Source organism: Polaromonas sp. P4_F4, assembly GCF_056401355.1.
The window spans coordinates 1-57,299 of the sequence record NZ_JBFUJO010000019.1 but is presented as its reverse complement, the minus strand read 5'-3'; the positions used below and the strand labels follow the sequence as shown (position 1 = coordinate 57,299).

Here is a 57,299-nt window from a genome sequence, read left to right as displayed (position 1 = left end):
AGGTGCGGCCAAAATCAGCCAGGTCCTTGCCACTTTCCCCGGTTGTGCCGGCAAGAACCTGAATGTGAATGATGCTGCGGCGGCCGAGGCGTTAATAGACAGCATCGTCCGGGAACACGGCGGCCTGCAGGTGCTGGTCAACAATGCCGGAATCACGCGTGACATGCTGGCCATGCGCCTGAAGGACGACGATTGGGATGCGGTGCTCGACACCAATCTCAAGGCGGTGTTTCGCATGAGCCGCGCCGTGATGCGCATCATGATGAAGCAGCGTTATGGCCGCATCATCAGCATTACGTCGGTGGTGGGTGCATCAGGCAACGCGGGGCAGTCCAATTACGCCGCCGCCAAGGCGGGTGTGGCAGGCATGACGCGAGCATTGGCGCGCGAACTGGGCTCGCGCAACATCACGGTCAACTGCGTGGCGCCGGGCTTTATCGAGACCGACATGACGGCCAGCCTGCCTGAAGAGCAGCAAAAAGCGCTGCTGGGGCAAATTCCGCTGGGCCATCTCGGCAAGCCGCAGGATATTGCGCATGCTGTGGCTTTTGTGGCCAGTCCGCAAGCGGCCTACATCACAGGGCAGGAAATTCATGTCAACGGCGGCATGTACATGTAGCCGCTCAGCCTGCCTCATGAGGAGCATGGGTTGACGGTGGTAAAACACATCAAATCGGGGCCGGTTTTTATCCGTCCGGCCTGATGCTTAGGGAAACGACCCTAACGCGGTAAAATCACGGATTAATTTACAACCCTCAGAGGGAACTATGAGCGATATCGAAGCACGTGTTAAGAAAATCATTGCCGAGCAACTTGGCGTTGAAGAAGGTCAAGTCACCAGTGAAAAAGCCTTTGTGGCCGATCTCGGCGCTGACTCGCTTGACACCGTAGAACTGGTTATGGCTCTGGAAGACGAGTTTGGCATTGAGATTCCCGACGAAGATGCCGAGAAAATCACCACCGTCCAGAATGCGATTGACTACGCCAACACCCATCAAAAGGCTTGAGGCCCAAGGTTCCAGACCTTTGCCTTTGCCGTCATTCAACCTGAAAGGCCGTTCAGGGTCTTTTCGGGTTTTTTTCAGGATTACTGAATGAGCCGTCGTCGTGTCGTTGTGACAGGTTTGGGTTGCGTCAGCCCGGTAGGTAATACCGTCGCTGATTCGTGGGCCAATTTGCTTGCCGGAACTCCCGGCATTGACCTGATCACGCAATTTGATGCAAGCAACTTTGCCTGCAAGTTCGCGGGTGAGGTGAAGGGCTTCAAGATCGAGGATTACATCCCCGAGAAGGAAGCCCGGCACATGGACCGCTTCATTCACCTGGGCCTGGCTGCGGCGTTCCAGGCGGTCGCTGACAGTGGCTTGCCTACCGGCGATGCGCTCGGCGACGAGCTGGCTACCCGCATTGGTTGCAACATCGGCTCGGGCATTGGCGGTTTGCCGATGATCGAGCAGACGCATGCCGAGCTGGTGAATCGCGGCCCACGTCGCGTTTCCCCGTTTTTTGTGCCGGCGTCGATCATCAACATGATTTCCGGCCATGTGTCGATCAAGTTTGGCTTCAAGGGGCCCAACATCGCGGTTGTCACGGCATGCACCACCGGCCTTCATGCCATTGGCCTGTCAGCCCGCATGATCGAATACGGCGACTGCGACGTCATGATTGCCGGCGGTGCTGAAGCGACGGTGTCGCCTTTGGGTGTGGGCGGCTTTGCCGCAGCCCGCGCGCTGTCAACCCGCAATGAGGACCCCAAGACCGCTTCACGTCCCTGGGACAAGGACCGCGACGGCTTTGTACTGGGCGAGGGCAGTGGTGTTCTGGTGCTCGAGGAGTACGAGCATGCGAAGGCGCGCGGCGCAAAGATTTATGCTGAAGTCATCGGTTTCGGCATGAGCGCTGACGCCTATCACATGACCGCACCCGACATCAACGGGCCGTGCCGTTCCATGACCATGGCATTGAAGAATGCAGGCGTCAACGCCGATCAGGTTCAGTACCTCAACGCGCATGGAACTTCCACGCCGCTGGGCGACCTGAACGAGACCAACGCCATCAAGGCGGCATTTGGCAGCCATGCGAAGAACATGGTGGTCAGTTCGACCAAATCGATGACAGGCCACCTGCTGGGCGGCGCCGGTGGCATTGAGTCGGTGTTCACCGTGCTGGCATTGCATCACCAGAAGATCCCCCCCACCATCAACATTTTCAACCAGGATCCCGAGTGCGACCTGGACTACTGCGCCAACGTGGCGCGCGACGCCAACATTGAAATTGCGGTGAAAAACAATTTTGGATTCGGCGGCACCAACGGTACGCTGGTTTTCAAGCGCGCCTGACGTCGCCCTGTTTCCACCTTTTCAAGCACGCGCCCAAGCACCGCACTGACTGTCTTGATCACCCACAACGCCCCGCCGGTTGTCTATCCGCTGGGGCGTTCGCGTTTTCAGGGCTGGCTATTGCTGGGTCTGTGGCTGGCGGGTGTGTTGCTGGTTTTATTTTGGTTTCACCTTGTCCGTCAATCTGGTTGGCGGATGGCACTGGTCGTTGCAGCGGTATGCGGTGCGGGCGCCCTGGCATGGGTTGGCTGGAAAAAAGTACCCTCTGGCCGGCTGGCATGGGACGGCGAGGTGTGGCACTGGGAAAGCCAGGCTTACCAGGCGGGCGTTGCCGGGTACGAACTCTCGGTGATTGCTGATTTCCAGCACATGCTACTGCTCCGGCTTCAGAATCCGGCGCGTGCCGGACTCTGGCTTTGGGCGGAGCGAAGGGTGTTGCCAGAGCGCTGGCTGGACCTGCGCCGGGCGGTATATTCCCCGCACAAGCCGGCAGGCTCTTCCCGCTCATTGGACGGGATGCCTGCAGAGCCGCTGCCGGCTGTGGCAGTATCGGGCCATGAGCTTCCTGTTGATGCCACACGGATAAAGCCATGACTGAGGACCTGACACCCCGGCAATCCGAAAAAGCGGCTGACAGCGACGCCATGCTGGTCGAGCGCGCCGTGGCCGGGGACCAAAAGGCCTTTGAGCTGCTGGTGATCAAGTACCAGCGCCGCATTCAGCGCCTCATAGGGCGCATGGTGCGCGATGTGGATCTGGTGGAAGACATCGCCCAGGAGACGTTTATCAGGGCTTACCGGGCCTTGGCGCAGTTCAGGGGCGAAGCCCAGTTCTACACCTGGCTCTACCGGATCGCGGTCAACACCGCCAAAAAAGCCCTGATGGATCTCAAGCGGGATCCCACCGTTTCCGAAAATTCCTTTAAATCCGGAGAGGACGATGAAACTTCCCCGCTGGAAAACGAACTAACTAGCTCGGAAACGCCGGATGCCGTGTTGGCAAGCAAGGAAATTGCGGAAATGGTCAACGCGGCTATGGAGGCCTTGCCGGAAGAGCTTCGTCAGGCCATCACCTTGCGCGAAATCGAAGGGTTGAGCTATGAAGAAATCTCGGAGGCCATGAATTGCCCCATTGGCACAGTGCGGTCCCGTATTTTCAGGGCGCGTGAAGCGATCTCTGGGAAAGTCAAGCCCTTGCTGGAAAACCAGTCAGGCAAGCGCTGGTGATGCTGGTAGTTGTTGGCTGGTATCCATGTCAAGAGCCTTGTTGAATCACTATTGAACCAATGAATGAATAACGCCCTTCTTTCAGCCTGTAAAGCCCTTTAATAAACCGGCATGCCCACTGCCCATGAACATCATGAAACCGTCTATGCAAACCAGTGAACTCATGTCTGCCCTGGCCGATGGCCAGCTGGGCGGTGAGGACTTTGCCGCCGCACTGCAGGCCTGCCAGCACGACGAATCTGCGTTTTCCAGCTGGGCCGCTTACCATTTGATTGGCGAGGTGTTGCGATCCCCTGCGCCCGTGGCGCCCGTGGCGGACCTGGCCTTTCTGGGTCGGTTGAACCAGCGCCTTTCGCAAGAGCCACAAGAGCCGTTGCTTCGGGCGCGCCACCAGCCTGTTGCACTTGATTCAGCGGCGCAAGCCAGGGGAAAAACTGGTGCGAACGTGGTCCACCACCGCGGCGCGGCATCCAATGACAGCATGCTGCCCTGGAAGTGGGTGGCCGGCTTTGCTTCCCTGGCAGCCATTTCCGCCATCGCGTGGAACTCCTCGGGCCTGCTGATGCCTGATGCTGCACCGCAGCTTGCCCAAGGCCCGGCTCAGCAGGTGCTGGTGGCTTCACCGCAGGGTCCGATAGTGCGCGATGCCCGGCTGGAGGAGTTGCTGACCGCACACAAGCAGTTGGGTGGTGCATCCGCCTTGCAGGTGCCGTCGGGGTTTTTGCGAAACGCCACCTTTGAAACGCCTCAGAATGCAGGGCGTTGAATGAGCTTTTGCTGCGGCAGAGCCTTCAAAACAACCATGAATTTCAAGACTTATCGCCTTGTGGCCTTTTTTGTTTGGCCACTCGCCGCTATCAATTATGTAGCGGCCCAGGTGCCTTCGCCGGCCACGGCGTCCACGCCTGCCACGGCGGCGGAATCCAGAAGCGTCAATGACTGGTTGATGCGCATGCACGAGGCCTCCAAAAAACGCTCCTATATTGGGACCTTTGTTGTTTCGTCGGGTGGCGCCATGTCGAGCGCAAAAGTCTGGCATGTCTGCGAAGGCAACCAGCAGGTGGAAAGGGTTGAAACCCTGACCGGGGCGCCGCGCTCTATCTTCCGGCACAACGATCAGGTCGTTACATTCATGCCCGACCACAAGGTGGTGCGCAGCGAAAAACGGGAATCGCTGGGCATGTTTCCCGAGTTGCTCCAGTCAACCGACAGCCGCATTGCCGATTTCTACAAGATGCGGCATGACGGCGTAGAGCGGGTGGCCGGCGTCGAAGCGGACGTCGTGATGCTGGTTCCCAAGGACAGCATGCGTTTTGGCTACCGTATCTGGACCGAGCAAAAAAAGGGCCTGGTGGTGAAGTTGCAGACCCTGGACGCTGACGGCAAGGTGCTCGAGCAGGCCGCGTTTTCGGAGCTGCAACTCGATGCGCCGGTCAAAATGGACCAGCTTATCCAGATGATGGGCAAGGTGGACGGCTATCGCGTTGAGAAGCCTGTGATGGTGAAGACCACGGCCAGCGCCGAAGGCTGGGTGCTCAAAGCGCCTGTTGCCGGGTTTAAACCCATGAGCTGCTACAAGCGCCCCGCGGCGAGCGCCGCGCCAGGTGCCGAGCCTCTGCAATGGATTTTCTCCGACGGGCTTGCCTCCGTCTCCATCTTTGTGGAACCCTATGACCGGCAACGCCATGAGAAGGAATCCAGCCTGTCACTGGGGGCCACCCAGACGCTGACCCGGCAACTGGACGCTTACTGGGTAACCATCATGGGTGAAGTTCCCATGGCAACCCTGCGCCATTTTGCCAATGGACTGGAGCGAAAAAAGTAGACAGTGCCTGTGAGGGGCGTTGTTGCTGGAAAATTTTTCCCACAGGGCGCAGGCGCCGCATGTTGTCCGTATTGTCTTTTTCTCTGGTATTCCTATTTCCTTCCCACAAGTTTTGCATGCCTGATTACCAACATTTACGACGAGGCCGATGATGCTTGAATTGAACTGGAAACCCCTGCGCTCCTGTCTGCTCGCAGGTCTGCTGGGCGTGGTGACCGCCACAGTGGTGTTGCCTGCTGCCCCTGCATGGGCGCAGGTCCGCGCGCTGCCCGACTTCACCGATCTGGTTGACCAGGTTGGACCCTCGGTGGTGAACATCCGCACGATAGAAAAAGTCAAGGCTTCGGGCGCCGGAAGCGTGGATGAGCAAATGCTGGAATTTTTCCGGCGTTTCGGGATTCCCGTGCCGCCCAATCTGCCGCGCACGCCGCGTCCCGACCGCGGCCAGCCCCAGCCCGACGAAGAGCAGCCGCGCGGTGTGGGCTCCGGCTTCATCCTCACGGGAGACGGCTTTGTCATGACCAATGCCCATGTGGTGGAAGGCGCCGATGAAGTGATCGTCACGCTGACCGACAAGCGCGAATTCAAGGCCAGAATCATCGGCGCGGACAAGCGCAGCGATGTGGCGGTGGTCAAGATCGAGGCAAGCGGGCTGCCGGCCGTGAAAATTGGCGACATCAACCGTCTGAAGGTGGGCGAATGGGTGATGGCCATCGGCTCACCATTCGGCCTTGAAAATACCGTGACGGCGGGTATTGTTAGCGCCAAGCAGCGCGATACCGGTGACTACCTGCCGTTCATCCAGACCGATGTGGCCATCAACCCCGGCAACTCGGGTGGGCCCCTGATCAACATGCGCGGGGAAGTCGTGGGTATCAACAGCCAGATCTATTCACGTTCTGGCGGCTTTCAGGGCATTTCGTTTTCCATCCCGATTGACGAGGCCACGCGTGTTTCAGACCAACTGCGCAGCAGCGGCCGGGTAACGCGTGGACGCATCGGGGTGCAGATCGATCAGGTCAGCAAGGAAGTGGCCGAGTCCATCGGTCTGGGCAGCCCCCGGGGGGCGCTGGTCAGAGGCGTGGAGGCTGGTGCACCTGCAGAAAAGGCAGGCGTGGAAGCCGGCGACATCATCATCAAGTTCGACGGCAAGCAGATCGAAAAATCCAGTGATCTTCCGCGCATGGTCGGCAATGTGAAGCCCGGCACCAAGGCGGTGGTGACCGTCTTCAGGCGGGGTGCCACCAAGGATTTGCCGGTGGTCATCGCGGAGGTGGAGGCAGAGAAGCCCCTTCGCAAGGCCTCGTCACCGGAATCCAAACCGCCGGTCGCCGGCCCTGCACAGGCTTTGGGCCTGGTGGTGAGCGACCTGCCGGATGCACAGAAAAAGGAACTCAAGATCAAGGGCGGGGTCCGGGTAGACAGCGCAGAGGCTGGAGCAGCCCGTGCAGGACTTCGCGAAGGTGATGTGATCGTCGCCATTGCCAACTCCGAAATCGCAAACGTCAAGGAGTTCGAGACTGCGCTCGCAAAAATTGACAAGAGCAAGCCGGTCAATGTGCTGTTTCGCCGGGGAGAACTGGCGCAGTTTGTGTTGATCCGGCCGGCGCGTTAATGGTTTGAGTTTGCCTCGCGGCAAGGGCCTCGCTACGCTGTTGCCCCTCCCGCTACAGGCATGAAAGACCCCCATACCCCGCCAGGGTTGGGGGTTTTTCCACACCAGATACTGTTTTTTGGGCGTCTTCAAAAAAATATATTTTGGGTAGATCATCTTTAAATTTGTTAGTACTCACTCACAAAATTAAACGATCCAATGATGAGTTTGAGTAGAATGCCGTAGAGCTACGGTGCCTTTTTGATATATCGAGCTTCTCGACCGCCGGGATTCCTGTGGCTTTCATCATCAATTCCATCCATTCAGTACTGATCCACAGATCGCCCACAAGTTGTCCAGAGCCAAGCAGTATAAAATTGTGAATAAGTTGTGTATAAGTTTCCTGTTGCTAGCCTGCAACGACAAAAATATGGAGATTTTGGGACTGTTCGCTGCTGGCTTTTTGCCTACAATGAAGTTCCAACTATCGCAGTTGCCATAGATTGTTGGTTCAGGGCGCGTCACTACTCGACGCGCCCTTTTTTATGGTCCATCGCGAATGACGTGCAATCTCTTCGCAATACTTTCAAGCACTTAGGTGTTCTCGTTGATGAATCACATCAGAAATTTTTCGATCATTGCGCACATTGATCACGGCAAATCCACGCTTGCAGATCGCATCATCCAGCGCTGTGGTGGCTTGCAGGATCGCGAGATGAGTGCGCAGGTTCTCGATTCAATGGATCTCGAGAAGGAGCGTGGGATAACCATCAAGGCGCAGACCGCTGCGCTCAAATACAAGGCACGCGATGGCCAGGTCTACAACCTCAATCTGATCGACACGCCAGGCCACGTTGACTTCTCGTATGAAGTGAGTCGCTCGCTGTCTGCTTGCGAAGGCGCGCTGCTGGTGGTGGATGCCAGCCAGGGTGTGGAAGCGCAGACCGTCGCCAATTGCTATACCGCGCTGGATCTCGGTGTGGAGGTGGTGCCCGTCTTGAACAAGATGGATTTGCCGCAGGCCGACCCCGAGAATGCCAAGCAGGAAATCGAGGACGTGATCGGCATTGATGCAACCGATGCCATCCCCTGCAGCGCCAAGACCGGCATGGGCATAGACGAAATTCTGGAAGCCGTGATCGCCAGGGTGCCGCCGCCACAGGGCAATCCGGACGGTGCCTTGCGCGCCATGATCATCGACAGCTGGTACGACGCGTACGTGGGCGTCGTCATGCTGGTGCGTGTGGTGGACGGGCGCCTGGCCAAAGGCGACCGCATCAAGCTCATGGCCAGCGAAGCCATGTACAACGCAGAGCAACTGGGCGTCTTCACGCCGCACACCGAGCCGCGCCAGTCGCTGGAGGCCGGTGAGGTGGGCTTTGTGATTGCGGGTATCAAGGAGCTGCAGGCGGCGCGCGTGGGCGATACCGTGACCCTGATCAAACCCGGCACGGGTGGTGCGGCTTTCACGGCGACGGAAGCGTTGCCCGGCTTCAAGGAAATCCAGCCCCAGGTGTTTGCCGGGCTCTACCCGACCGAGGCCAGCGAGTACGACTCCCTGCGCGATGCGCTGGAAAAACTCAAGCTCAACGACGCCTCGCTGCATTACGAGCCGGAAGTCAGCCAGGCCCTCGGCTTTGGTTTTCGCTGCGGCTTCCTGGGCCTGCTCCACATGGAGATTGTCCAGGAGCGGCTGGAGCGGGAGTTCGACCAGGACCTGATCACGACGGCGCCCAGCGTGGTGTATGAGGTGCTCAAGGCCGATGGCGAGATCATCAAGGTTGAAAATCCCTCCAAAATCCCCGATGCCGGCAGGGTCACGGAGATTCGCGAGCCCATCGTGACCGTGCACCTGTACATGCCGCAGGACTATGTCGGCGCCGTCATGACGCTGGCCAACCTCAAGCGCGGGGTGCAGCTGAACATGGCCTACCACGGCAAGCAGGTCATGCTGACCTATGAGATGCCGCTGGGCGAGATCGTGCTGGATTTCTTTGACAAGCTCAAATCGGTTTCGCGCGGCTACGCGTCGATGGACTACGAATTCAAGGAGTTCCGGGCCTCCGACGTGGTGAAGGTGGACATTTTGCTCAATGGCGAGAAGGTGGATGCGCTGTCCATCATCGTTCACCGCAGCCAGTCCGCCTACCGGGGCCGGGCGGTGGTGGCCAAAATGCGCGAAATCATTTCGCGTCAGCAATTCGACGTCGCCATCCAGGCGGCCATCGGCGCCAATATTATTGCGCGTGAGACAATCAAGGCGCTGCGGAAAAACGTGATCGCCAAGTGTTACGGCGGAGATATTTCGCGCAAACGCAAGCTTCTCGAAAAACAAAAAGCGGGTAAAAAGCGCATGAAACAAATCGGTTCGGTGGAGGTGCCCCAAGAGGCTTTCCTCGCCATATTGCAGGTAGAAGAATAATGCGCAACACCATGAGTTCCATCACCGCCCTGGTGCTGGCGGCGTTTGTCGGCTACGGGGCTGCCTGGTATCTGGGCGCAGTGGAGGGCAACTTCTCGCTGCTGCTTTTCCTGGCGACCGTGGTCACCGGCATTTACTGGCTTGCGGAGCGGTTTTATTTTCTGCCGCAGCGGCACAAAGCGGTTGCCGTGCTTGAACAGACCGCCGCCAAACGCCAGGCCGAACTGGCCAAAATGGGCATCAACCAGGTCGACAGCAATATCAGCGAAGCCAGAACCAGGCTCATCATGCAGCCCTGGTGGCTGGACTGGACCGCCGGCCTGTTCCCGGTGATTGTGGTGGTTTTTCTGCTGCGTTCCTTTCTGTTTGAGCCATTCAAGATTCCGTCGGGCTCCATGATCCCGACCCTGCTCATCAATGACCTGATTCTGGTCAACAAATTCCACTACGGCGTGCGCCTGCCCGTGATCAACACCAAGCTGTTTGACAACCACAGCCCGCAGCGCGGCGATGTCATGGTGTTTCGCTACCCTCCCAAGCCCAGCCTGGACTACATCAAGCGGGTTGTGGGTGTGCCCGGTGACGAGGTGGCTTACCTCAACAAGAAACTCACCATCAACGGCAAACCTGTGTCCAAGGTGCCGTTGGCCGATTTTTTCGATGAGGATGCGCTGCGCTATGCCAAGCAGTATCAGGAAACCAATGGCGGACGGACATACCGCCTGCTCAATGACGACGACCGGCCGGCCTTTGTTGCCGGTGCCGAGGATTTTCCGTTCAAGCAAAATTGCCGTTACAGTAGCGAGGGCGTGGTTTGCAAGGTGCCGGAAGGGCACTACTTCATGATGGGCGACAACCGCGATAATTCGCTGGATTCCCGCTATTGGGGCTTTGTCCCCGAGAAAAACATCGTGGGCAAGGCCTTTTTTGTCTGGATGAACTTTGGCAACCTCAAACGCATTGGTTCTTTTCAGTAATTGCGGCATGGGGTAGGCGCCCGGGGGTGGTCAAGCGGTCACCTACAGGGCTACCCGGCCAGAGCAGGAGAAAAAATGAAACATCAGCAACGCGGCATTTCCTTCATTGGCATTTTGTTTGTCGGTGGCGTGATTGGTTGTGGCGGTATCCTGGCGGCCCAGGTCGTGCCAACCCTGATCGAATTTCAGGCCATCAACAAAGCTGCCAGCAAGGCCAAGGAAGGCAATACGGTGGCTGAAGTGAAGTCCATTTTTGACAAAGCCGCGGCGATTGACGACATCAAATCGATTGCCGGCAGGGATCTTGAGGTCACGAAAGAGGGCGACAAGACCGTGGTGGCTTTCGCCTATACCCGTGAAATCCACATGGCAGGTCCCGCTTACCTGCTGCTGAAGTACAACGGCCGATCCAAATAAGTGAGAGCCAGCGCCACCTCAAGCCCAGACCTGCTGGCACTGCAAAAACGCCTGCAGCACGAGTTTTCCAATCCCAAACTGCTGGCGCAGGCACTCACGCATCGCAGCTTTTCCGCTGACCACAATGAGCGGATCGAGTTTCTGGGCGACTCTGTATTGAACCTCGCAGTGGCCAGTCTGCTGTACGAGCAATTGAGCGAGTTGCCCGAAGGCGACCTGTCCCGCGTGCGCGCCAACCTTGTCAAGCAGGATACCCTGCACAAACTGGCTTTGACGCTGGGTTTGCCCGATATGGTGCGGCTTGGTGAGGGCGAAGCCCGCTCGGGTGGGCAGAAGCGGCCGTCCATTCTGGCTGATGCGCTGGAGGCGGTAATAGGTGCTGTCTACCTGGATGCCGGCTTCGACAAGGCCGACCAGCTGGTACGGCGCCTGTTCAAGGATATGGAAATCAACCCGCAGATGCAGGCCATCGGCAAGGACCCGAAAACCGAATTGCAGGAGTGGTTGCAAGGGCGCAAAATGAACCTCCCCATTTACCGGGTGGTGGGCACGTTGGGTGCCGCTCACAAGCAGACATTTGATGTGGAGTGTGAAATCACCGAGTACGGCCGGGCGGAACGCGGCATCGGTGGCTCGCGCCGGGCCGGTGAGCAGGCTGCGGCCGCCGCCATGCTGATGTACGTCAAAACCCTGGATTCCTGACTCGGCGTCGCAGCCGCGCCCGTCCAACACCATTGAGAGACCATGAGTACAGGTAAAAAAGAGCCGAAGAAGCCGGCAAATATATCGCTTGAATTGCCCGCTGACGAGGCGCAGGGCCCTGACGCGCTGGATGCCATGCTGGCCCAGGCCTTGTCATCGCGTGCTGCAGCGGGGGCTGCTGCAGACACCCCGCCCGTCGACGCGCAGCGCTGCGGCCTAATTGCCATTGTCGGCAAACCCAACGTGGGTAAATCCACTTTGCTCAATGCACTGGTGGGCCAGAAAATCAGCATCACCTCCCGCAAGGCACAAACCACACGCCACCGTATCACCGGTGTGCGCACCGTGGAGGCCACGCAGTTTGTGTTTGTGGACACCCCGGGTTTCCAGACCCGGCACGGCAATGCCTTGAACCGTTCGTTGAACCGCACGGTGGTGGGCGCCGTCAACGACGTGGACCTGATTGTTTTTGTGGTGGAAGCCGGCCAGTTCAACCTGGCCGATGCCAAGGTGCTGGCCCTGCTGCCCGAAAAAACACCGGCCATCCTGCTGGCCAACAAGTTTGACCTGATCCATCGCCGGGCCGAGATTGCGCCTTGGCTGCGCTCCATGCAGGAACGGCATAATTTTGCCGAGTTTGTGCCCATGTCGGCCAACAATGCCAAGGATATTGAGCGGCTGTTTGGCATCTGCGAGAAGTATTTGCCGGCGCAGCCCTGGATGTACCGCGCCGACGAGCTGACCGATCGCAGCGACCGTTTCATGGCCGCCGAGATCATTCGCGAAAAGCTGTTTCGCCTGACCGGCGACGAGTTGCCTTACACCTCCACGGTGATCATTGACAAATATGAAGAAGAGGGCAACCTGCGCAGGATTGCTGCCACCATCGTCGTGGAGCGCGACGGCCACAAGGGCATGGTGATTGGCGAGAAGGGCGAAAAGCTCAAGCGAATCGGTACCGAATCCCGGCATGAGCTGGAAACGCTCACCGGCAACAAGGTGTTTCTGGAGATCTGGGTCAAGGTGCGTTCGGGCTGGGCGGACGACGAGGCCCGGGTCAAGACCTTCGGGTATGAATGAGGCCCCCACGCTTGTCGCTTCGCGTACTGCGCTGCCCCCCGAGGGGGCCGCTGCGCCTGCGGCCCGGCTAAGCCGGTTCCGCGGGGAACTGAGCCCCCACGGTCGCTCACTGCGTGTAGCTCCCTGCCCCCCGAGGGGGCGCTGCGCCTGCGGCCCGGCGAAGCCGGTTCCGCGGCCCTGGCTGGACGGGAAGCCCTCACGGTCGCTTATTGCCGACGTGGCGGTTCGCTGTGGGTCTCCTGCCTGACATCTATGGCTACCAAACGTATAGGTGACGAACCCGCTTACGTCCTGCACCGCTACGACTGGAGCGAGTCCAGCCTGATCCTGGAAGTCTTTACCCGCCAGTATGGACGGGTGGCCCTGGTGGCGCGCGGGGCCAAAAAACCCAGCTCCAGCTTCCGGCCGATTTTGCTTCCCTTGCAGCCTTTGCATGTTGCCTTTGGCGGTGATGCCGAAATCCGGACCCTGAAAAGCGCGGAGTGGCAGGGCGGCCATGTCATGCCCACCGGCGACGCCCTGCTGTCGGGTTACTACCTGAATGAGCTGCTGATGCGCCTGCTGGCCCGCGACGACCCGCACCCGGTGCTTTTTGACGCCTATTCGGCCACCGTGCAGCTGCTGGCTACCCAGAGTACAGACACGCTGCAGCTGGCCTTGCGGGCCTTTGAGCTGCGTTTGCTGCGTGATATTGGCCTGTTGCCCCTGCTGGATGCGGAAACGGCCACGCTGGCGCCGCTGGCGCCCCAGACCCGCTACGTGCTGGTGGCGGAAGCCGGCCTCAGGCAGGCCCATGACGACGACCGCAGCAGTCTGACCGGCGAGCAATGGACGGCGTTGCAGCAGGCGCTGGGCGACAATGCCCTGTTTTCCGACACGGTGCGGGCCTGCATTCCCGGGCTCAATGAACTTAAAACCCAGCTGCGTGCGCTGCTGCACTACCATTGCGGTGTGAAGGTCCTGAAAACCCGGCAAATGATGATGGACCTGCAGGCCCTCTAACAGCCCAATACCGCCATGCCCCTTTTTCGCCACACTGACCATCCACCCGCACCCTCGGGCGTTCACAAGACCGCCCTTTCGGTCAATATCAACAAAGTCGCGCTGCTTCGCAACACGCGGCATATCGATATTCCGAGCGTGCTGCGTGCCGCAGAGCTGTGCCTGGAAGCGGGCGCCCAGGGCATCACGGTACACCCACGGCCGGACGAGCGGCATATTCGACCCGATGATGTGTACGAACTCGCGGCCCTCATGAAGGACTGGCCTGACCGCGAGTTCAATATTGAAGGCAATCCCTTCCAGAACCTGATGAATTTTGTGCGTGACCTGACGGCGCGGGGCTTGCCGCTGCATCAATGCACATTTGTGCCCGACAGCGAAGACCAGTTCACCAGCGACCATGGCTGGACGTTTCCCGCCGATGCCGACCGCTTGCAGCCCCTGATCGAGCAGGCCCATGCCCGCCGGGTGCGCGTGAGCCTGTTCATGGACCCCGTTGCCGAAGCCATGGCCGCTGTCAAGGCGGTGGGGGCCGACCGGGTGGAGTTTTACACCGAAAGCTACGCCCGGGCCTCGTCAGGCACGGAAAGAATGGAAGCGCTCAACCGGTTTTCCAGCGCCGCCCGGGCGGCAGCGGCTTTGAATTTGGGTATAAACGCCGGCCATGACCTGAACCGTGACAACCTGACTGCGTTTCTGCGCGCAGTGCCTGGCGTGCAGGAGGTCTCGATCGGCCACGCCCTGATAGCCGATGCGCTGGAGTTGGGCTACACCGCAACCGTGAAAGATTACCTGCGCTGTATTGACGAAGCCTTTGCAGTGACGTCCTGATGATTTACGGAGTGGGTACCGACATCTGCGACGTGCGCCGCATTCGTGCCAGCCTGGAGCGCCATGGTGAGCGCTTTGCGCAAAAAATCCTCAGCGATGCCGAGTTGGCCACATGGAAAGAGCGCAGCGTGCGCTGGCCCGATCGCGGCGTTCGCTACCTGGCCACGCGGTTTTCAGCCAAGGAGGCTTTCAGCAAGGCGATTGGGTTGGGCATGCGCATGCCCATGACCTGGCGCCATTGTGAAATTTCCAAAGCGGCCAGCGGCAAGCCCGAGATTGTGTTGCACGGTGCGCTCAAGGACTGGTTTGAAACCCGTCAGCTGAGCGTGCATGTCAGCGTGACCGACGAGAACGAGTACGCGGCCAGCTTTTGCGTAGTAGAGAAAAATGCCTTTTAGCTATGTGATATTTGAGCAGGCAGCTATCAATTAAATAGCAACCCTGAAGTGGCAACCTTGAAATATTTCCCATGACCCAGCACGCTCCCCTGATCATCGACATTGCGGGCCTGTCCCTCACCAAGGCCGACCGCCGGCGCCTGAAGCACCCGCTGACAGGGGGCATCATTCTGTTCGGCCGTAACTGGAAGGACCGCCAGCAACTGACGGCCCTGTGTGCCGACATCAAGCGCATTCGCCAGGATTTGCTGATTTGCGTCGACCATGAAGGGGGCCGTGTCCAGCGCTTCCGGACCGACGGTTTTACCCACCTGCCGCCCATGCGAGCCCTGGGTGCCCTGTGGATGAAAGACCAGCTGGCCGCCACCAACGCGGCCACCGCCTGTGGCTATGTGCTGGGCGCCGAACTGCGTGCCTGCGGCGTGGACTTCAGTTTCACGCCGGTGCTGGACCTGGATTGGGGCGAAAGCGGCGTCATCGGCGATCGCGCCTTTGGCCGGGACCCGCGCGTGGTCAGCCTGCTGGCCAAAAGCCTGATGCATGGCCTGCTGCAAAGCGGCATGACCAACTGCGGCAAGCATTTCCCGGGACATGGGTTTGTGAAGGCCGATTCCCACACCGACATCCCGGTCGACAAGCGCAGCCTCAAGGCCATCCTCGCCGACGATGCCGCGCCTTATGAATGGCTCAACACCACGCTGACCAGCGTGATGCCGGCGCATGTGATTTACCCCAAGGTCGATGCTAGAGCGGCGGGGTTTTCGGAAAAATGGCTGACATTCATCCTGCGTGGCCAGCTTGGCTTTGGCGGTGCGATTTTCAGCGACGACCTGAGCATGGCCGGTGCGCGCCTGATTGACGGCAGGCAAGTCAGCTACACCGAGGCGGCGGTCACGGCCCTCAACGCCGGTTGCGACATGGTGCTGCTGTGCAACCAGTCCGTGGGGGATGGCAAACCAGTCGATGAACTGCTTGACGGCATGGCCGAGGCGCTGGTCAAAGGGCAGTGGGAGGCCTTGGAGTCCAGCGAAATGCGCAGGCTTGATTTGCTGCCAGCGACGCCGGCTCACGAGTGGGACGAGCTCATGTTGCACCCCGCCTATATGCATGCGATGGGCTTGATTCCCTGAGGCCAGTCGTATCAAAAATTCCGGGTTCGCTATCAATTAAATAGCTTAATGTTCCCGATTTATATGGGCTATAGCGATACTTTTTGCTGAATAGTCAAAACTCCTGAGTCAGCATCGATCACGGCTTCCCCAGCCGTTTGTCTGCCCGTCTGCCGGTCTTTCATTGCCAAGGTTCGGGGGGCGCTGGCAGCCGTTGATGGTTAATTCGAACTAAAACCAGATCGTCTGTTTTCAACGTTCAGGGTAAGGGGCACTGCTCCCTGCGTAGGGCGCTTTCGATTCAATCGTTACAGCCCACTAGCCGAGGCCGGTCAGTCTGAGGTATCGTCAAATCCTCTTCGTCCACTTTTGGGAGTACTCACCATGAAATCAATCCAACGCAGGGCCGCCATGCTGCTGGTCGGTGCTCTGGCGGCAGGCGGGGTGCTGGCGCAGGGAGCGGCACCAGTTCGGGTCGGCTCCAAAATCGACACCGAGGGAAAGCTGCTGGGCAACATGATTGTCCTGGCGCTGGAGGCCAACGGCATCAAGACTGAAAACAAAGCCTCGCTGGGAAACACCAAGGTCGTGCGCGGCGCCATCACGGCCGGCGAAATTGATCTTTACCCGGAGTACACCGGCAACGGCGCTTTTATCTTCTCGGAAGAATCCAGTCCGGTCTGGAAGAACGCCAAGGCGGGCTACGAGCGTGTCAAGACGCTGGACTACGACAAAAACAAAATCGTCTGGCTCGAGCCCTCACCGGCCAACAACACCTGGGCGATTGCCGTTCGCAAAGAGGTGGCGACCGCCAACAAGCTCAAGACCCTGGACGACTTGGGCAAGTGGATCACGGGGGGCGGGCAGTTCAAGCTCGCGGCATCGGCCGAGTTTGTCGAGCGCTCTGATGCTTTGCCTGCCTTTCAGACTGCATACAGCTTCAAACTCAAGCCCGACCAAATTCTGACGCTGGCTGGCGGTGATACGGCAGTCACGATACGCGCGGCAGCCGAAAAAACCTCCGGCGTGAACGCCGCCATGGCCTATGGCACAGATGGCGCGGTGGCTGCGCTGGGCCTGGTGATCATGGAAGACCCAAAGAGCGTTCAGCCCATTTACGCGCCCACGCCCATCATTCGGGAAGAAGCGCTCAAGAAAAATCCGAAAATCAGGGACGTACTGGCCCCGGTGTTCAAGGTGCTGGACGGTCCGACCCTGCAGGCATTGAACGCGAAGATTCAGCTTGACGGGCAGGATGCCAAAAAAGTGGCTTCAGATTTCCTGAAGTCCAAGGGGCTGCTGAAGTAAGCCTGCCGCGTGACTCAGGGGCGCCGTCCTTCTGGAGATCCTTCGGGGTCGCCTCCTCTGCGATGGAGCCCCGTCCTGGCGGCCATGTCGTTCATGGGGGCGTGTGTTCTTTACGGTTTGCCGTTTTTGCGCGTGGCACCCAACCGTCTGGTATCGGGCGAGTCCGTTTCCCTTATTGCGGTGCTGCAAGGCCGTGGGTGGCTGCTGGTCGTTTTAATGGCCTCCTTGCTGCTTGCCGCATTTTTTAAACCCGCTCGCGCACTGCTGTGGTCCGTGGTCATGGTTTCCTGTGTGCTTGTGAGTGGCCTGATCTGGCTCGCAGGCAGTTATGCGTCCTTGGTCGCCGGGGCCGAGTCGCCCCTTGCCCGGACCTCACTGGGGGGCGCATTCTGGGCCGCGCTGCTGCTTTTGGTCTTGATCGCGGCGGATGGGATGCAGCGCCTGCGGGCGGGCAGCGCGCAACGCTTTACCGTCGTCGCGGCGGTACTGAGTCCGGTTTGCTTCATGCTGTCGGCAGGTTGGTGCGATGACCTGTCCATCATGAAAGAGTATGCAAACCGCTCGGATATCTTTGTGGGCGTGGTCGTGCGGCACATTCAGATCGTGATGATGGCGGTGGCCTTCACCCTGTGCATTGGCCTGCCATTGGGATGGCTGGCCTGTCAAAAAAACAGGCTCGCCGGCGCGCTGTTTCCGCTGCTGAACATCATTCAAACCATCCCTTCGATTGCCTTGTTTGGCCTGCTGATGGCACCCCTGGCCCTGCTGGCGGCGGCCTGGCCCGCGCTCGCCAGGGCGGGCATCAGTGGCGTAGGCCTGGCTCCGGCCGTGATTGCGCTGACCCTGTACGGTTTGCTGCCGGTGGTCAGGGCCACCGTGGCCGGCCTGGAGCAGGTTCCGTCCAGTGTGATTGATGCAGCCACTGGCATGGGCATGACGCGCTTTCAGATTTTCGGGCGTATCGAGTTCCCCTTGGCCCTGCCGGTTGTTTTGGGGGGTGTGCGCACCGCCATCATTCAGGCCGTGGGGCTGGCTGCCGTTACCGCGCTCATTGGGGCGGGTGGGCTGGGCGCGATCATGTTTGAAGGGCTCTTTAGCAGCGCGCAGGATCTGGTGTTGCTGGGCGTCGTGCCCATCATCGCTCTGGGGGTGTTGGCCGATGTGGCGTTCAAGGTGTTGATCAGCCTTACCAGCGTCACCGGATCAAGAAGTGGCATGCAGTCATGATCGAATTTCAGAACATCAGCAAATCTTATGGCCCTGTCACGGCGATAGACGGGGTGAACCTCAAGATTGACCGCGGGGAGTTTTTGGTCCTGATTGGTGCTTCGGGCTCGGGTAAATCCACCATGCTGAAGATGATTAACCGCATGGAAAACCATGACGCGGGAAGAATCCTTTTCGATGGCGAAGAAATCTACAGCTTCAAGGTGCGCGACCTGCGCCTGCGCATGGGCTACGCCATTCAGTCTGTGGGCTTGTTTCCGCACTGGACGGTGGAGCGCAACATTGCAACCGTGCCCCAGATGCTCGGCTGGACGGCCCCAAAAATCCGCGATCGCGTCACCACGCTGCTGCAGTTGTTCGACCTTGACCCTGAGACCTACAGAACTCGCTACCCCCACCAGCTATCGGGCGGCCAGCAGCAGCGCGTGGGTGTTGCCCGTGCCTTGGCGGCAGACCCGGATGTTTTATTGATGGACGAGCCGTTTGGGGCCCTGGACCCGGTGATCCGGGCGTCATTGCAGCTGGAGATGAAGCGCGTTCACCAGGCCTCCGGCAAAACCATCGTGATGGTCACCCACGACATTGACGAGGCCTTGCGCCTGGCCACCAAAATCGTGCTGCTCGACCAGGGCCAGATTGTGCAGGTGGCGACGCCGCTGGAGCTTTTGGCCGCGCCCGCCAACGCCTTGGTGGTCGACTTTGTGGGCCGCGGCGACATCGGCATCAAGCTGTTGTCGCTTCAGTCTGCCCAGAGCCTGGCGCGGCACGAACCCCAACATCGGGGCCCCAGTCTGCCAGCGGCCACCACGTTGCGTGAGGCGGTGTCTTATCTGGCCATGCGCCAGCTCGCGGTGGTGAATCTGACGGATGCCGCTGGCGCCCACGCCGGCGTGCTGCATGCCGCTGATATTTTTCGCAAGGCCGGGCCTTCTGATGTCTAGCGCGGGTGGGCTGCGGCGTCTGGCCGGGCTGGCCGGAGACAGGCTGCTGTGGGCCGCGCTGGCGCTGGCGGCGCTGGTGCTCTGGCTGCCGCATTCGCAGCCCCTGTTTGCCAGCCTTTTCCCCGAGCTGGACCGCCCCGTTTACCGCCAGGAGCCGTTTGCGCAACTGCTGTGGCAACACTGCAAGCTGGTGGGCGTGTCCAGCGCGGTGTCTGTTCTACTTGGAAGCGCTATCGCTGTCTGGATCACACGCCCGATTGGGCGGCAGTTCCAGCCGGTTGTGGAGACTGTGGTGTCCATGGGGCAGACCTTTCCGCCCGTGGCTGTGCTTGCGGTGGCGGTGCCTGTGGTGGGCTTTGGCGAACTGCCCGCACTCATTGCCCTGACCTTGTACGGCTTGCTACCTGTGGTGCATGGCACCGTGTCGGGTCTTCAATCGGTTCCGGAATCGGTCCGTCAATCGGCCAACGGCATGGGCATGTCGCTCTGGCAGTGTTTGCGGCAGGTCGAAACCCCTTTGGCGTTGCCGGTCTGGATTTCCGGCGTGCGCACATCCGTCATCATCAACATAGGCACCGCGGCCATCGCCTCCACCGTGGGCGCCAAAACCCTGGGCTCACCGATTATTGTCGGACTCAGCGGCTTCAATACCGCTTATGTTTTACAGGGAGCGGTGCTGGTGGGAATGCTGGCCGTGGTGACCGACATGGCTTTTGAACGCTTGTCTCGGCTTGCCTCGTGGAAACGCTGACTGCTTGCTATCAATTACGTAGCTTCTGGTACCCGTCTCATGGGTTGGCAGTCCATTTCATGCATGAAAGAGGGATTTTTTTAGGCCTTTGCCGGTCTTCAATGCCATTTTGGGTGTCTGTTAGGCCGCTGGCCAGTCCAGCTTGCCCGCCGCATCGATGTGCGTGAGATAAACGCGCAGGTCAAATTCGTACTGGTGGTACTGCGGCTCCATGTAGGTGCAGAGCTGATAGAAGGCTTTGTCATGCGCCTTTTCCTTGATGTGGGCCAGCTCGTGCACCGCAATCATCTTCAGGAACTCGGCAGGAACGTCCTTGAACAGCGTGGCCACACGTATTTCGCGTTTGGCCTTGAGCTTGCTGCCCTGGACCCTGGAGATGGCCGTGTGGGTCCCCAGCGCGTGAGCGATCACATGGAGCTTGCTGTCAAACGCGACTTTGCTGAGCGGTTCGGCGTTGCGCAAAAACGTGTTTTTGAGGTCCATCACGTAGTCGTACAAGGCCTTGTCGGTGCGTATGTCGTGTGCCCTCGGGTATTTCGCGAGCAGCATGTCGCCCAGACGCTCCTGTGCCATGAGCTGCTGTACCTGGGCTTTGAGGCTGTCAGGGTAGCCCGAGAGGTATTTCATCGGATGGCCGACGGGATTCATTTGCGATTTGTTTGATGGCTGCCGACGTTTGCCAGCAGGCAGCCGGATGCATGGAAGCCCGCGGAGGGCTGCTGATTCCCGGACGCGGGGAAAGTTACTGATTTTAGTCGTGGAGCGGCCGTGATGCGTGTGGCGCGCATCGACACCATTTTTTGCTAATCTTGACCCATGAACCACGTCCAAAGCTTTCCAACCTGTCGCATCACCCTGGCTTTGCAGGGCGGCGGCTCGCACGGTGCCTTCACGTGGGGCGTGCTCGATGCGCTGCTCGAAGACGGGCGCATCGATATCGAGGGGATCAGCGGCACCAGCGCAGGGGCCATGAATGCGGTGGCGCTGGCGCATGGCTTTGCCGGTGCCGAGGGAAAATCCAAAGTGCAGCAGCATGACGCGGCACGCGAAGCGCTGGCCAGCTTCTGGAACGGCATCGTCAGCATGGGCGCGCTGTCGTCGTCGATGTCACAGTCGCTGTCGAAAATGCAGCGCGCTCCGTTTGACATCCTGTTTGGCCACATGGCGATGGGAACGTCTGAGGGGCCGTCCAGGTTATGGACCGATGCCATGACGCGCTACTGGGCCAATACGCTGTCGCCTTACCAGAGCAACCCCTTTGATATCAACCCGCTCAAGACATTTCTGGAGAGCCAGGTCGATTTCGAACGGCTGGCGACCGCCCGTCACCCCGGCACGCCCAAGGTATTTGTGGTGGCCACGCGCGTCAACACCGGCAAGGCCGAGGTGTTTTCAGGCAAGCGCCTGACGGCCAGCGCCGTGATGGCCTCGGCCTGCCTGCCGATGGTGTTCCAGGCGGTGGAGATTGAGGGCGATCATTTCTGGGACGGCGGTTATTCGGGCAATCCCGCGATCCATCCATTGATCTATCACTGCGACAGCCGCGATATCGTGCTGGTGCAGATCAATCCCATCAAGCGCGAGTCACTGCCGACCAACGCGAACGAGATCATGGACCGCATCAACGAAATTACCTTCAATGCCGGGCTGATTGCCGAGATGCGGGCCATTGATTTCGTCAAGCGCCTGTTGGCCGAAGGCAAGCTCGATCCGGGGCACTACAAGAATGTGCTGATGCACCGGGTGGATGGTGGCGAGGCGCTTGAGCGCTTCACGGCCTCTACCAAGTCATCGACCGATGCCGGCCTGATTCACGGCCTGCGCGACCTGGGCATCCGTTGCGGCAAGGAGTGGCTGGAAAAGCACTATCCGGCGCTGGGCGTGAAGGACAGTGTCAACATTGCGCGGGATTATCTTGATGATTTGCGCATGCCGGTAACGAATGCGAATGGGCAGCCGGCGCGCCCGGAACGCCCGGAACGCCCGGAAGCCGTGGAGGCCAGCGAGCGCGGCAAGTCGGCAACCTTACCGCCAGTACCTTCAGCATCAACGGGGGCCGTCAAGGTATCGGCACCAGTACAGGCGCCCGCGCCTGCGCCCGCATCAGCGCCAGCCGCGCGCAAGACCGTGCGTCACAAAATCCGCTCGGTGCTGGACAACTACCTGCACAAGCTCAAAAAGCGCAAGGGCTGAACCGGGTCCGGCCTGTCCGGCGTGTTGCCTGCGCAGGCACGCCCCTGCGGCGCGCTTACGCTTCGCGGCGCAGTGCGGGGAACAAAATCACATCGCGAATGCTGGGGCTGTCGGTCAGCAGCATCATCAGCCGGTCTATGCCCACACCGCAGCCGCCGGTCGGCGGCATGCCGTATTCGAGGGCGCGAATGAAGTCGTGGTCGTAGAACATGGCTTCGTCGTCGCCGCTGTCCTTGGCTGCCACCTGGGCATTGAAGCGGGCCGCCTGTTCCTCTGCATCGTTCAGCTCGGAAAAGCCATTGCCGAATTCGCGGCCGGTGATGTAAAGCTCAAAGCGTTCCGTGACTTCGGGGCGCGCATCATTGGCGCGCGCCAGCGGGGAGATTTCCGTGGGGTGCTCCATGATGAAGGTCGGCTGCCAGAGTTTTTCTTCGACGGTTTCCTCAAAGTACATTACCTGCAAACTCGCGAGTGAGCGCGTGGACAGGTGGTTTTTTTCTTCGGTCAAGCCCAGTTTTTTGAGCGCGTTGGTCAACCATGCCGCGTCGTCAACCTGCGCACCGGCTTCGGTGTGCTTGAGGATGGCTTCGCGAATGGTCAGGCGTTCAAAGGCCGGTTCCAAGTCCACCGGCTTGCCGCCGTAGCTCAGTTGCAGGGAGCCCGTGACCTTTTGGGCCGCATCGCGAATCAGTGCTTCGGTAAACGTCATCAGGTCAGAGTAATTCCACCAGGCCGCGTAGAACTCCATCATGGTGAACTCGGGGTTGTGGCGCACGCTGATGCCTTCGTTGCGGTAGCTGCGGTTGATTTCGAATACACGTTCAAACCCGCCGACGATCAGGCGTTTCAGGTAGAGCTCGGGCGCGATGCGCAGGAACATTTCCTGGTCCAGCGCGTTGTGATGCGTCTTGAAGGGCTTGGCATTGGCGCCGCCCGGAATCGGGTGCAGCATGGGGGTTTCGACTTCGAGGAAGTCGTTGGCCACCATGAATTCGCGAATGCCGCTGACCGCCTTGCTGCGCGCGATGAAGCGCTTGCGGGCGGACTCGTCCATGATCAGGTCCACATAGCGCTGGCGGTATTTGACTTCCTGGTCGGCCATTCCGTGGAATTTGTCAGGCAGGGGGCGCAGGCTTTTGGTGACCAGCCGGACACTGGTGGCATGAATCGACAGCTCGCCGGTCTTGGTTTTGAACAGCGTACCGGTGGCCGCGACGATGTCGCCCAGATCCCAATGCTTGAAGGCGGCATGAACTTCTTCGCCCACACCCTCGTTGTTGATGTAGACCTGGATGCGCCCACCGGACGGACCAAACGAAGCGTCCTGCAGCGTGGCAAAGCTGGCTTTTCCCATCACCCGCTTGAGCATCATGCGGCCGGCAACGCTCACTTTCACCGCCAGGGGTTCCAGCTCTTCCTTGGTCTTGCTGTCGTACTGCGCAAACAGTGCCTCGGCCCGGTGTTCGGGCCGGACGTCGTTCGGGAAGGCTACGCCGGCGCTGCGAAGGCCCTTGAGCTTTTCGCGCCGCTCGACCATCAGCTGGTTGTCGTCTGGCGGGGCGGAAATTGCGCTGTCGGCTGCGGGCAAAGCGGGGTGGATGGACATAGGGGTGGGTGTTCCGGAAAAAGGTCTCGAAAGTGCAGGGCGCTGCACCATTCCAAAATGGCCAGAAAGCGCCCAACCCATGATTTTAAGTTTTTAACCGGCTGTTTTACGGTTTAACGACCGTGATACGGCGGATTTTCCCGGATCGAAGCCCAGGCCACGCAACGCAAGGGAAGGCCAGGCGTTAAGCGGAGATGCCGCTGCGGCCCAGGATGTCGCTCACCAATTCAAGCCTGAGCAGCGGGTTGTCCAGTTCCATCAGGCGTTGTTTGAGCTGGAGCGAGATCGGCAGCAATTCACACCAGCGGTTGGCGACCCAGCCGCAGTCGTCGAGCCTGTAGGGCGGGTACATGGGCATTTGCCCGGCCGGCACGCCGCGCGTCTGCAGGGTCTGGATCAGCTTGCCGAGCGCGTTGGCGGTGTCCTGCAGGTCTTCCGGGATCTTCACGGCGATATCGTCGTCCTGGCGCGTGACATTGGCGATCCACAGACCGTGTTTCATTTTTTCGCTGCTGGAAATCGTAAAACGCTGGGTCCCGGTGCAGCGAATCACCATCAAGCCGGCTTGCGGGACTGAAAATTCGGTGATCGTGGCCAGGGTGCCGACCGTGCTGAAGGCTTCGTGCGCAAAGCCGTCACCGCCGGGCCCGGCATTGTCGGGCCGGCGGACCTCCGAGCCTTCGGTCAGCGAGACCACGCCAAAAGGTGCGCCCGCCTTGTGGCATTTGCCGATCATGTCGAGGTAGCGGACTTCAAAAATCCGCAGGGGCAGCAGGCCGCCGGGGTAGAGCACCGTGCCCAGGGGAAACAGCGGCAGGGAGGTCAGGGTCAAGGTTTCGGACATGGCGTCATGCGTCAAATTACGTTGAATGACATCATCCCACGCCCGCATTTCCCTGCTCCTGGCCGCTGCCAGATGTGCCCAACCCAAAAGGGGGCTATTTCGTGCCCGCGGCAGCGCTTTCGCGAGAGGCGCAGAACAGGCGCGGTGAACGGGGCCGGGTTACAGGGTTCAGCTGACGGCGTCGGCCGGCTGCCTGAGCAGCATGGCCAGCGAGCTCGCCACCGTCTTGCGCAATTCGCGCCGGTCGCAAATAAAGTCGACGGCCCCTTTGGTCTGCAGGAACTCGGCGCGCTGAAAGCCCTCTGGCAGGGTCACGCGCACGGTGGACTCGATGACGCGCGGGCCGGCAAAACCGATCAGCGCCTTGGGCTCGGCAATCACGATATCGCCGACAAAGGCAAAGCCGGCGCTCACGCCGCCCATGGTCGGGTCGGTCAGCACGCTCACGTAAGGCAGGCCTTTTTTGGCCAGGCGGGTCAGCGCCGCATTGGTCTTGGCCATCTGCATCAGACTCAGCAGGCCCTCCTGCATGCGCGCGCCTCCGGTGGCGGTGAAGCAGATGAAGGGCACTTTCTGCTCGATGGCCGCGTGCACGCCGCGCACAAAGCGCTCGCCGACCACGCTGCCCATGCTGCCACCCATGAAATCAAATTCAAAGCACGCAACCACGACGGCAATGCTGTGCACGGCGCCGCCCATCACGATGAGCGCATCGGTTTCACCGGTGTTTTCCAGCGCTTCTTTCAGGCGCTCGGGGTACTTGCGGCTGTCTTTGAACTTGAGCGCATCCACCGGCAGCACTTCCTGGCCCAGCTCATAGCGGCCTTCGGCGTCGAGAAACGCATCCAGCCGGGCACGCGCGCCAATGCGGTGGTGGTGGCTGCATTGCGGGCAGACGTTCTGGTTCTTTTCCAGATCGGTCTTGTACAGCACGGCCTCGCAACTGGGGCATTTGATCCACAGTCCTTCGGGCACGCTGCGGCGCTCGGTCGGATCGGTCGGGCTGATTTTTGGAGGAAGTAGTTTTTCTAACCAAGACATGGTGTCAGTCCTTGTTGGGATGCGTCTGCGCTACGCTGTTTCACTGTCGCTGCGGCTGCAGGCGCGCGAAAAACGCAATTATGCGCCGGGTTTGGCGGGTCAAAAATCAGTCCAGAGCAGTACGGATTTCTTTCAGAAAGTCATGGGCCACGGTCGCAACCTTGTCCCGCGGCTGGTTTTCTATCAGCTGGATGATCTTGCTGCCGATCACGACCGCGTCCGCCACCTTGCCGACGGCTTTGGCGGTGGCTGCGTCGCGAATGCCAAAACCCACGCCCACAGGAACGTTCACGTGCTGGCGGATGCGCGGCAGCATGGCTTCCACGGCGTCCACGTCCAGGGTGCCCGCGCCGGTCACGCCCTTGAGTGAGACGTAATACACATAGCCGCTGGCAACTTCGGCAACCTGCGCCATGCGTGCGGAGGTAGAAGTGGGTGCCAGCAAGAAGATCAGGTCCATGCCGTGCGCGCGCAGCCGGGCAGCAAATTCGACGCATTCCTCGGGCGGATAGTCGACGATCAGCACGCCGTCCACACCCGCTTTTGCGGCATCGCGGATAAAGGCGCTTTCCGTTGCGCTGCCGCCATGCTTGATGTCGTAACGTTCGACGGGGTTGGCATAGCCCATCAGGACCACCGGCGTGGCACCGTCTTTTTGGCGGAAGATGCGTACCATCTCCAGCACCTGAGCCAGGCCGATGCCAAGGGCCAGGGCTTTTTCGCCCGCTTTCTGGATCACCGGGCCGTCGGCGCTCGGGTCCGAGAAGGGCACACCCAGCTCAATCACATCGGCGCCGCCGGCCACCATGCTGTGCATTAACTCGGGGGTGATGTCGGCAAACGGGAAACCCGCCGTCACATAGGGAATCAGGGCCTTGCGGCCCTGGCTTTTCAGGTTGGCGAACGTGGCGCTGATGCGGCTCATTTCCTGGCCCCCACGCTTGTCGCTTCGTGTGCCTTCGGCGGTGCGCTGCCCCTTTCATCACCAGAAGGGGCTAATTTTCCCAGGGGCGGCCCGTCGGAAAATTCCTTTGACTGTTCGCTGCCCTTGACGGCATGGCCGCGCATCGAAGGCCGGTCATAAAAGTCAGCCCCCGACAAATCGGCCACCGTGCCGATGTCCTTGTCGCCCCGGCCCGAGAGGTTGACCAGAATGCTCTGGTCGCTGCGCATGGTTCTGGCCATTTTCATGGCGCAGGCCACGGCGTGGCTGGATTCCAGCGCAGGAATGATGCCTTCGGTACGGCACAGGTAGTGGAACGCTTCCAGCGCCTCGGCGTCGGTGATGCCGACATATTCGGCCCGGCCGATGTCTTTGAGAAACGCATGCTCCGGGCCCACGCCAGGGTAGTCCAGCCCCGCACTGATGCTGTGCGTTTCGGTAACCTGGCCGTCTTCGTTTTGCAAGACATAGGTACGGTTGCCATGCAGCACACCGGGCAGGCCGCGCTGCAGCGAAGCCGAGTGCTTGCCGCTGTCCATGCCTTCGCCGGCGGCTTCCACGCCGATCAAGCGTGTTGTTTCATAGGGAATGTAAGGATAAAAAATGCCCATGGCATTGCTGCCGCCGCCCACGCAGGCCACCACCGCGTCGGGTTGGGGCTTGCCGATGAATTCGGGCATCTGCGCCAGGCATTCCGTGCCAATCACGCTCTGGAAATCGCGAACCATCATGGGGTAGGGGTGCGGGCCCGCCACGGTGCCGATGATGTAAAAGGTGTTGTCCACATTGGCAACCCAGTCGCGCATCGCTTCATTCAGCGCGTCTTTCAGCGTCTTGCTGCCGCTTTCAACCGGCACCACGGTGGCACCCAGCAGCTTCATGCGGTAGACGTTGGGGCTCTGACGTTTGACGTCTTCGCTGCCCATGTAGACCACGCATTCGAGGCCGTAGCGCGCACAAATGGTGGCGGTGGCCACGCCGTGCTGGCCGGCGCCGGTTTCGGCAATCACACGCGGCTTGCCCATGCGGCGTGCCAGCATGGCCTGGCCGATGGTGTTGTTGATTTTGTGTGCACCGGTGTGGTTGAGGTCTTCGCGTTTGAGGTAAATCTGCGCGCCGCCCTGTTCGCGGCTCATGCGGGCCGCGTGGTAGATGGGGGAAGGGCGGCCCACAAAATGCTTCAGCTCGGAATGGAATTCGGCGAGGAATTCCGGGTCGTTCTGGTATTTGGCGTAGGCGTCTTTCAGCTCATTGACCGCATGGGTCAGAGTCTCGGAAATGAAGCTGCCGCCGTAAATTCCGAAATGCCCGGAAACGTCAGGTTGGTGATAGTCGAACATGGCTAGGAGGGTTTCTTGCAAGTTGTTCGTCGGCCGCGCGAACGGATGCGACAAATTGGTTGATTTTGTCGGCGCTTTTGATTCCTTTGGAAATCTCGACGCCTGAGCTCACATCAACGGCCAGCGTTTTACAGCGCGGCCTGACTTGCAAAATGCCATCGGTCACATTTGCAGGCGTCAATCCACCAGACAAAACGAGGTGAGCGCTGACGCTTGGAGGAAGAAGTGACCAATTGAATGCTTTCCCGCCGCCGCCATAGCCCTCGACATGGGCGTCGAGCAGGATGGCTTGGGCTGTCTTGAAATCTTCGGCATATTTTACGAGATCGAAGCGACCCTGGTTTCCGGCGGGGTCTGCCGCGGCATGTTCGCCCAGCGGGATACGGGCGGCGCGCATGAAGGGCCGGCCCGCCTGCAGGCAGACTTCAGGCGTTTCATCACCATGAAACTGCAGCAAGGCCGAGGGAATATGGGCGCAGGCAGCCATGATTTTTGCAAGTGGTGCGTTGACGAAGAGCAGCACCGGCGTGACGAAGGGCGGCAAGCGGCGGGCCAGTTCGGCGGCTCGTTCCACCGTCACATAACGCGGGCTGGGCTCATACATGACAAAACCGACCGCATCTGCGCCCGCGGCCACAGCCGCATCCACATCTTCTTCCCGCGTCAGGCCGCAGATCTTGATGCGGGTGCGAGTGGGCGGCGGGGTATTTTGCGTGCTCATACCGAGGGGTCTATGGCGCGAAGCGCCGCGCATAGCCTATGAAACCGGCGCTGCACAGCCCAGGAACGCCGCGGAACCGGCTTTGCCGGGCCGCAGGTGTTGCCCCCTTGAGGGGGGAGGCGACCCACACGCAGTGGGGGAGCAACGGGGGGAGCGTCATGGGATCCAATCATAAGCCGCCGTGCGATTTGGCAGGCCATAGTGGTCTTCATAGACAGGCCCCAGGAAATAGAGGCCGTTGGGTGAAAAGGTGGGGGCGGCGGCATCCCGGCTGCGTGCGGCCATCACCTCCAGGAGCCAGCCAGGCTCATGGCTGCCTTGACCTATGGCGACCAGGCAGCCCATGATGTTGCGGATCATGTGATGCAAAAAGGCGTTGGCCTCGAACTCGAAGCGCCAGTACTTTGAACCGGTACCGGCACGCTCCGAAATTTCGATCCGGTTGATGGTTTTGACGGGCGATTTGGCCTGGCATTGCGCTGCCCGAAAGGAGCTGAAGTCATGCTCGCCAACCAGGTGCGTGATGGCCTGCCGCATCGCCGCACCGTCCAGCGGCCGGTAGACCCAGCCGACACGTCCGGCCTCCACGCTGGGTCGCACGGGTGATTCCAGCACCACGTAGGCGTAGCGGCGTGCAATGGCACTGCCTCGGCAATGAAACGCGTCAGGAACTTCGCGTGCCCACTGCACCGCGATGTCGGAAGGCAAAAAGGTGTTGGTGCCGCGGATCCATGACCCCATGTCACGGTGCAGGACGGTGTCAAAGTGCACGACCTGCATCAGCCCGTGAACGCCGGCATCGGTGCGGCCGGCGCACAGGGTACGCACGGGCCGGGCGGCAAATTTGCCCAGTGCCAGCTCCAGCTTGTCCTGTACCGTGTTGCCCGACAGCTGGCTTTGCCAGCCTTCATAGGCGCTGCCGCTGTAACTGATACCGAGCGCAATCCTCACGGGGAAACCTTCTCGGCCAGCGAACGCGAGGCGCTCAGGCCGGCCTGCAATACCACCCCGGGTTCACGCCAGGGCGTTGAGAAACGCCTGCGCTTTGACCTTCAGCGGCCCTTTGGCTTCGGCCAGCACCTCTTCGGCTAGGGACCGCGCGCCGTCCGGATCACCCAGGGAGCGGAATTCCTCGGCCAGCTGGAACTTGGTTTCCAGCGGATCGTTGGACGCGGCTGCCTGGGTGTGAATCGGGCTTTCAGTTGCGGGGCCGTCGTCCAGGTCCAGCGACAGCGAACCGAGGTCAAATTCCAGCATGCCGCTGTCGGAAGCGGCTGGCGCAGGCGCGGCGGCGGCCTTGGTGGCCAGGACCGGCTTCGGGGCAGCTATGGGCTCGGGGGTAAAGTCCAGTCCCGCGGAGGGGAAGTCCATCTCGAGCGCCGGCGCTGCGGCAGGCTTGGATACCGGTGCAGGGGCCGCTATCTCGGGCAGCGAGACAGTGGCACTGCCGAAATCCATGTCAAGGTCGGGCAAGGCGGGAGCTGGCGCGGGGGCGGGCTTCGCTGCCACAGGCGGCTCTGGCGGCCGGGGGGGTGTCGGTCGTACCGGGGGGGTAGGCGAGGCAACGGGGGTGGTCGCCGCGTCTTCTGCATCGCCCAGCGAGAAATCGAGGTCGAGATCGACATCCACCACAGGCGGCGTCACGGGGGCGGCAGGTGCAGGCTGGGCTGCTCTGGCGACCGTGCCGGAAGCAGTATTGAAAGCGGCTGCGCCGCTGCCTTTGCCTCCGGCCATGGGTTGTCCGCCAGGCTGGTACATCGGGTTGCCCGGATCCAGTTCACGGCCCATTTCGCTGATATACGCCCAGTCCGGGCCATTGCCCTGCGTCAGGTTGAAGGCCTCGACCGCCACGGTCTCAAAGGCCTTGGTGTCGCGGCGCTTGGCATAGATTTCCATCAGTTTGGCATGGATGGCCACGCGCGTCGGGCTGGTGCGCAGGGCTTCCTTGAGGATTTCCTCAGCCTGCAAGTCTCGTCCGTAGGCCAGGTAAACATCGGCCTCGGCCACTGGATCCACATCGCCGGCCGCATCGAGCTGGCTGGGCGAGTACACGAGGGACGATCCCGTGGCGTTGCCCTCGTTGGTATCGATGCGCTGGCCACCGCTGGCGCCAAAGAAGGAGTCGGGTTGCAGGCGGCTTTCCAGGAAGGAGCTGTCAACCTGGGCGGGGTTGCCGCGCTGGCGGTAGCGGTAAAAACCGAAGCCGGCCAGCAGGGCCAGCAGGCCGCCGGCCAGCGGCAGGGTCAGCGGGTTCTCCAGCAAACCGTCCACCAGGCTGGGTTCCGGGGGTGGAGGAGCGACCACCACGGGCTTCTTGGGGGGGACGACTGCAGCCACTGGGGGCATTGCACCGGCTGCAGAGGCCGGGGTGATAGCTGCCGCTGCGGTGTTTGTGGTGCTGTCCGCGGCATTGGCCGCTGCGGCAGCACTGGCAGCGGGGACGGCCGGGACCGCGGTGGCTGCAGAGGCTGGAGCCGCTGGTGTGGATACGGGGCTGCCGGCGGTGCCAGGTTGGGCTGAATTGGCCGCCACAGCCGCAGGGGGCACAGGTGCAGGTGCGGGTGCCGCAAGGCCCGACGGCGCGGGCAAGGCAACGCCGGGCGCCTTGGCGGCGCTGGCGGCTGCCACCGGAGCGGGGGTAACGCCCAGCTTGTTGAGATCGCTGATGTTTTTGGACAGCTCCGCCACGCGGGTGGAGGCGTCCTGGGCTTGCCTGTCTTTGGCTATCTTGTCTTCGGTTGCTGCTTTGCCCTGAACCGCACCTTTGGACAGCGTCAGCTTGTCGGGGGTGGTGGTTGCCGGTGTGCGATCCTCCACCTTGGCCTGAACTTTTCCGCCGGCCTGCCTGTCGGCATCGGCTACCTGGGCGGTTGGCACGCCTTCGGCGAGTTTGCGCCGGAAGCTGTTGAAATCCCTGCTTTGGGCAACGATGGTTTGCGTGGCTTCGCGCGGTGAAATCGCGCTGGCTGTTTCCGCGCTGGGCATTTCCAGCACGGCGCCGGATTTGAGCCGGTTGATGTTGCCGCCGATGAATGCGTTCGGATTGCTCCTGAGCATGGCCACGAGCATCTGGTCCAGCGATACGCTGGCGGGTTTGTTCTCGGCAGCGATCTTCCCGGCGGTATCTCCGGCCTTGACCGTCAGCTGTTTGTCGCCCACGGGGGCTTTGTCAGCCGGCGCGGCTTTGGCTGCGGGTGGGGCTGGCGGTGTGGCTGGAGGGGAAGTCGTTCCCCGGGCTGGCGCTGCGGTACTCGGTGCGACCGGCCGTGACAACTGGGGTGCGGTTGGCGTGACAGCCGTGCCCGCGGACCGCAGGTTGGGCGGGTCAAACAGCATGGTGTAGTCGCGGGTGATCCGTCCGGAGGCCCAGCTGGCCTCAAGGATGAGGTCGACAAACGGCTCGTTCACGGGTCGGCTGCTGGTCAGGCGCAAATAAGCCCGGCCATCGGCGCGGCGCTGCAGGTTGATCTGCAGGCCAGACAGCGCGGTGGTGTATTCAAGCCCTGCTGCCTTGAAGGTGTCGGCAGACGCGACACCCGCCTTCAGGCTGGAGGCCTCGTCTGCAGTGATGTCCGCGATGTCGATTTCTGCGCGAAGGGGTTCCCCCAGCGCCGATTGAACCGTTATTCGGCCCAACGCCAGGGCATGTGCTTCCAGACTTGCCAGGCTACCCAGCAATGCAATAGCGCTCGCCAGAGCACCAATACGCCAACGACCACGATGATTCATGGGTTTTTGATCCTCGATTGCTGGGGTTGCATGTAACTTTATTCTGCTTAGGCGCACAAAAACCTCAATGCGAATTTTCGAAAAACAACCATAACATCAAGGCATTAGGCTGACAAGCTAAGACACCACTTAAGTTTTGACACGGCGAGTTAGCATCAACTTACAAGTTTCAGATGTTGTCTGACGACAACGACCTGTGACAAGTGGTTACGGACGGACGGGATGCCTCCCGGCCGCCCGTCCGTGCCTGCGTTCAAGCCTGCAGCAGGATGCGCAGCATGCGGCGCAACGGCTCGGCAGCCCCCCAGAGCAGCTGGTCGCCGACGGTGAAGGCGCCCAAATAGTCCGGGCCCATGGTCAGCTTGCGCAGACGCCCCACAGGGATCTGCATGGTGCCGGTCACGGCCACCGGTGTCAGGTCCTTGATGGAGGCTTCGCGCGTGTTGGGCACGACCTTGACCCAGTCGTTGTCGGCGGCGATCAGGGCTTCGATGTCGGCCAGCGGCACGTCTTTCTTGAGCTTGAAGGTCAGCGCCTGGCTGTGGCAGCGCATGGCGCCAATGCGCACGCAGAAGCCGTCGACCGGCGTTTCGGCCGTGCCAAAGGCCGCGCCTTGGCCCAGGATCTTGTTGGTCTCGGCGCCGCCCTTCCATTCTTCCTTGCTCATGCCGTCGCCCAGGTCTTTGTCGATCCAGGGGATGAGCGAGCCGCCCAGCGGGACGCCGAAGTTGGCGGTTTCGCCGCCACTCAGCGACTGCTGTTTGGCTAGCACGCGGCGGTCGATTTCAAGGATGGCGGATTTCGGGTCGTCCAGGAGCGCCTTGACGTCGCTGTTGAGCGTGCCGAACTGCGTCAGCAACTCGCGCATGTGCTGCGCGCCGCCGCCGGAAGCGGCCTGGTAGGTCATGCTGGTCATCCACTCGACCAGGCCCGCCTTGTACAGTGCGCCCACGCCCATCAGCATGCAGCTGACCGTGCAATTGCCGCCGACCCAGTTGTTGCCGCCCTTGGCCATGGCATTTTTGATGACGGGCAGGTTGACCGGATCCAGGATGATCACGGCGTCATCGTTCATGCGCAGGGTGGAGGCCGCATCGATCCAGTGACCCTTCCAGCCGGCGGCGCGCAGCTTGGGAAATACTTCGGAGGTGTAGTCGCCGCCTTGTGCGGTGATGATGACGTCGCACTTCTTGAGCGCCTCGATGTCAAAAGCATTCTTGAGCGTGGTTTCGTTCTTTGCCTGGGCCGGGGCTTTGCCGCCGGCATTGGAGGTGGAGAAGAAAACCGGCTCGATCAGGTCGAAGTCGCCTTCGGCCTGCATGCGGTCGATCAGCACCGAGCCGACCATGCCGCGCCAGCCAACGAGTCCTGTGAGATTGCCTTTGAGTTTCATGGAATTGCCCTTCAAAAAGTACGAAAAACAGGCTTTTTGACCCGGCTCATCGAGCCGGCGGGCACGACGAACCGGGCTTGTCAGCCTTTAATGGTGGTCGTTTTGGTGATCTGGGCAAAAACCGGCGCAGCGCTGAGCGCGCGCGAGGCGGCAGTGCAGCGGATGGGTGCGGGGTTTTTACACATGGTGCTGATTGTAGCCAAGCTTGGGCTTCGCGCGGCTGACGGCTGGCTCAAACCCCCGGCAACGCGGTGGTTTGAGCCGGTTTGCGGCAAAAAAACGTCAGCCGAGCGCCTTCACGACTGCATCGCCCATTTGCACGGTACCGACCCTGGTCGTGCCTTCGCTGTAAATGTCGGGTGTGCGCAGCCCCTGGCTGAGCACCGCATCCACGGCTTTTTCAATGCGCGCGGCGGCTTCGGGCTGGTTCAGGCTGAAGCGCAGCATCATCGCGGCGCTCAAAATGGTGGCCAGTGGGTTGGCCACACCCTTGCCCGCGATGTCGGGTGCGCTGCCGTGGCTGGGCTCGTACAGGCCCTGGTTTTTGTCATTCAGGCTGGCCGAAGGCAGCATGCCGATGCTGCCGGTCAGCATGGCGGCGGCGTCCGACAGAATGTCACCAAACATGTTGCCCGTGACCACCACGTCAAATTTCTTGGGTGCCTTGACCAGCTGCATGGCGGCGTTGTCCACGTACATGTGGTCCAGCGCCACGTCGGGGTACTGCAGCCCGATTTCCGTCACGACGTCTTTCCAGAGCTGGAAGGTCTCGAGCACATTGGCCTTGTCGACGCTGGTGACGCGCTTGCCACGCTTGCGCGCCGCCTGGAAGGCCACATGGGCGATGCGTTCGATCTCGGGGCGCGAGTAGCGCATGGTGTCAAAGGCTTCCTCGGCACCAGGAAAGTGCCCGTCGGTGGCCACACGGCGGCCGCGCGGCTGGCCGAAGTAGATGTCGCCGGTCAACTCGCGGATGATCAGGATGTCCAGGCCGGCGACCAGTTCGGGTTTGAGGCTGGAGGCGTGTGTCAGCTGCTCATAGCAGATGGCCGGCCGGAAATTGGCAAACAGGCCCAGGTTTTTGCGCAGGCCCAAAATCGCCTGCTCGGGACGCAGCGGACGGTCCAGCTTGTCGTATTTCCAGTCACCGACCGCGCCAAACAGCACGGCGTCGGCGTCCTTGGCGAGCTTCAGGGTGGCTTCGGGCAGGGGGTGGCCATGGGCCTCGTAGGCGGCGCCGCCCACCAGCGCGGTTTCGGTTTCAAGCTTCAGGTCCAGAACGCTCAGGACCTTGACCGCTTCCGCGACGATTTCGGTACCAATGCCGTCACCCGGGAGAATTGCGATTTTCATGGTTGCTATCTTTTTTGTATGGCCGCTCATGCCCATATTGATGGGGCAAAAGCATGATTTGACTGAAAAATACCGGCTGATCAACCCGGGATGGTGTGGTTGAGCCAGGGCTTCTTCGCGAGGCGCTCGGCTTCAAATGCCTTGATCTTGTCGCTCTGGCGCAAGGTCAGGCCGATGTCGTCCAGACCGTTGAGCAGGCAGTATTTGCGGAAAGCCTGCACATCGAAAGGCAGCTCTTCGCCTTGGGGCTTGACGATCACTTGCCGTTCCAGGTCCACCGTGAGCTGGTAGCCCGGGAACGCGAACGCCTCGTCGAACAGCTGGGACACCTGCGCCTCGGGCAGCACGATGGGCAGCAAGCCGTTCTTGAAGCTGTTGTTGAAGAAGATGTCGGCATAGCTCGGCGCGATGATGGCGCGAAAGCCGTACTGGTCGAGCGCCCACGGCGCATGCTCGCGGGAGGAACCGCAGCCGAAGTTCTTGCGCGCGAGCAGGATGGAGGCGCCGGCGTAGCGCGGCTGGTTCAGCACGAAGTCCGGGTTGGGCTTGCGGCTGGCCGGGTCCTGCCCGGGAAAGCCGGCGTCCAGGTAGCGCCACGCGTCAAACAGGTTGGGGCCAAAGCCGGTCTTGCGGATGGATTTGAGGAATTGCTTGGGGATGATGGCGTCGGTGTCGACGTTCTCGCGGTCCATCGGTGCCACGAGGCCCTTGTGTACGGTGAATTTTTGCATGTGTGACTCGGTTCAGACAAATTTACGCACGTCGACAAAATGGCCATGCACGGCCGCCGCCGCCGCCATGGCCGGGCTGACCAGATGGGTGCGGCCACCCGCACCCTGTCGGCCTTCAAAGTTGCGGTTGCTGGTGGAGGCGCAGCGTTCGCCGGGCTCCAGCCGGTCGGCATTCATGGCCAGGCACATGGAGCAGCCGGGTTCGCGCCACTCAAAGCCAGCGGCCACAAAAATCTTGTCCAGGCCTTCACGCTCAGCCTGTTCCTTCACGAGGCCGGAGCCCGGCACCACCATGGCCAGCTTGACGTTCTTGGCGACCTTCTGGCCCAGTTTCTTGACGATCGCGGCGGCTTCGCGCATGTCTTCAATGCGGCTGTTGGTGCAGGAGCCGATGAACACCTTGTCGACGTAGAGGTCGTTCAGCGCCTTGCCCGGTTGCAGGCCCATGTAAGTCAGCGCTCGCTCGATGGCGCCACGTTTGTTGGCGTCTTTTTCCTTGTCGGGGTCCGGCACACGGTCTTCAATCGACAGTACCATTTCAGGGGACGTGCCCCAGGTCACTTGCGGCAGGATCTGGCTCGCGTCGAGTTCGACCACGGCGTCAAATTTCGCGTCGGCATCCGAGTGCAGCGTGGCCCAGTACTGCACGGCCTGGTCCCACTCGACACCGGTGGGCGCCAGCAGGCGGCCCTTCACGTAGTCAATGGTTTTCTGGTCAACCGCCACCAGGCCGGCGCGGGCACCGCCTTCAATCGCCATGTTGCAGACCGTCATGCGGCCTTCCATGCTGAGCGCGCGAATCGCCGAGCCGGCAAATTCAATGGTGTAGCCGGTACCGCCTGCGGTGCCGATCTTGCCGATGATGGCCAGCACGATGTCCTTGGCGGTGCAGCCCTTGGGCAGCGTGCCTTCGACCTTGATCAGCATGTTTTTGGCCTTTTTGGCCAGCAGGGTTTGCGTGGCCATCACGTGCTCGACCTCGCTGGTGCCGATGCCGTGCGCCAGCGCGCCGAATGCGCCGTGGGTGGAGGTGTGCGAGTCGCCGCAGACCACCGTCATGCCGGGCAGGGTGGCGCCGCTTTCGGGGCCGATGACGTGCACGATGCCCTGGCGTTTGGACAGGAAGGGAAAGAAGGCCGCCGCGCCGAATTCCTTGATATTGGCGTCCAGCGTGGTGATCTGTTCCTTGCTGACCAGATCGGTGATGCCGTCGTAGCCCAGCTCCCAGCCGGTGGTGGGCGTGTTGTGGTCGGCCGTCGCCACAATGGAGCTGATGCGCCAGACCTTGCGGCCGGCTTCGCGCAGTCCTTCAAAGGCCTGCGGGCTGGTGACTTCATGCACCAGGTGGCGATCAATATAAAGAATGGACGTGCCGTCTTCTTCGGTGTGAACAACGTGCTCGTCCCAGATTTTGTCGTAGAGGGTGCGTCCCATGGTTTTCCTTCGTGGTTTTCAATTTTAGGCGGGTGAACGGGCACCCGCCATTGTGGTTTTTGCAGGCGTTTTGTCGGGCTTCGCGGCAGGCGCGGGCTGGGTCAGGTGCTCGACCAGCAGGCGGGCGGTCAGGGGCAGGGTGGAAAAATCCCGCGCCACGAGCTGGATCTGGCGCGCTGCCCAGTCATCCGTGAGGGCGATGGATTCAAGTTCCCCCACGTCATGCATGAGCTCGAATGCGCGCTGCGGCATCACGCCCACGCCCAGGCCGTTGTGGATCATGCGGCACATGGCGTCCAGGCCCGTGACATGGATGCGCAGCTTGATGGTGCGGCCCAGTGCCGTAGCGGCCTGCCGCATCGCCAGGTAAATCGAGCTGTTGGAGTGCAGGCCCACGTGGTCGAACTCCAGGCTGTCTTCAAAAGCGATGGCGTCCCGCGCGCCCAGCACATGCCCGCGCGGCACGATCAGCACCAGCTGGTCGTGCCGGTACGGCAGTGTCTGCAGGCCGCCTACCCCATCGGCGGTGTTGCAGATGCCCAGGTCCGCAGCGCCTTCCTGCACGGCGCGCACGACTTCGGTACTCAGGTGTTCTTCGAGGTCAATCTTGATTTCGGAATGGCGGCGGATGAAGGCGCCCAGGTCTTCGGGTAAAAACTGCACGATCGCCGAAATGCTGGCGTGTACCCGCACATGGCCGCGCACGCCAGCGGCGTACTCGCTGAGCTCGCCCTGCATTTTTTCCAGGCTGAAAAGCACGGACCGCGCATGGTGCAACAGGCTTTGCCCGGCGGGTGTCAGGTCCACGCCGCGGGTGTGGCGGTACAGCAGCGGCGTGTCCAGCGCAGCCTCCAGGTCACTGAGGCGCTTGCTGACGGCCGAGGCCGCAATGAATTCGCGTTCTGCCGCCTTGCCGATACTGCCGAGCTCGCACACCGCGACAAATAATTGCAGCGAAGTGAGGTCAATGCGGCGGGCAAAGTTGCGTTCCGAGCTTTTCATGAGGGTTAAAGTCATCGCGGTTCACGATGTACCCCTGTATTTTGAGCCAATATCCATCATCTCGTCATCGCGGTATGCGATGGGTGGCGTGCCGGTGGACTGGGACCCTGGCAATGCGGGGTTGGGTCGCTATAGAAAATAGCGACCGGTTTCGGTCCGATCAGTCAATGATGTTGTCAGGGGCCAGGACCCGGACCCGGTGGTCCACGTTGTAGCCGCCAAATTCGGTATAGCGCAGCAGGTGGCGGTCGCACCGGGCGCAATGCCAGACATCGCAGCGGTTGTACGGGAAAAACCGTACGGCAATCAGGGCATTGGGCGATTCGTAGCGGGTGCCTTGGGGGTGCCGCTCTTCCAGGGTGGGCTCGTCAAGCGCAGGGTCGCGCAGCGTCGCGACCTGGGTCATCTGCTGCACCTCCCAGCGGTATTCGGCCAGGCTTTCCCAGCCGGCGCAGGCCCCCAGTGCACAGGTGCAGGCCCGGGGGGCGGCTACCCCGGCAAGGGCCTGGCGCAGTTCGGTGGCGGTCTGGATGGGGGCCATGGGTGTGTGTGGGAAATGGCAGTAAAGATTCAAAAACACAAAAGCCCGCCAATGTTGCCATCGGGCGGGCTCTGTCGAAACGTTTGGGTCAGGTACCCCGGCCGTTAACGCTGGGCCATGGGCTTGACGTCACGCGGGGTTGAGCCGGTGAAGAGCTGGCGTGGACGGCCGATCTTGTACTCGGGGTCACCAATCATCTCGTTGAGCTGGGCGATCCAGCCCACGGTGCGGGCCAGCGCGAAGATCGCGGTGAACAGCGGCACGGGAATGCCGATGGCGCGCTGCACGATGCCGGAGTAGAAATCCACGTTGGGGTAGAGCTTGCGGGACACGAAGTAGTCGTCTTCCAGCGCGATTTTTTCCAGGGCCATTGCCAGCTTGAACAGCGGGTCGTTTTCCAGGCCCATCTCGTGCAGCACTTCCTTGCAGGTTTCTTGCATCAGCTTGGCGCGCGGATCGTAGTTTTTGTAAACGCGGTGACCGAAGCCCATCAGCTTGACGCCGGAGTTCTTGTCCTTGACCTGCTTGATGAAGTCGCCGATTTTCTCGATGCCGCCATTTTTCTGGATGTCGCCGAGCATGTTCAGCGCAGCTTCGTTGGCGCCGCCGTGGGCCGGGCCCCACAGGCAGGCCACACCGGCCGCAATGGCGGCAAACGGGTTGGTACCCGACGAACCGCACAGGCGAACCGTGGAGGTCGAGGCGTTCTGCTCGTGGTCTGCGTGCAGGATGAAGATGCGGTCGAGTGCGCGTTCCAGCACCGGGCTGACCTTGTACTCTTCGCAGGGCGTGGCAAACATCATGTGCAGGAAGTTGCCGGCGTAGCTCAGGTTGTTCTTCGGGTACATGTAGGGCTGGCCCACGGTGTACTTGTAGGCCATGGCGACCAGCGTCGGCATCTTGGCGATCAGCCGGATCGCGGCAATTTCGCGGTGCTCGGGGTTGGTGATGTCGGTACTGTCGTGATAGAAGGCCGACAGCGCGCCGACCAGGCCGGTCATGATGGCCATCGGGTGCGCGTCACGGCGGAAACCGCGCAGGAAGAACTGCATCTGCTCGTTGACCATGGTGTGGTTGGTCACGCGGCCGACGAAATCCTTTTTCTGGCCAGCGTTGGGCAACTCGCCGTACAGCAGCAGGTGGCAGGTTTCGAGGTAATCGCAATTGGTGGCGAGCTGCTCGATGGGGTAGCCGCGGTACAGCAGCTCGCCCTTGTCGCCGTCGATGTAGGTGATCGCCGACTGGCAGGAAGCCGTTGACAGGAAACCGGGGTCGTAGGTGAACATGCCTGTCTGGGCATACAGCTTGCGAATGTCCACAACGTCCGGGCCCACATTGCCGTGGTAAACGGGCAAATCGACGCTGGGGCTGCCGTTGCTGAAGGACAGGGTGGCTTTGTTGTCAGCTAGCTTCATTTCTCGCTTCTTTCGTATCAAATCACATGGAAACAGCCACGCGGCCGGCCGCTGCGGTGCGCAGCAAATTTAAAACCTCAAGCGCTTCCGAAGTAGAGGCGCTTGCCAACGCATCAGCATCGGGAAGCTGGTCAGGTTCCCGACGTTTTAACAGCAGGTCCAGCAAATCGTTGTCGGACAAGTCCATTAAATCATTCAAGCCTTTTGCCTGCCTGACGCTGAGCGTCGCTTCGTGGCGGGAAAAGAACTTTTCGATCAGCAGGTCGTTTTCCAGCAGGCCCCGGCGGCAGCGCCACTTGAGCTTGCTCAGGGCGCGCTCATCGAGCAAAACGTCAGGGGCTTCCATGCCAATCATGCCAAATAATTGATCAGACTGCGCGCAGGACCATCATTTCCTTGATCTTGCCAATGGCTCGGGTCGGATTCAGGCCCTTGGGGCAGACATCGACGCAGTTCATGATGGTGTGGCAGCGGAACAGCCGGTACGGGTCTTCCAGGTTGTCGAGCCGCTCGGCCGTGGCTTCATCGCGGCTGTCGGCAATGAAACGGTAAGCCTGCAGCAGGCCGGCGGGGCCGACAAACTTGTCGGGATTCCACCAGAAGCTGGGGCAGGAGGTGGAACAACTGGCGCACAGGATGCACTCGTAGAGGCCGTTGAGCTCGTCGCGCTCCTCGGGGCTTTGCAGGCGCTCTTTTTCGGGCGGTACGTTATCGTTGATCAGGTAGGGCTTGATCGAGTTGTACTGCTTGAAGAACTGCGTCATGTCGACAATCAGGTCGCGCACCACGGGCAGGCCGGGCAGCGGCTTCAGGACAATCGTGCCGGGCAGCGTGCGCATGTTGGTCAGGCAGGCCAGGCCGTTCTTGCCGTTGATGTTCATCGCGTCGGAGCCGCAAACGCCTTCGCGGCAGGAGCGGCGAAAGCTGATGCTCGGATCCTGCGCCTTGAGCTTCATCAGGGCGTCCAGCAACATGCGCTCGCTGCCGTCGAGCTCCACCTCGATGGTCTGCATGTAGGGCTTGGCGTCGGTGTCCGGGTCGTAGCGGTAGATCTGGAAGGTACGTTTTGACATGGGGCGTTTCTCGCGGTCTTGTTGGCTTGACTGGTTCGCTTGGCTTGCGCTTAGAAGCTGCGCACTTTGAGTGGCACGGACTCGACCGTCAGCGGCTTCATCTGCACGGGCTTGTAGCTCAGGCGGCTGCCCTCGCTGTGCCACAGCGTGTGCTTGTGCCAGTCGGTGTCGTTGCGACCATTGGGATGCTCTGGCGTATCGCCGTAGTCATCAACCGAGTGCGCGCCGCGGCTTTCGTGGCGGGCGGCAGCCGACACGATGGTGGCCTCTGCCGCCTCGATCAGGTTTTCCACTTCCAGCGCTTCGATGCGTGCGGTGTTGAAGATTTTTGACTTGTCCTTCAGGCCGATGTTCTTCACACGTTCGCGCAAGGCCGCGATCTTGGTGACGCCCTCGTCCATCAGGGCCTGGGTGCGGAACACGCCGGCATGCGTCTGCATGGCCGTGCGGATGTCGTTGGCCACATCCTGCGCGTACTCGCCGCCGCTCGCGTTGTCCAGCCGGGCAATGCGCGCCAGCGTCAGGTCGGCCGCGTCGGCCGGCAGCGGCTTGTGCGTCTTGTTGGTATTGTTGAATTCAACAATGTGGTTGCCCGCAGCGCGGCCGAACACCAGCAGGTCCAGCAGCGAATTGGTGCCCAGGCGGTTGGCGCCGTGCACGCTGACGCAGGAGCATTCGCCCACGGCATAAAGGCCGTTAACAACTTCGCTCTTGTTGTCGGCGTTCTGGGTGACCACCTGGCCATGGATGTTGGTCGGAATGCCGCCCATCTGGTAGTGGATGGTGGGCACCACGGGAATCGGTTCCTTGGTGATGTCGACGTTGGCAAAGTTGTGGCCAATCTCGAACACCGACGGCAGGCGCTTCATGATGGTCTCGGCGCCCAGGTGGGTCATGTCGAGGTTGATGTAGTCCTTGTTGGGGCCGCAGCCGCGGCCTTCCTTGATTTCCTGGTCCATGCAGCGCGACACGTAGTCACGCGGCGCCAGATCCTTGTAGGCGGGCGCATAGCGCTCCATGAAGCGTTCGCCGTTGCTGTTGCGCAAAATGGCGCCTTCGCCGCGGCAGCCTTCGGTCAGCAGCACGCCGGCGCCATGCACGCCGGTGGGGTGGAACTGCCAGAACTCCATGTCTTCCAGCGGAATGCCGGCGCGCGCGGCCATGCCCAGGCCGTCACCAGTGTTGATGAACGCGTTGGTGGAGGCCGCAAAAATGCGGCCGGCGCCACCTGTTGCGAGCAGGGTGGTCTTGGCTTCGAAGATATGCACGTCACCGGTTTCCATTTCCAGTGCGGTCACGCCCACGACATCGCCATCGGCGTCGCGGATCAGGTCCATGGCCAGCCATTCCACAAAGAAGCTGGTCTTTTCCTTGACGTTCTGCTGGTACAGCGTGTGCAGCATGGCGTGGCCGGTGCGGTCGGCGGCGGCGCAGGCGCGCTGCACCGGCTTTTCGCCGTAGTTGGCGGTGTGGCCGCCGAACGGGCGCTGGTAAATCGTGCCATCCGGGTTGCGGTCGAACGGCATGCCCATGTGTTCCAGGTCGTAGACAACCTTGGGTGCTTCACGGCACATGTATTCAATGGCGTCCTGGTCGCCGAGCCAGTCGGAACCCTTGACGGTGTCGAAGAAGTGGTAGTGCCAGTTGTCTTCCGACATGTTGCCCAGCGAGGCGCCAATGCCACCCTGCGCGGCCACCGTATGGGAGCGCGTGGGGAACACCTTGGACAGCACGGCCACGTTCAGGCCGGCGCGTGCGAGCTGCAGCGAAGCGCGCATGCCGGAGCCGCCGGCACCGACGATCACAACGTCAAATTTACGCTTGGGGAGTTTGGAGGTAGCGGTCATGTTTATTTGGGAATCTTTTTAGTCGGGGGCGGTCAGCGGTGCTTTAAACGGGCCTCACAGGCGCCACAGGACCTGAATGCCCCAGCCGGCGCACGCCACCAGCCAGACCATGGTGAACACCTGCAGGCCCAGGCGCAGCCCGACCGGCTTGATGTAGTCCATCCAGATGTCGCGCATGCCGACCCACACGTGCCAGAGCAGGGCGATGATGATGGTGAAGGTCAGCACCTTCATCCATTGCGATGAGAAAATGCCGGCCCATTTGTCATAGCCGATGGGGCCTTTGCTGAAAAGGATCTGGGCCAGTACCAGCAGGGTGAACAGGGCCATCAGGGCCGCGGTCACGCGCTGGGCCAGCCAGTCGCGCAGGCCATAGTGAGCGCCGACAACAATGCGCTTGGAGCCGTAATTGACAGACATGGTGAGCTCCTTCTAGTTAGTAAAGGCCAAACAGCTTGGCGCCGAGCACGAGCGTGAGGCCAATGCTCACGGCCAGCGTGACGGCGGCTGATGACTTGCCGAATTCCTTGCTCACGGCCGCATGGCTGGTGTCCATCCACAAGTGGCGAAGCCCTGCGATGAAATGGTGCAGGTAGGCCCAAATCAGTGCCAGCGCGACGAGCTTCCAGAGGAAACCCGGCAGGCCGAGCATGCCCGCGTTGAATGCGGACTTGAATCTGGAGAAGGAGATTTCCGACGATATCGAGGTGTCGAACATCCAGATGATGAAGGGCATCAGTAAAAACATGATGGCCCCGCTGATGCGGTGGAGGATGGAGACAAGGCCGGCGAGGGGCAGGCGATAGCTGGGGAGGTCGGTAAAGGCGTTGATGTTGCGGAACTCGGGCCGCTTCTTCGCTACGGTTGTCGCTGATTCGGACATACTTGGCTTTCTATATTTTTGAGTAACTGGTTTGTAACCATCAAAAGCTGCTCAGCCCGAAATTCTATTGCAATGCAGCATGAATCTTGGGCCGGGTGCCCCATGGCTGAAAGTTTTTATCGGAAAAAGTGGGTTTTAACGGCAAATGCGCCCCGTTCCAGTGCGCTGGAAATCTGATGGGATACACATTGGGGCACGTATCTTACAAATCGTCCCGCTCGGCCTGATTTTCCGCCGCCCGCCGCGCTGCCGCTTGCGCGTTGCCTTGGGTGGGGAAACATCGTTTTCATGGGTCTGTTGTCTTCGGGTTTTGGTTTCGGTTTCGGGGTTTCGGTTTCAACTCAGGGTGTTGTGATAGTGGTGGGTGTCGGTGCGGTAGTAGCCGCGCCGCAGCTCCATGGGGACGTCGTTGTAGGTATAGGCAATGCGCTCCACGCTCAGCAGTGGTGTTCCATGCGCTACTTTTAATAGCAGTTCACGACCATCCGTAGCGGGTTCGGCACGTATTTTTTCTTCGGCGCGAACCATGCGCACATTGAATTCGGTCTCGAACAGGGCGTACATCGGGCCGTGGTAGCCGGCCAGGCGTTCGGCGGTCAGGCCCTTGAATGGCGCGGCCGGTAGCCACAGGTCTTCCAGGATGGTGGGCGTGCCGGAAAAACTCAGCACCCGGCGCGCCTGCAGCACCGCGTCGCCAGTACGCAGCGCCAGGGCGCGTGCAATGTCGGCGCTGGCGCGGATGCGCCGGCAGTCGATGATGTCGCGCTGTGCGGGGCCTTCGCTGCCCGGAATGCCGGAGTCGGGCACAAGCTTCAGGAAGCGGAACTGCACATGCTGCTCTGCATGCGTGGCCACAAAAGTGCCTTTGCCTTGGCGGCGCACCACCAGGTTGTCGGTGGCCAGCTCGTCAATTGCCTTGCGCACCGTGCCCTGGCTGACGCGGTAACGGGCCGCCAGTTCCATTTCAGATGGAATGGCTTCGCCGGGCTTCCACTCGCCCGACTGCAGGCTTTGCAGGATCAGGCCCTTGATTTGCTGGTACAGCGGGCTGAACGCCGGGGTGGCACCTGCAAAATCATCGACAGACGAGACGGGAATGGCGGTCATGGCAGAACGGTATTAATCCTGCTTATCATATCTTATATAAGACATAAGACAAATTGACGGGCGGGCATTTTCAGGCGTAAAATCTTCGGCTGAGTCCAACGCGCAGCCTGCCTGTTCCGGGGAATTTTGGGGTAAAAGCCCCGTCCGGATTGACCTGAAATCTCCAGGCTGGCGCCAAACACCTCACGCCGTTCACACCCCTTTTTCAACCGATTTTCAAACTTCCTGGAGTCCTCAATCATGAGCAAAAAACCCGTCCGTGTTGCCGTCACTGGTGCAGCTGGTCAAATCGGTTATGCCTTGTTGTTCCGCATCGCCTCTGGCGAGATGCTCGGCAAGGACCAGCCTGTCATTCTGCAATTGCTCGAAGTGCCGGTTGAAGGCCCCCAGAAAGCGCTCAAGGGCGTGATGATGGAGCTTGACGACTGCGCATTCCCGCTGCTGGTCGGCATGGAGGCGCACAGCGACCCGATGACCGCGTTCAAGGATGCCGACTACGCGCTGCTGGTCGGTTCGCGTCCGCGCGGCCCCGGCATGGAGCGCGCTGAACTGCTGGCCGTCAATGGCGCCATCTTCACCGCGCAAGGCAAGGCCCTCAACGCCGTGGCCAGCCGCAACGTCAAGGTGCTGGTGGTCGGCAATCCGGCCAATACCAACGCCTACATCGCCATGAAGAGCGCGCCCGACCTGCCGCGCAAGAACTTCACCGCCATGCTGCGCCTGGATCACAACCGTGCCGCCAGCCAGATCGCTGCCAAGACCGGCAAGGCCGTGGCTGACATTGAAAAACTCACCGTCTGGGGCAACCACTCGCCCACCATGTACGCCGACTACCGTTTTGCCACCATCAACGGCGAAAGCGTCGCCAAGATGATCAACGACCAGGAATGGAACGCCAATGTGTTCCTGCCCACCGTGGGCAAGCGTGGCGCCGCCATCATTGAAGCCCGTGGTTTGTCGTCGGCTGCCTCGGCCGCCAACGCCGCCATCGACCATATGCGCGACTGGGCCCTCGGCACCAACGGCAAATGGGTCACCATGGGCATCCCGTCGGACGGCCAGTACGGCATTCCGAAAGACACGATGTTCGGTTTCCCCGTGACCTGCGAAAACGGCGAGTACAAACTGGTCGAAGGCCTGGAGATTGACGCGTTCAGCCAGGAGCGTATCAACAAGACGCTGGAAGAGTTGCAAGGCGAGCAGGCAGGCGTTGCCCATTTGCTCTGATTGCAAAGGCAAATTCAGTAGTGAAACATCCGCGCGAAGTTCTCCTCGGCGCTCAGGCCGCAAGCGGTGTCCTGCCTGTTTGTGACCACTACAGCGGCGTGGAGGCGCGGATGCGCAAAAGCCTGCAACTGCAGGCCGAGATGTGCGAGGAGTTTGGCGCCTGCGTTTTTGACGTGACGCTGGACTGCGAAGACGGCGCACCCGTAGGCGGCGAGGCCGACCACGCGGCCATGGTGGTAGCACTGGCCACGCTTGCCAGCGACAAGGCCCGTGTGGCCGTTCGCGTGCATGCGGTAGACCATCCGGCTTTTGAGTCCGACATGGCCACCATTGCCAGCAAGCTGGCGCAACGGCTTTCGCACATCATGGTGCCCAAGGTCGAGTCGGTCGATGACGTGATCAGGGCAGAACAGGCGCTGATCGCCGCATCGGCCGGCGACTTGCCGCTGCATGTGCTGATCGAATCGCCGCTGGCGGTGCACAACGCCTTTGACATTGCCGCGCATCCGCGCGTGCAGTCGCTCAGCTTCGGGCTGATGGATTTTGTCTCCGCCCACGGCGGCGCGATTCCGGCCGACGGCATGAGCAGCCAGGGCCAGTTCACGCATCCGCTGGTGGTGCGCGCCAAGCTCGAGATTGCCTCCGCCTGCCATGCGCATGGCAAGGTGCCATCGCATTGCGTTGTCACAGAGTTCAATGACACGGCTGCCATGACCCTGGCCGCCCGCCATGCGGCTCGCCAATTGGGCTACACCCGCATGTGGAGCATTCACCCCAACCAGATCCGCCCCATCCTGGAGGCCTTTGCGCCCAGCGAGGGCGAGATTGAAGATGCTACAAAAATAATAGCTGCTGCTGAGCGCGCTGATTGGGCTCCCATTAGTTTTGAAGGTAAATTGCACGACCGCGCGAGTTACCGTTATTACTGGCAGGTGCTGGAGCGCGCGCACCAGACGGGTCGGGCGCTGCCCGCCGAAGCCCGGACTTATTTCCAGACCGCTCATTCCTGAGCATCCCCTCACCAAGATTGTCACCAACCGCATGAAAACCATTCACTCCGCCACCCTTGCTGCCACTGCTGCCACGATGGTCGCTGCTGTTTTGCTGGCCAGCCCTGGCATGGCGGCGGCGCAAACCACAGCCGACAAGCCTGCTGCCCCTGCCGCCAAAGCTGCGGCCAAACCAGCTGCCGCCAAAAAACCGGCTGTCAGCGCCGACCGCACCAACCTCAAAACCACGGCCAAAAACGTGGCGGCGGGCATTGAGGCCGCGGAGGATGCAATGACGCCAGCCGAGCTGGCCATTGCCGAGCGCGTGCATGTGGGCAGTCTGCCTTGCGAACTCGGTGCTTCGGTCACGCTGACGGCGGACACCAAAGCCCCCGGCTACTTTGACCTGCAAGGCAAGAACTTCAAATATCGCATGTTCCCGGTGGCCACCACCACCGGCGCCATTCGCCTGGAAGACAAAAAGGCCGGTGCGGTGTGGCTGCAATTGGCCAACAAATCGATGCTGATGAACCAGAAACTGGGCATCCGCCTGGCCGACGAGTGCGTGAGCCCGTCGCAAGTGGCGGTGGGCGAGGCCATGAAGCTGAACCCGCCAGCCAGCGTGCTGGATGCGCCCAAGCCTGTGGCCGCTGCCGTGACGGCGCCGGTCATTGCGCAGCCAGCGGCTGTCGCACCTGCGCCCGCCGCGCCGGCCGTCAGGTAAGCACCACTTTCAGCCCCCAAGACCCAACCCGCGATCCCCACGATTTTTGAATACAGGAGAAAACCAGCATGTCGTCCGAGTTTTTGCAAAGCTACCGCAACCATGTCGCCGAGCGCGCCATTGCGGGCATTTCACCGCTGCCGCTGTCGGCCCAGCAAACCGCCGAGGTCATTGAGCTGCTGAAAAACCCGCCGAAGGGCGAGGACGCATTTCTGGTTGAACTCATCACCCACCGTGTTCCCGCCGGCGTCGATGACGCTGCCAAGGTCAAGGCCAGCTACCTGGCGGCCGTGGCCCACGGTACCGAAAAGTGCGCGCTGATCTCGCGCGAAAAAGCCACCCAATTGCTGGGCACCATGCTGGGCGGCTACAACATCAGCCCGATGATTGCGCTGCTTGACGACGCCGAAGACAGTGTGGCCGCGCAAGCGGCCAGCGGCCTGAAGAACACCCTGCTGATGTTCGACCAGTTCCACGACGTCCAGGAAAAATCCGACAAGGGCAACAAATACGCCAAGGCCGTGCTGCAAAGCTGGGCCGACGCCGAATGGTTCACCAGCCGCCCCGAGGTGCCCGAGTCCATCAAGTTGACCGTGTTCAAGGTTGCCGGCGAAATCAATACCGACGACCTGTCTCCCGCGCCCGACGCCTGGAGCCGCCCCGATATTCCACTGCATGCGCTGGCCATGCACAAGAATGCCCGTCCTGGCGTCACGCCCGAAGAAGACGGCAAGCGCGGCCCGGTCAAGTTCATTGAAGAGCTCAAGGCCAAGGGCAATCTCGTGGCCTATGTGGGCGACGTGGTGGGCACGGGTTCATCGCGCAAGTCAGCGACCAACTCGGTGCTGTGGTGGACCGGCCAGGACATCCCCTATGTGCCCAACAAGCGCTTTGGCGGTGTTTGCCTGGGCGGCAAGATCGCTCCGATTTTCTACAACACCATGGAAGATTCCGGCGCGCTGCCGATCGAACTCGACGTGAGCCAGATGGCCATGGGCGACGTGATCGAGCTGCGCCCCTACGAAGGCAAGGCCCTGAAAGACGGCAAGGTGATCGCCGAGTTCAAGCTCAAGAGCGATGTGCTGTTTGACGAAGTGCGCGCCGGTGGCCGCATTCCGCTGATCGTCGGCCGCGGTCTGACCGCCAAGGCGCGCTTAGCGCTGGGCCTGCCGGTGTCGACCCAGTTCCGTCTGCCGCAAAACCCCGTTGACAGCGGCCGCGGTTTCACGCTGGCGCAAAAAATGGTCGGCCGCGCGGTCGGCCTGCCTGAAGGTCAGGGCGTACGCCCCGGTACCTACTGTGAACCCAAGATGACCTCTGTCGGTTCGCAGGACACCACCGGCCCGATGACGCGCGACGAACTGAAAGACCTGGCCTGCCTGGGCTTCAGCTCCGACCTGGTGATGCAGTCCTTCTGCCACACCGCGGCCTATCCGAAACCGGTGGACGTGAAGATGCACCACGAGCTGCCTGACTTCATCAGCACGCGCGGCGGCATTTCGCTGCGTCCCGGCGACGGCATCATCCACAGCTGGCTCAACCGCATGCTGTTGCCCGACACCGTGGGCACCGGCGGCGACAGCCATACCCGTTTCCCCATCGGCATCAGCTTCCCCGCGGGTTCCGGCCTCGTGGCTTTCGGCGCCGCCACCGGCGTGATGCCGCTGGACATGCCTGAGTCGGTGCTGGTTCGCTTCAAGGGCGAAATGCAGCCCGGCATCACCCTGCGCGACCTGGTCAATGCCATTCCGCTGTACGCCATCAAGGCCGGTTTGCTGACGGTGGCCAAGCAGGGCAAGAAAAACGTCTTCTCGGGCCGCATCCTGGAGATTGAAGGCTTGCCTGACTTGAAGGTAGAGCAGGCGTTTGAACTGAGCGATGCATCTGCCGAGCGCTCCGCCGGTGGTTGCACGGTGCACCTGAACAAGGAACCCATCATCGAATACATCACCAGCAACATCACGATGCTGAAATGGATGATTGCGACGGGGTACTCGGATGTGCGCACTATCAACCGCCGTATCGCCGCCATGGAAGCCTGGCTGGCCGATCCGCAGCTGCTCAAAGGCGATGCGGATGCCGAATACGCCGCCGTGATCGAGATCGACCTGGCCGACATCCACGAACCCATCGTGGCCTGCCCGAACGATCCGGACGACGTGAAGACGCTGGCCGACGTGGCGGGTTCCAAGATCGACGAAGTGTTCATCGGTTCCTGCATGACCAACATCGGCCATTTCCGCGCCGCGTCCAAGCTGCTCGAAAACAAGCGCGACATTCCCGTGAAACTCTGGATGGCTCCGCCGACCAAGATGGATGCCAAGCAGCTGACCGAAGAAGGCCATTACGGCGTGCTCGGCTCGGCCGGCGCGCGCATGGAAATGCCGGGTTGCAGCCTGTGTATGGGCAATCAGGCGCAGGTGAAAGAGGGCGCCACGGTGTTCTCCACGTCCACCCGCAACTTCCCGAACCGCCTGGGCAAGAACTCCAATGTGTACCTCGGCTCCGCCGAGCTGGCCGCAATCTGTTCCAAGCTCGGTCGCATCCCGACCAAGGCGGAGTACATGGCCGACATGGGCGTGTTGACGGCGGCCAGCAGCACCGTGTACCAGTACCTGAACTTTGACAAGGTCAAGGATTACACGGATATGGCGGACACCGTGAAGGATGGCGTGGCAGCGTAAGCTTCCATCCACTTCCATTCCGCGTTCACCCGGACCCCTCAAAAAGTCTGGCAGGTTCGACAAAAAGCCCCGCAGCGAAAGTTGCGGGGCTTTTTCTTTTTGTTTCAACAGTGTCTGTAGTCAACGCTCTATCTGCTCTATCTGCTCTATCTGCTCTATCTGCTCTATCTGAGTAAGGCGCTGTTCAATGGGAGCCAATGAGCCGGGTCAAGTCTGCGGCATCAAGGTCTGCAGGGTTTTCCTGGTGAACTCATCGGCCGGAAAGAATGTCTCCATCGCCAGCTCCTGCAGCGTGACGTCGACGGGCGAGCCGAAGATGGTGGTGGTGCTGATCAATGTCAGCACGCCGGCCGGCGTGGTGAACTTGAAGGGCATGACGACACCCGCGTGCTCGCCGTCGAGCTGCAGGCCGGCGTTGTCTTCAGGCTCGGGGTAGGCCTTCAGTTCTTCCAGCAGGGCCACCAGCACCGGGTCGGCGGTAGCCGTGATTTGCTGGCGCAGGCGTTCGAACAGGTGGGCGCGCCACTGCGCCAGGTTGGCAATTTTTGGGGCCAGCCCCAGCGGGTGCAGGCTCAGGCGCAACACATTCACGGGCGCCTGCAGCAGCGACGCATCGGCCCCGGCCATCAGGTGCGGCACCATGCGGTTGGCCGCGACCAGGTTCCAGTGCCGGTCGATTGCCAAGGCGGGGTAGGGTTCGTGGCTTTTCAGCAGCAACTCCACCGCCTGCCGGGCCGAATCCAGCGCCGGATCATGGAGTGGCCGCTCGCGGTACATCGGTGCATAGCCCGCCGCCACCAGCAGGGCATTGCGCTCGCGCAGCGGAATGTCCAGGCGCTCAGAAAGGCGCAACACCATTTCACGGCTGGGAACGGACCGGCCGGTTTCCACAAAACTCAGGTGCCGGGTCGAAATCTCCGCCTCATGGGCCAGGTCCAGCTGGCTCAGGCGACGGTGCCGGCGCCAGTGGCGCAGGTGATCACCAAACGGTTGGAGGGTGCTTGTGTTCATGGTGCCATCCTAAAGCGCCAGCAGGCCGGTATTCCATTACCTCCCACGTCATCGACTTGCGGCGCCCCCGCGGGAATGATTCAAGTCCATGCCGCACTGATTGATAGCCAGGTGCGCTGGCTGACTTAACCGGCTATCTCAACCCAGGTTCAATTCAAGTTAATCCAAGTTAATCCAAGGAGTTTGCAATGTCTTCCATTTCGTTCATGTCCTCCCCCAACTTCCTGCGCAATGTGCTGCGTGCCGATGCGCTCTCGTGCGTGGCTTGCGGTGTGCTTCAGGTCGTTTTCACGGGCCACATGGCCCAACTGCTGGGCTTGCCTGAGGCCTTGCTGGCCTACACCGGCGAATTTTTGCTCGTGTATGCGGCGGCGGTGGCCTTTGTTTCCACGCGTGACCCCTTGCCGAGGCCCCTGGTCTGGGTGCTGCTGGCGGGTAATCTGGGCTGGGCCATCGCTTGTGCGCTGCTGCTGGTCAGTGGCCGCGTGGCGCCCTCCCTGCTGGGTGCGGCCTATGTGGTGGCGCAGGCGCTGACCGTGGCGGTGCTGGCCGAACTCCAGTTTTTCGGATTACGCCGCTCGGCGCCCCAGCCGGCCTGGTGAAGGGGCTGGCAAAGGTGGTTGCGGGCCTTGTGCGGCAGGCCGTGAAAGCTCGCGCCACCTTGCCGGGTATGTTGCCAAAGGCTCCCACATCAGCCCGGCGCCTGCCAGAATGGAGGCTGTTGGTTTAACAAAAAGGAGTCTGCCATGGCCAAATTGCCTACGCCCGCCCGTCCTTCCCATGCTTTCGCTGCAACGCGCAAAACCTTCAAAACCGCGTCAGGCAAAACGGGCGAGTTCTATTCCCTGCCCGCGCTGGCCAAACAGTTCCCCAAGGTGGCGCGCCTGCCGGTGTCCATACGCATCGTGCTCGAGTCGGTGCTGCGCAACTGCGATGGAAAAAAAGTGACGGCCGAGCATGTGGCGGAGGTGGCCAACTGGGCGCCCCGTGCGGACCGTACGCAGGAAATCCCCTTTGTGGTTTCGCGCGTGGTGCTGCAGGACTTCACAGGCGTGCCGCTGCTGGCCGACCTGGCTGCGATGCGCAGCGTCGCCCTGAAGTTGGGCAAGAACCCGAAATCGATTGAGCCGCTGGTGCCGGTGGACCTGGTGGTGGACCATTCCATCATGGTTGACTACTACGGCAAGAAGAATTCGCTGGACCTGAACATGAAGCTCGAATTCCAGCGCAACCGCGAGCGCTACGAATTCATGAAATGGGGCATGCAGGCCTTTGACACCTTTGGCGTGGTGCCTCCAGGATTCGGCATCGTGCACCAGGTCAATCTCGAATACCTGGCGCGCGGCGTGCACAAGACAAAAGAAGGGGTGTATTACCCCGACTCGCTGGTCGGCACCGACAGCCACACCACCATGATCAACGGTATTGGCGTGGTGGCCTGGGGCGTGGGCGGCATTGAAGCGGAAGCCGCCATGCTGGGCCAGCCGGTGTATTTCCTCACGCCTGACGTGGTGGGTTTTGAACTGACGGGCCGGCTGCGCGAGGGTGTCACGGCGACCGACCTGGTGCTGCGCGTGACGGAGACCCTGCGCAAGGAAAAGGTCGTCGGCAAGTTTGTCGAATTCTTCGGCGAAGGCACCCGCACGCTGGCCCTGCCCGACCGTGCCACGATTGGCAACATGGCGCCCGAATACGGCGCCACCATGGGTTTTTTCCCGGTGGATGAAAAAACCATCGAGTACTTCAAGGGCACCGGGCGCACCAAGGACGAAATCGAGGCGTTCGAGGCTTACTTCAGGGCGCAGGGCCTGTTCGGCGTGGCCAAGGCCGGTGACATTGACTATTCGCAGGTGGTCAAGCTCGACCTGGGCGACGTCACGCCCAGCCTGGCCGGCCCCAAACGACCGCAAGACCGCATCGAACTGGGTCATGTGGCCAGCCAGTTCGCCTCGCTTTTTAGCAAGCCGATTGCGGACAACGGCTTCAACCAGCCTGCCGGCATGCTGGCTACGCGGCACTTGCTGCGGCACACGGACGATGGCCGCGCCGATACTCTCCCGGGGGCGCTTCCCACGCCAATGGGTGCGCCGCGCTCGGTGGTCGAAATGGAAGGCAACCGCCCCACGCTGGCCACGATGGCAGCAGCCCATCCCGAGGTCCCCACGCCCGAGTCCAAAAAAGCCGGCATCAGCATCGGCAACGGCGATGTGCTGATTGCGGCGATCACCAGCTGCACCAACACGTCGAACCCCAGCGTGTTGCTGGCGGCGGGCCTGCTGGCCAAAAAAGCGGTGGAAGCGGGCCTGAAAGTGCAGCCGCACATCAAGACCTCCCTGGCTCCCGGCTCACGTATCGTGACCGAATACCTGACCGAAACCGGCTTGTTGCCTTACCTTGAAAAGCTGGGCTTTGCCCTGGCCGGTTACGGCTGCACCACCTGCATCGGCAACGCCGGGGATTTGACGCCCGAGATCAACGAAGCCATCACCAAGAGCGACCTGGTGTGCGCCGCCGTGCTGTCGGGCAATCGCAACTTCGAAGCCCGCATCCATCCCAACCTGAAAGCCAACTTCTTGGCCAGCCCGCCGCTGGTGGTGGCGTATGCCATTGCCGGCACGGTGATGCGCGACCTGATGACCGAGCCGGTCGGCAAGGGCAAGGGTGGCAAGGATGTCTACCTGGGCGATATCTGGCCGACCAGCGATGAGATTGACAAGCTCATGAAGTACGCCATGAACGGCAAAGCCTTCCGCGCCAATTACGCCAAGGTCAAGACCGAGCCGGGCAAGCTTTGGGAAAACATCAAGGGGGTGACAGGCACCTCCTACACCTGGCCCACCAGCACCTACATCGCCGAGCCGCCATTCTTCAAGGATTTCACCATGGCCGCGGGCGAGGCCGGCAGCGTGTCGGTCAAGAGCGCACGCATCATGGCGCTGTTTGGCGACTCCATCACCACCGACCATATTTCGCCTGCCGGCTCCATCAAGGCCAGCTCGCCGGCAGGCTTGTGGCTGCAGGCGCACGGTGTGCAGAAGGCCGACTTCAACWASTACGGCKCRCGCCGCGGCAACCACGACGTGATGATGCGCGGCACCTTTGCSAATGTGCGCATCAAGAACCTGATGATTCCGCCGGATGCAACGGGCTCGCGTGAAGAAGGCGGGGTGACGCTGTTCCAGCCGGGACAGGAGAAGATGTTCATTTACGACGCCGCCATGAAGTACATTGAAGAAGGCACGCCAACGGTGATTTTTGCCGGCGAGGAATACGGCACCGGCTCGTCGCGCGACTGGGCGGCCAAGGGCACCCAGCTGCTGGGCATCAAGGCCGTGGTGGCCCGCAGCTTCGAGCGCATTCACCGCAGCAACCTGGTGGGCATGGGCGTCCTGCCCTTGCAGTTCAGGCCCGGCGAATCGTGGCAGACCCTCAAACTCACGGGCAACGAAGTCATCGACGTGATTCCCCACCCCGAACTCAAGCCCCAGAGCGATGCCACGCTGGTCATCACCCGCGCCGACGGCTCGCGTGAAGAGGTCAGCGTGATCCTGCGCATCGACACGCCCATCGAAGTGGACTACTACCGCAACGGCGGCATTCTGCCTTTCGTGCTTCGGCAGCTTCTCGCTGCATGAGCACCCAGGACATTTTTGAAAATCACCAAGCGACCGCGCGGCGAGGTGCTCAGCCGGCTTCTCGCTGCCTGAACACGAACAGCAGGAGTGTCAAGCGCACGGCTGCCGGTCGAAGCATTCAAGCCCTGATGGCAGCAATGGCAGCATGATGAGGCAAGCCTTGATTGCCGGTGGCGGCATCGGTGGGCTGGCGGCGGCGCTGTCCGCCTCGCGGGCGGGCTGGGAAGTGCGCCTGTTTGAACGCGCAAGCGTTTTCAGCGACGTGGGCGCCGGCGTTCAGCTGGGCCCCAACGTCGTCAAGGTGCTGCACGGCTGGGGGCTGGCTCAGCCGCTTGATGCGGTGGCCGCGTTTCCCGGGCGCCTGCAGGTGCGCAGCGCCGTGTCGAGCCAGGTGCTGGGCGAGTTGCCGCTGGGGGCCAGCATGGTCCGGCGTTATGGTGCGCCTTATGTCACGCTGCACCGTGCCGACCTGCACGGCCTGCTGCTCCAGGCCGTGCAGCAGCAGACCGACGCGAAACTTCACCTGGACCGTCCGCTGCAATCTTTCAGCCAGACGGCGCAGGCCGTCACGGTGAAAACCGAAGGCGGGCCGGAAATTGAGGGCGACGCCCTGGTTGGCGCCGATGGCGTGTGGAGCACGGTGCGCCAGCAGCTGCTGGGCGACGGCCTGCCGCGGCGCACCGGCCACCTTGCCTACCGGGCACTGGTGTCGCAGGCCAGTCTGCCCGAAAAGCTCAGGACCCAGCATGTCACGGTCTGGCTGGGTCCGCGCATGCACGTGGTGCAGTACCCGGTGCGCAGCGGCGAGTGGCTCAATGTGGTGGCCATCGTGCATGGCGAAGTAGCCGCAGATGCCGACCCCTGGGACCACAGCGCCAATGCGGTCGACCTGGCCGCGGCGCTGGCCGGCAGCTGTGCCGCGCTGCGCGAGCTGGTGGACGCCCTGGCCGGCTGGCGCTTGTGGGCACTGAGCGATCGAGCGCCCATGCAGGACTCCCACCAGCATGCGGTAGGTCGCGTGGCCCTGCTGGGCGATGCCGCCCACCCGATGCTGCCCTACCTGGCGCAAGGCGCCGGCATGGCGATTGAAGACGCCGCCGAGCTGGGCCACACCCTGGCGCAGGCGCTGGACCCGGCCTTTGATGTACCGACCATGCTGCAGCGTTATGCGCTGAACCGCTGGCAGCGCAATGCGCAAGTGCAGACCAGGGCCTTGCGCAACGGCCAGATATTCCATGCGGACGGACTGTTGCGCTGGGGGCGGGATGCCGCGCTGAAGGTGCTGGGGGAGAAGCTGCTGGATATGCCCTGGCTTTATGGTGGGGTGTCCAAGGTCTTGTAGGTTGCTATTGAATTAATAGCTGATTGGCTCTGCTGAGGGCAGCTGGCTGGGGGTAGCCCGGCGGCTGGCTACTCACTTTTCTTTTGCTTCGCTGTATAGACCGGGGACATAGGTGACAGGTGTGCGGGGACATGGTGGACACTTTCCGGCGAATTTGCCGGAGGATCACCATGCCTTGGAAAGCACAAGACACCATGAGTCTGAAACAGGAATTTGTCGCACTGGCTACGAAAGATGGAGCGAATCGCCGTGAGCTGTGCCGGCGCTTCGGGATCAGCCCGCAGACGGGCTACAAATGGCTGCAGCGCTATGCCACCGAAGGCGGAGCCGGGCTTGCAGAGG

At 61.3% G+C, this 57,299-nt stretch carries 53 protein-coding genes (1 of these 53 running past the window's edge); 30 read left to right on the top strand and 23 right to left on the bottom strand.

Annotation, left to right across the window (positions count from 1 at the left end):
- From fabG to AC1DUR_RS18590, 21 genes are all read left to right on the top strand, one after another.
- On the top strand, window positions 1-619 hold the 3' portion of the coding sequence (gene fabG / locus AC1DUR_RS18690) for a 3-oxoacyl-ACP reductase FabG (protein WP_477720298.1). Its footprint begins 128 nt before the window's first position; the window shows 619 of its 747 coding nt (coding positions 129-747); the start codon falls outside the window, past its left edge; it ends in the stop codon at window positions 617-619.
- A gap of 148 nt (window positions 620-767) precedes the next feature.
- Entirely contained in the window at window positions 768-1,007 is a 240-nt protein-coding gene (gene acpP / locus AC1DUR_RS18685; RefSeq protein WP_011484542.1) for an acyl carrier protein, read from the top strand.
- Between the two features lie 87 nt (window positions 1,008-1,094).
- Entirely contained in the window at window positions 1,095-2,339 is a 1,245-nt protein-coding gene (gene fabF, locus AC1DUR_RS18680; RefSeq protein WP_477720297.1) for a beta-ketoacyl-ACP synthase II, read from the top strand.
- Between the two features lie 54 nt (window positions 2,340-2,393).
- Window positions 2,394-2,933, top strand: a complete 540-nt coding sequence (locus tag AC1DUR_RS18675) for a hypothetical protein (protein WP_477720296.1) — start codon at window positions 2,394-2,396, stop codon at window positions 2,931-2,933.
- Entirely contained in the window at window positions 2,930-3,565 is a 636-nt protein-coding gene (rpoE, locus tag AC1DUR_RS18670; protein WP_477720295.1) for an RNA polymerase sigma factor RpoE, read from the top strand. The genes AC1DUR_RS18675 and rpoE overlap by 4 nt, the downstream gene beginning before the upstream one ends.
- 145 nt (window positions 3,566-3,710) lie before the next feature.
- Window positions 3,711-4,331, top strand: coding sequence for a sigma-E factor negative regulatory protein (locus AC1DUR_RS18665; protein WP_477720294.1), 621 nt, complete (start codon window positions 3,711-3,713; stop codon window positions 4,329-4,331).
- Window positions 4,332-4,367: 36 nt separating this feature from the next.
- Window positions 4,368-5,390 (top strand): MucB/RseB C-terminal domain-containing protein, encoded by a 1,023-nt coding sequence (locus tag AC1DUR_RS18660; protein ID WP_477720293.1) that lies wholly within the window; start codon window positions 4,368-4,370, stop codon window positions 5,388-5,390.
- A gap of 151 nt (window positions 5,391-5,541) precedes the next feature.
- Window positions 5,542-7,005 carry a DegQ family serine endoprotease gene (locus AC1DUR_RS18655; protein WP_477720336.1) on the top strand — a complete coding sequence of 488 codons (1,464 nt, stop codon included), beginning with the start codon at window positions 5,542-5,544 and terminating at the stop codon, window positions 7,003-7,005.
- 589 nt (window positions 7,006-7,594) lie between these two features.
- Window positions 7,595-9,406: a translation elongation factor 4 gene (lepA, locus tag AC1DUR_RS18650; protein ID WP_477720292.1), complete on the top strand. Its 1,812-nt coding sequence runs from the start codon at window positions 7,595-7,597 to the stop codon at window positions 9,404-9,406.
- Window positions 9,406-10,383 (top strand): signal peptidase I, encoded by a 978-nt coding sequence (gene lepB / locus AC1DUR_RS18645; protein ID WP_477720291.1) that lies wholly within the window; start codon window positions 9,406-9,408, stop codon window positions 10,381-10,383. The genes lepA and lepB overlap by 1 nt, the downstream gene beginning before the upstream one ends.
- A 75-nt stretch (window positions 10,384-10,458) precedes the next feature.
- Window positions 10,459-10,800, top strand: coding sequence for a DUF4845 domain-containing protein (locus AC1DUR_RS18640; RefSeq protein WP_477720290.1), 342 nt, complete (start codon window positions 10,459-10,461; stop codon window positions 10,798-10,800).
- Window positions 10,801-11,502 carry a ribonuclease III gene (gene rnc / locus AC1DUR_RS18635; protein WP_477720289.1) on the top strand — a complete coding sequence of 234 codons (702 nt, stop codon included), beginning with the start codon at window positions 10,801-10,803 and terminating at the stop codon, window positions 11,500-11,502.
- 135 nt (window positions 11,503-11,637) lie between these two features.
- Window positions 11,638-12,582: a GTPase Era gene (era, locus tag AC1DUR_RS18630; RefSeq protein WP_477720335.1), complete on the top strand. Its 945-nt coding sequence runs from the start codon at window positions 11,638-11,640 to the stop codon at window positions 12,580-12,582.
- 252 nt (window positions 12,583-12,834) lie between these two features.
- On the top strand, window positions 12,835-13,584 hold the full coding sequence (gene recO, locus AC1DUR_RS18625; RefSeq protein WP_477720288.1) for a DNA repair protein RecO: 750 nt from the start codon (window positions 12,835-12,837) through the stop codon (window positions 13,582-13,584).
- A gap of 15 nt (window positions 13,585-13,599) precedes the next feature.
- Window positions 13,600-14,415, top strand: coding sequence for a pyridoxine 5'-phosphate synthase (locus AC1DUR_RS18620; RefSeq protein WP_477720287.1), 816 nt, complete (start codon window positions 13,600-13,602; stop codon window positions 14,413-14,415).
- On the top strand, window positions 14,415-14,813 hold the full coding sequence (gene acpS / locus AC1DUR_RS18615) for a holo-ACP synthase (RefSeq protein WP_477720286.1): 399 nt from the start codon (window positions 14,415-14,417) through the stop codon (window positions 14,811-14,813). The genes AC1DUR_RS18620 and acpS overlap by 1 nt, the downstream gene beginning before the upstream one ends.
- A 71-nt stretch (window positions 14,814-14,884) precedes the next feature.
- Window positions 14,885-15,943 carry a beta-N-acetylhexosaminidase gene (gene nagZ / locus AC1DUR_RS18610; protein WP_477720285.1) on the top strand — a complete coding sequence of 353 codons (1,059 nt, stop codon included), beginning with the start codon at window positions 14,885-14,887 and terminating at the stop codon, window positions 15,941-15,943.
- Between the two features lie 363 nt (window positions 15,944-16,306).
- Window positions 16,307-17,230, top strand: a complete 924-nt coding sequence (gene osmF, locus AC1DUR_RS18605) for a glycine betaine ABC transporter substrate-binding protein OsmF (protein ID WP_477720284.1) — start codon at window positions 16,307-16,309, stop codon at window positions 17,228-17,230.
- A gap of 132 nt (window positions 17,231-17,362) precedes the next feature.
- Entirely contained in the window at window positions 17,363-18,457 is a 1,095-nt protein-coding gene (locus AC1DUR_RS18600; RefSeq protein ID WP_477720283.1) for an ABC transporter permease, read from the top strand.
- Window positions 18,454-19,398, top strand: coding sequence for an ABC transporter ATP-binding protein (locus AC1DUR_RS18595; RefSeq protein ID WP_477720282.1), 945 nt, complete (start codon window positions 18,454-18,456; stop codon window positions 19,396-19,398). Before AC1DUR_RS18600 ends, AC1DUR_RS18595 begins: the two co-directional genes overlap by 4 nt.
- Window positions 19,391-20,149, top strand: a complete 759-nt coding sequence (locus tag AC1DUR_RS18590) for an ABC transporter permease (protein ID WP_477720281.1) — start codon at window positions 19,391-19,393, stop codon at window positions 20,147-20,149. Before AC1DUR_RS18595 ends, AC1DUR_RS18590 begins: the two co-directional genes overlap by 8 nt.
- Window positions 20,150-20,269: 120 nt before the next feature.
- Here AC1DUR_RS18590 and AC1DUR_RS18585 read toward each other — a convergent pair whose 3' ends face one another.
- Complete coding sequence (locus tag AC1DUR_RS18585) at window positions 20,270-20,797, bottom strand: YgjP-like metallopeptidase domain-containing protein (protein ID WP_477720280.1); 528 nt, start codon at window positions 20,795-20,797, stop codon at window positions 20,270-20,272.
- Window positions 20,798-20,965: 168 nt separating this feature from the next.
- Here AC1DUR_RS18585 and AC1DUR_RS18580 point away from each other — a divergent pair, with 168 nt between their 5' ends.
- Entirely contained in the window at window positions 20,966-22,342 is a 1,377-nt protein-coding gene (locus AC1DUR_RS18580) for a patatin-like phospholipase family protein (protein WP_477720279.1), read from the top strand.
- A 55-nt stretch (window positions 22,343-22,397) separates the two neighbouring features.
- Here the strand turns inward: AC1DUR_RS18580 and lysS are convergent, their stop codons facing one another.
- From lysS to AC1DUR_RS18475, 21 genes are all read right to left on the bottom strand, one after another.
- On the bottom strand, window positions 22,398-23,948 hold the full coding sequence (lysS, locus tag AC1DUR_RS18575) for a lysine--tRNA ligase (RefSeq protein WP_477720278.1): 1,551 nt from the start codon (window positions 23,946-23,948) through the stop codon (window positions 22,398-22,400).
- A 184-nt stretch (window positions 23,949-24,132) separates the two neighbouring features.
- Entirely contained in the window at window positions 24,133-24,792 is a 660-nt protein-coding gene (locus AC1DUR_RS18570; protein WP_477720277.1) for an LON peptidase substrate-binding domain-containing protein, read from the bottom strand.
- A 168-nt stretch (window positions 24,793-24,960) separates the two neighbouring features.
- Window positions 24,961-25,833 (bottom strand): acetyl-CoA carboxylase, carboxyltransferase subunit beta, encoded by an 873-nt coding sequence (gene accD / locus AC1DUR_RS18565; protein ID WP_477720276.1) that lies wholly within the window; start codon window positions 25,831-25,833, stop codon window positions 24,961-24,963.
- Window positions 25,834-25,939: 106 nt separating this feature from the next.
- Window positions 25,940-26,758: a tryptophan synthase subunit alpha gene (gene trpA / locus AC1DUR_RS18560; protein ID WP_477720275.1), complete on the bottom strand. Its 819-nt coding sequence runs from the start codon at window positions 26,756-26,758 to the stop codon at window positions 25,940-25,942.
- On the bottom strand, window positions 26,755-28,116 hold the full coding sequence (gene trpB / locus AC1DUR_RS18555) for a tryptophan synthase subunit beta (RefSeq protein ID WP_477720274.1): 1,362 nt from the start codon (window positions 28,114-28,116) through the stop codon (window positions 26,755-26,757). Before trpB ends, trpA begins: the two co-directional genes overlap by 4 nt.
- Complete coding sequence (locus AC1DUR_RS18550; protein ID WP_477720273.1) at window positions 28,094-28,837, bottom strand: phosphoribosylanthranilate isomerase; 744 nt, start codon at window positions 28,835-28,837, stop codon at window positions 28,094-28,096. Before AC1DUR_RS18550 ends, trpB begins: the two co-directional genes overlap by 23 nt.
- 156 nt (window positions 28,838-28,993) lie before the next feature.
- Window positions 28,994-29,788, bottom strand: coding sequence for a tRNA pseudouridine(38-40) synthase TruA (gene truA / locus AC1DUR_RS18545; protein WP_477720272.1), 795 nt, complete (start codon window positions 29,786-29,788; stop codon window positions 28,994-28,996).
- Between the two features lie 63 nt (window positions 29,789-29,851).
- On the bottom strand, window positions 29,852-32,566 hold the full coding sequence (locus AC1DUR_RS18540) for a FimV/HubP family polar landmark protein (RefSeq protein WP_477720271.1): 2,715 nt from the start codon (window positions 32,564-32,566) through the stop codon (window positions 29,852-29,854).
- Window positions 32,567-32,819: 253 nt separating this feature from the next.
- Window positions 32,820-33,959, bottom strand: a complete 1,140-nt coding sequence (gene asd, locus AC1DUR_RS18535; RefSeq protein WP_477720270.1) for an aspartate-semialdehyde dehydrogenase — start codon at window positions 33,957-33,959, stop codon at window positions 32,820-32,822.
- Between the two features lie 282 nt (window positions 33,960-34,241).
- On the bottom strand, window positions 34,242-35,312 hold the full coding sequence (leuB, locus tag AC1DUR_RS18530; protein ID WP_477720269.1) for a 3-isopropylmalate dehydrogenase: 1,071 nt from the start codon (window positions 35,310-35,312) through the stop codon (window positions 34,242-34,244).
- A gap of 80 nt (window positions 35,313-35,392) precedes the next feature.
- The gene (leuD, locus tag AC1DUR_RS18525) at window positions 35,393-36,043 is read right to left on the bottom strand and encodes a 3-isopropylmalate dehydratase small subunit (protein WP_477720268.1); all 651 of its coding nucleotides are present in this window, start codon (window positions 36,041-36,043) and stop codon (window positions 35,393-35,395) included.
- Between the two features lie 12 nt (window positions 36,044-36,055).
- Window positions 36,056-37,477 carry a 3-isopropylmalate dehydratase large subunit gene (gene leuC / locus AC1DUR_RS18520; protein ID WP_477720267.1) on the bottom strand — a complete coding sequence of 474 codons (1,422 nt, stop codon included), beginning with the start codon at window positions 37,475-37,477 and terminating at the stop codon, window positions 36,056-36,058.
- 24 nt (window positions 37,478-37,501) lie between these two features.
- Entirely contained in the window at window positions 37,502-38,479 is a 978-nt protein-coding gene (locus AC1DUR_RS18515; RefSeq protein WP_477720266.1) for a LysR family transcriptional regulator, read from the bottom strand.
- 160 nt (window positions 38,480-38,639) lie between these two features.
- Complete coding sequence (locus tag AC1DUR_RS18510; protein WP_477720265.1) at window positions 38,640-39,020, bottom strand: hypothetical protein; 381 nt, start codon at window positions 39,018-39,020, stop codon at window positions 38,640-38,642.
- 104 nt (window positions 39,021-39,124) lie between these two features.
- Complete coding sequence (gltA, locus tag AC1DUR_RS18505) at window positions 39,125-40,435, bottom strand: citrate synthase (protein WP_477721945.1); 1,311 nt, start codon at window positions 40,433-40,435, stop codon at window positions 39,125-39,127.
- Between the two features lie 22 nt (window positions 40,436-40,457).
- On the bottom strand, window positions 40,458-40,781 hold the full coding sequence (locus AC1DUR_RS18500; protein ID WP_477720334.1) for an FAD assembly factor SdhE: 324 nt from the start codon (window positions 40,779-40,781) through the stop codon (window positions 40,458-40,460).
- A gap of 22 nt (window positions 40,782-40,803) precedes the next feature.
- The gene (locus tag AC1DUR_RS18495) at window positions 40,804-41,508 is read right to left on the bottom strand and encodes a succinate dehydrogenase iron-sulfur subunit (RefSeq protein ID WP_011484502.1); all 705 of its coding nucleotides are present in this window, start codon (window positions 41,506-41,508) and stop codon (window positions 40,804-40,806) included.
- A gap of 50 nt (window positions 41,509-41,558) precedes the next feature.
- Entirely contained in the window at window positions 41,559-43,355 is a 1,797-nt protein-coding gene (gene sdhA / locus AC1DUR_RS18490) for a succinate dehydrogenase flavoprotein subunit (protein ID WP_477720263.1), read from the bottom strand.
- A gap of 54 nt (window positions 43,356-43,409) precedes the next feature.
- The gene (gene sdhD, locus AC1DUR_RS18485; RefSeq protein WP_011484500.1) at window positions 43,410-43,775 is read right to left on the bottom strand and encodes a succinate dehydrogenase, hydrophobic membrane anchor protein; all 366 of its coding nucleotides are present in this window, start codon (window positions 43,773-43,775) and stop codon (window positions 43,410-43,412) included.
- Between the two features lie 16 nt (window positions 43,776-43,791).
- On the bottom strand, window positions 43,792-44,238 hold the full coding sequence (sdhC, locus tag AC1DUR_RS18480) for a succinate dehydrogenase, cytochrome b556 subunit (protein ID WP_011484499.1): 447 nt from the start codon (window positions 44,236-44,238) through the stop codon (window positions 43,792-43,794).
- A 336-nt stretch (window positions 44,239-44,574) separates the two neighbouring features.
- Window positions 44,575-45,345 carry a GntR family transcriptional regulator gene (locus AC1DUR_RS18475; RefSeq protein WP_477721944.1) on the bottom strand — a complete coding sequence of 257 codons (771 nt, stop codon included), beginning with the start codon at window positions 45,343-45,345 and terminating at the stop codon, window positions 44,575-44,577.
- A 240-nt stretch (window positions 45,346-45,585) separates the two neighbouring features.
- On the opposite strand from AC1DUR_RS18475, the gene AC1DUR_RS18470 reads away from it, so the two are divergent.
- The 4 genes from AC1DUR_RS18470 (at window position 45,586) to AC1DUR_RS18455 (ending at window position 50,969) form a co-directional block, all read left to right on the top strand.
- Window positions 45,586-46,572 carry a malate dehydrogenase gene (locus AC1DUR_RS18470; RefSeq protein ID WP_477721943.1) on the top strand — a complete coding sequence of 329 codons (987 nt, stop codon included), beginning with the start codon at window positions 45,586-45,588 and terminating at the stop codon, window positions 46,570-46,572.
- 20 nt (window positions 46,573-46,592) lie between these two features.
- Complete coding sequence (locus tag AC1DUR_RS18465; protein WP_477720260.1) at window positions 46,593-47,582, top strand: HpcH/HpaI aldolase/citrate lyase family protein; 990 nt, start codon at window positions 46,593-46,595, stop codon at window positions 47,580-47,582.
- Between the two features lie 31 nt (window positions 47,583-47,613).
- Window positions 47,614-48,285 (top strand): hypothetical protein, encoded by a 672-nt coding sequence (locus AC1DUR_RS18460; protein WP_477720259.1) that lies wholly within the window; start codon window positions 47,614-47,616, stop codon window positions 48,283-48,285.
- Between the two features lie 68 nt (window positions 48,286-48,353).
- Window positions 48,354-50,969 carry a bifunctional aconitate hydratase 2/2-methylisocitrate dehydratase gene (locus AC1DUR_RS18455; protein ID WP_477721942.1) on the top strand — a complete coding sequence of 872 codons (2,616 nt, stop codon included), beginning with the start codon at window positions 48,354-48,356 and terminating at the stop codon, window positions 50,967-50,969.
- 207 nt (window positions 50,970-51,176) lie between these two features.
- On the opposite strand, the gene AC1DUR_RS18450 is transcribed toward AC1DUR_RS18455, so the two are convergent.
- Window positions 51,177-51,980, bottom strand: coding sequence for an MmyB family transcriptional regulator (locus AC1DUR_RS18450; RefSeq protein WP_477720257.1), 804 nt, complete (start codon window positions 51,978-51,980; stop codon window positions 51,177-51,179).
- A gap of 188 nt (window positions 51,981-52,168) precedes the next feature.
- On the opposite strand from AC1DUR_RS18450, the gene AC1DUR_RS18445 reads away from it, so the two are divergent.
- The 4 genes from AC1DUR_RS18445 to AC1DUR_RS18430 form a co-directional block, all read left to right on the top strand.
- The gene (locus tag AC1DUR_RS18445) at window positions 52,169-52,582 is read left to right on the top strand and encodes a hypothetical protein (protein ID WP_477720256.1); all 414 of its coding nucleotides are present in this window, start codon (window positions 52,169-52,171) and stop codon (window positions 52,580-52,582) included.
- Window positions 52,583-52,726: 144 nt separating this feature from the next.
- Window positions 52,727-55,615, top strand: coding sequence for an aconitate hydratase (locus AC1DUR_RS18440; protein WP_477721941.1), 2,889 nt, complete (start codon window positions 52,727-52,729; stop codon window positions 55,613-55,615).
- Between the two features lie 145 nt (window positions 55,616-55,760).
- Window positions 55,761-56,957 (top strand): FAD-dependent monooxygenase, encoded by a 1,197-nt coding sequence (locus AC1DUR_RS18435; RefSeq protein WP_477720254.1) that lies wholly within the window; start codon window positions 55,761-55,763, stop codon window positions 56,955-56,957.
- A gap of 170 nt (window positions 56,958-57,127) precedes the next feature.
- On the top strand, window positions 57,128-57,299 hold a 172-nt coding region (locus AC1DUR_RS18430; RefSeq protein ID WP_477718424.1), incomplete at its 3' end, for a helix-turn-helix domain-containing protein.

Excerpts from the sequence above, each read along its gene's own strand:
- AC1DUR_RS18580 (WP_477720279.1), top strand. The coding sequence starts at position 20,966 with ATGAACCACGTCCAAAGCTTTCCAACCTGTCGCATCACCCTGGCTTTG.
- AC1DUR_RS18660 (WP_477720293.1), top strand. The coding sequence starts at position 4,368 with ATGAATTTCAAGACTTATCGCCTTGTGGCCTTTTTTGTTTGGCCACTC.
- lysS (WP_477720278.1), bottom strand. The coding sequence starts at position 23,948 with ATGTCCATCCACCCCGCTTTGCCCGCAGCCGACAGCGCAATTTCCGCC.
- AC1DUR_RS18665 (WP_477720294.1), top strand. The coding sequence starts at position 3,711 with ATGCAAACCAGTGAACTCATGTCTGCCCTGGCCGATGGCCAGCTGGGC.
- accD (WP_477720276.1), bottom strand. The coding sequence starts at position 25,833 with ATGTCTTGGTTAGAAAAACTACTTCCTCCAAAAATCAGCCCGACCGAT.
- AC1DUR_RS18445 (WP_477720256.1), top strand. The coding sequence starts at position 52,169 with ATGTCTTCCATTTCGTTCATGTCCTCCCCCAACTTCCTGCGCAATGTG.
- fabF (WP_477720297.1), top strand. The coding sequence starts at position 1,095 with ATGAGCCGTCGTCGTGTCGTTGTGACAGGTTTGGGTTGCGTCAGCCCG.
- AC1DUR_RS18475 (WP_477721944.1), bottom strand. The coding sequence starts at position 45,345 with ATGACCGCCATTCCCGTCTCGTCTGTCGATGATTTTGCAGGTGCCACC.
- trpB (WP_477720274.1), bottom strand. The coding sequence starts at position 28,116 with ATGTTCGACTATCACCAACCTGACGTTTCCGGGCATTTCGGAATTTAC.
- AC1DUR_RS18435 (WP_477720254.1), top strand. The coding sequence starts at position 55,761 with ATGATGAGGCAAGCCTTGATTGCCGGTGGCGGCATCGGTGGGCTGGCG.
- AC1DUR_RS18590 (WP_477720281.1), top strand. The coding sequence starts at position 19,391 with ATGTCTAGCGCGGGTGGGCTGCGGCGTCTGGCCGGGCTGGCCGGAGAC.
- leuD (WP_477720268.1), bottom strand. The coding sequence starts at position 36,043 with ATGCAAAAATTCACCGTACACAAGGGCCTCGTGGCACCGATGGACCGC.
- era (WP_477720335.1), top strand. The coding sequence starts at position 11,638 with ATGCTGGCCCAGGCCTTGTCATCGCGTGCTGCAGCGGGGGCTGCTGCA.
- sdhA (WP_477720263.1), bottom strand. The coding sequence starts at position 43,355 with ATGACCGCTACCTCCAAACTCCCCAAGCGTAAATTTGACGTTGTGATC.
- AC1DUR_RS18455 (WP_477721942.1), top strand. The coding sequence starts at position 48,354 with ATGTCGTCCGAGTTTTTGCAAAGCTACCGCAACCATGTCGCCGAGCGC.
- rpoE (WP_477720295.1), top strand. The coding sequence starts at position 2,930 with ATGACTGAGGACCTGACACCCCGGCAATCCGAAAAAGCGGCTGACAGC.
- osmF (WP_477720284.1), top strand. The coding sequence starts at position 16,307 with ATGAAATCAATCCAACGCAGGGCCGCCATGCTGCTGGTCGGTGCTCTG.
- gltA (WP_477721945.1), bottom strand. The coding sequence starts at position 40,435 with ATGAAGCTAGCTGACAACAAAGCCACCCTGTCCTTCAGCAACGGCAGC.
- acpP (WP_011484542.1), top strand. The coding sequence starts at position 768 with ATGAGCGATATCGAAGCACGTGTTAAGAAAATCATTGCCGAGCAACTT.
- sdhC (WP_011484499.1), bottom strand. The coding sequence starts at position 44,238 with ATGTCCGAATCAGCGACAACCGTAGCGAAGAAGCGGCCCGAGTTCCGC.
- trpA (WP_477720275.1), bottom strand. The coding sequence starts at position 26,758 with ATGAGCCGCATCAGCGCCACGTTCGCCAACCTGAAAAGCCAGGGCCGC.
- AC1DUR_RS18550 (WP_477720273.1), bottom strand. The coding sequence starts at position 28,837 with ATGAGCACGCAAAATACCCCGCCGCCCACTCGCACCCGCATCAAGATC.
- AC1DUR_RS18450 (WP_477720257.1), bottom strand. The coding sequence starts at position 51,980 with ATGAACACAAGCACCCTCCAACCGTTTGGTGATCACCTGCGCCACTGG.
- lepA (WP_477720292.1), top strand. The coding sequence starts at position 7,595 with ATGAATCACATCAGAAATTTTTCGATCATTGCGCACATTGATCACGGC.
- AC1DUR_RS18585 (WP_477720280.1), bottom strand. The coding sequence starts at position 20,797 with ATGAATCCCGTCGGCCATCCGATGAAATACCTCTCGGGCTACCCTGAC.
- acpS (WP_477720286.1), top strand. The coding sequence starts at position 14,415 with ATGATTTACGGAGTGGGTACCGACATCTGCGACGTGCGCCGCATTCGT.
- AC1DUR_RS18460 (WP_477720259.1), top strand. The coding sequence starts at position 47,614 with ATGAAAACCATTCACTCCGCCACCCTTGCTGCCACTGCTGCCACGATG.
- leuB (WP_477720269.1), bottom strand. The coding sequence starts at position 35,312 with ATGAAAATCGCAATTCTCCCGGGTGACGGCATTGGTACCGAAATCGTC.
- AC1DUR_RS18540 (WP_477720271.1), bottom strand. The coding sequence starts at position 32,566 with ATGAATCATCGTGGTCGTTGGCGTATTGGTGCTCTGGCGAGCGCTATT.
- AC1DUR_RS18470 (WP_477721943.1), top strand. The coding sequence starts at position 45,586 with ATGAGCAAAAAACCCGTCCGTGTTGCCGTCACTGGTGCAGCTGGTCAA.
- AC1DUR_RS18500 (WP_477720334.1), bottom strand. The coding sequence starts at position 40,781 with ATGGAAGCCCCTGACGTTTTGCTCGATGAGCGCGCCCTGAGCAAGCTC.
- AC1DUR_RS18595 (WP_477720282.1), top strand. The coding sequence starts at position 18,454 with ATGATCGAATTTCAGAACATCAGCAAATCTTATGGCCCTGTCACGGCG.
- asd (WP_477720270.1), bottom strand. The coding sequence starts at position 33,959 with ATGAAACTCAAAGGCAATCTCACAGGACTCGTTGGCTGGCGCGGCATG.
- nagZ (WP_477720285.1), top strand. The coding sequence starts at position 14,885 with ATGACCCAGCACGCTCCCCTGATCATCGACATTGCGGGCCTGTCCCTC.
- AC1DUR_RS18495 (WP_011484502.1), bottom strand. The coding sequence starts at position 41,508 with ATGTCAAAACGTACCTTCCAGATCTACCGCTACGACCCGGACACCGAC.
- sdhD (WP_011484500.1), bottom strand. The coding sequence starts at position 43,775 with ATGTCTGTCAATTACGGCTCCAAGCGCATTGTTGTCGGCGCTCACTAT.
- AC1DUR_RS18570 (WP_477720277.1), bottom strand. The coding sequence starts at position 24,792 with ATGTCCGAAACCTTGACCCTGACCTCCCTGCCGCTGTTTCCCCTGGGC.
- lepB (WP_477720291.1), top strand. The coding sequence starts at position 9,406 with ATGCGCAACACCATGAGTTCCATCACCGCCCTGGTGCTGGCGGCGTTT.
- AC1DUR_RS18515 (WP_477720266.1), bottom strand. The coding sequence starts at position 38,479 with ATGAAAAGCTCGGAACGCAACTTTGCCCGCCGCATTGACCTCACTTCG.
- AC1DUR_RS18640 (WP_477720290.1), top strand. The coding sequence starts at position 10,459 with ATGAAACATCAGCAACGCGGCATTTCCTTCATTGGCATTTTGTTTGTC.
- AC1DUR_RS18655 (WP_477720336.1), top strand. The coding sequence starts at position 5,542 with ATGCTTGAATTGAACTGGAAACCCCTGCGCTCCTGTCTGCTCGCAGGT.
- AC1DUR_RS18510 (WP_477720265.1), bottom strand. The coding sequence starts at position 39,020 with ATGGCCCCCATCCAGACCGCCACCGAACTGCGCCAGGCCCTTGCCGGG.
- leuC (WP_477720267.1), bottom strand. The coding sequence starts at position 37,477 with ATGGGACGCACCCTCTACGACAAAATCTGGGACGAGCACGTTGTTCAC.
- recO (WP_477720288.1), top strand. The coding sequence starts at position 12,835 with ATGGCTACCAAACGTATAGGTGACGAACCCGCTTACGTCCTGCACCGC.
- AC1DUR_RS18620 (WP_477720287.1), top strand. The coding sequence starts at position 13,600 with ATGCCCCTTTTTCGCCACACTGACCATCCACCCGCACCCTCGGGCGTT.